General features: G+C 45.4%; 60 protein-coding genes and 1 tRNA gene (1 of these 61 cut by a window edge). 24 read left to right on the top strand and 37 right to left on the bottom strand.

The features are described 5' to 3' along the window. The 3 genes in view from rlmH to rng are tightly spaced (at most 7 nt apart) and all read left to right on the top strand, a layout consistent with a single transcriptional unit that may run on beyond the window. A protein-coding gene (gene rlmH, locus ICN12_RS06985) for a 23S rRNA (pseudouridine(1915)-N(3))-methyltransferase RlmH (protein WP_216271830.1) crosses the window boundary here: on the top strand, positions 1-379 show its 3' portion. Its footprint begins 65 nt before the window's first position; 379 of the gene's 444 nt are visible here — the last part of the coding sequence; its start codon lies off the left edge, out of view; its stop codon occupies positions 377-379. A gap of 7 nt (positions 380-386) precedes the next feature. Beyond that, complete coding sequence (locus ICN12_RS06980) at positions 387-1,010, top strand: Maf family protein (RefSeq protein ID WP_216271786.1); 624 nt, start codon at positions 387-389, stop codon at positions 1,008-1,010. Further along, a complete protein-coding gene (gene rng, locus ICN12_RS06975) occupies positions 1,007-2,470 on the top strand; it encodes a ribonuclease G (RefSeq protein WP_216271785.1) in 1,464 nt (487 codons plus the stop codon). Before ICN12_RS06980 ends, rng begins: the two co-directional genes overlap by 4 nt. Before the next feature lie 7 nt (positions 2,471-2,477). Here rng and msbA read toward each other — a convergent pair whose 3' ends face one another. Continuing rightward, positions 2,478-4,241, bottom strand: a complete 1,764-nt coding sequence (gene msbA, locus ICN12_RS06970; protein ID WP_216271784.1) for a lipid A export permease/ATP-binding protein MsbA — start codon at positions 4,239-4,241, stop codon at positions 2,478-2,480. A 10-nt stretch (positions 4,242-4,251) separates the two neighbouring features. On the opposite strand from msbA, the gene ICN12_RS06965 reads away from it, so the two are divergent. The 3 genes from ICN12_RS06965 to ICN12_RS06955 are packed head-to-tail and all read left to right on the top strand — an operon-like array spanning position 4,252 to position 6,991. Then, entirely contained in the window at positions 4,252-5,034 is a 783-nt protein-coding gene (locus ICN12_RS06965) for a glycosyltransferase family 2 protein (RefSeq protein ID WP_216271783.1), read from the top strand. Beyond that, complete coding sequence (locus ICN12_RS06960) at positions 5,031-5,810, top strand: glycosyltransferase family 2 protein (RefSeq protein ID WP_216271782.1); 780 nt, start codon at positions 5,031-5,033, stop codon at positions 5,808-5,810. The genes ICN12_RS06965 and ICN12_RS06960 overlap by 4 nt, the downstream gene beginning before the upstream one ends. A 23-nt stretch (positions 5,811-5,833) precedes the next feature. After that, the gene (locus ICN12_RS06955) at positions 5,834-6,991 is read left to right on the top strand and encodes a glycosyltransferase family 9 protein (RefSeq protein WP_216271781.1); all 1,158 of its coding nucleotides are present in this window, start codon (positions 5,834-5,836) and stop codon (positions 6,989-6,991) included. 29 nt (positions 6,992-7,020) lie between these two features. Here the strand turns inward: ICN12_RS06955 and dnaE are convergent, their stop codons facing one another. Continuing rightward, positions 7,021-10,647: a DNA polymerase III subunit alpha gene (gene dnaE, locus ICN12_RS06950; RefSeq protein WP_216271780.1), complete on the bottom strand. Its 3,627-nt coding sequence runs from the start codon at positions 10,645-10,647 to the stop codon at positions 7,021-7,023. 15 nt (positions 10,648-10,662) lie between these two features. On the opposite strand from dnaE, the gene gluQRS reads away from it, so the two are divergent. Continuing rightward, positions 10,663-11,616: a tRNA glutamyl-Q(34) synthetase GluQRS gene (gluQRS, locus tag ICN12_RS06945; protein ID WP_370624973.1), complete on the top strand. Its 954-nt coding sequence runs from the start codon at positions 10,663-10,665 to the stop codon at positions 11,614-11,616. On the opposite strand, the gene ICN12_RS06940 is transcribed toward gluQRS, so the two are convergent. From ICN12_RS06940 to ICN12_RS06930, 3 genes are all read right to left on the bottom strand, one after another. Then, positions 11,603-13,030 (bottom strand): DEAD/DEAH box helicase, encoded by a 1,428-nt coding sequence (locus tag ICN12_RS06940; RefSeq protein ID WP_216271779.1) that lies wholly within the window; start codon positions 13,028-13,030, stop codon positions 11,603-11,605. The genes gluQRS and ICN12_RS06940 overlap by 14 nt on opposite strands. A gap of 6 nt (positions 13,031-13,036) precedes the next feature. Then, positions 13,037-13,441, bottom strand: a complete 405-nt coding sequence (locus ICN12_RS06935) for a GlcG/HbpS family heme-binding protein (protein ID WP_216271828.1) — start codon at positions 13,439-13,441, stop codon at positions 13,037-13,039. A 73-nt stretch (positions 13,442-13,514) separates the two neighbouring features. After that, the gene (locus ICN12_RS06930) at positions 13,515-14,699 is read right to left on the bottom strand and encodes a pyridoxal-phosphate-dependent aminotransferase family protein (protein WP_216271778.1); all 1,185 of its coding nucleotides are present in this window, start codon (positions 14,697-14,699) and stop codon (positions 13,515-13,517) included. Positions 14,700-14,879: 180 nt separating this feature from the next. Here ICN12_RS06930 and ICN12_RS06925 point away from each other — a divergent pair, with 180 nt between their 5' ends. Next, positions 14,880-15,563 (top strand): GntR family transcriptional regulator, encoded by a 684-nt coding sequence (locus tag ICN12_RS06925; protein WP_216271777.1) that lies wholly within the window; start codon positions 14,880-14,882, stop codon positions 15,561-15,563. After that, positions 15,560-18,685 (top strand): FAD-binding and (Fe-S)-binding domain-containing protein, encoded by a 3,126-nt coding sequence (locus ICN12_RS06920; protein WP_216271776.1) that lies wholly within the window; start codon positions 15,560-15,562, stop codon positions 18,683-18,685. Before ICN12_RS06925 ends, ICN12_RS06920 begins: the two co-directional genes overlap by 4 nt. 12 nt (positions 18,686-18,697) lie before the next feature. Here the strand turns inward: ICN12_RS06920 and ICN12_RS06915 are convergent, their stop codons facing one another. Genes ICN12_RS06915 through queG form a run of 3 tightly spaced genes read right to left on the bottom strand, consistent with a single transcriptional unit; the run spans position 18,698 to position 20,961 of the window. After that, the gene (locus ICN12_RS06915) at positions 18,698-19,039 is read right to left on the bottom strand and encodes a branched-chain amino acid transport AzlD family protein (RefSeq protein ID WP_216271775.1); all 342 of its coding nucleotides are present in this window, start codon (positions 19,037-19,039) and stop codon (positions 18,698-18,700) included. Further along, positions 19,039-19,824, bottom strand: a complete 786-nt coding sequence (locus ICN12_RS06910) for an AzlC family ABC transporter permease (RefSeq protein ID WP_216271774.1) — start codon at positions 19,822-19,824, stop codon at positions 19,039-19,041. Before ICN12_RS06910 ends, ICN12_RS06915 begins: the two co-directional genes overlap by 1 nt. A gap of 42 nt (positions 19,825-19,866) precedes the next feature. Then, positions 19,867-20,961 (bottom strand): tRNA epoxyqueuosine(34) reductase QueG, encoded by a 1,095-nt coding sequence (queG, locus tag ICN12_RS06905; RefSeq protein ID WP_216271773.1) that lies wholly within the window; start codon positions 20,959-20,961, stop codon positions 19,867-19,869. 43 nt (positions 20,962-21,004) lie between these two features. Between queG and tsaE the strand changes: the two genes are divergently transcribed. The 3 genes from tsaE to ICN12_RS06890 all read left to right on the top strand — a co-directional run bounded on the left by tsaE (position 21,005) and on the right by ICN12_RS06890 (position 23,037). Continuing rightward, positions 21,005-21,532 carry a tRNA (adenosine(37)-N6)-threonylcarbamoyltransferase complex ATPase subunit type 1 TsaE gene (gene tsaE / locus ICN12_RS06900; protein WP_216271772.1) on the top strand — a complete coding sequence of 176 codons (528 nt, stop codon included), beginning with the start codon at positions 21,005-21,007 and terminating at the stop codon, positions 21,530-21,532. Continuing rightward, the gene (locus ICN12_RS06895) at positions 21,532-22,875 is read left to right on the top strand and encodes an N-acetylmuramoyl-L-alanine amidase (protein WP_370624972.1); all 1,344 of its coding nucleotides are present in this window, start codon (positions 21,532-21,534) and stop codon (positions 22,873-22,875) included. Before tsaE ends, ICN12_RS06895 begins: the two co-directional genes overlap by 1 nt. Positions 22,876-22,961: 86 nt before the next feature. After that, positions 22,962-23,037, top strand: a tRNA-Lys gene (locus ICN12_RS06890). A 197-nt stretch (positions 23,038-23,234) separates the two neighbouring features. Here the strand turns inward: ICN12_RS06890 and ICN12_RS06885 are convergent. Then, complete coding sequence (locus ICN12_RS06885; RefSeq protein ID WP_216271771.1) at positions 23,235-23,573, bottom strand: MarR family transcriptional regulator; 339 nt, start codon at positions 23,571-23,573, stop codon at positions 23,235-23,237. 157 nt (positions 23,574-23,730) lie between these two features. Between ICN12_RS06885 and ICN12_RS06880 the strand changes: the two genes are divergently transcribed. The 3 genes from ICN12_RS06880 to ICN12_RS06870 are packed head-to-tail and all read left to right on the top strand — an operon-like array spanning position 23,731 to position 24,967. Then, positions 23,731-23,928, top strand: a complete 198-nt coding sequence (locus ICN12_RS06880; protein ID WP_076024328.1) for a hypothetical protein — start codon at positions 23,731-23,733, stop codon at positions 23,926-23,928. A 2-nt stretch (positions 23,929-23,930) separates the two neighbouring features. Next, positions 23,931-24,287, top strand: a complete 357-nt coding sequence (locus ICN12_RS06875) for a hypothetical protein (protein ID WP_216271770.1) — start codon at positions 23,931-23,933, stop codon at positions 24,285-24,287. After that, positions 24,284-24,967, top strand: coding sequence for a response regulator transcription factor (locus ICN12_RS06870; RefSeq protein WP_370624971.1), 684 nt, complete (start codon positions 24,284-24,286; stop codon positions 24,965-24,967). Before ICN12_RS06875 ends, ICN12_RS06870 begins: the two co-directional genes overlap by 4 nt. A 58-nt stretch (positions 24,968-25,025) precedes the next feature. On the opposite strand, the gene ICN12_RS06865 is transcribed toward ICN12_RS06870, so the two are convergent. The 4 genes from ICN12_RS06865 to ICN12_RS06850 form a co-directional block, all read right to left on the bottom strand. Next, positions 25,026-26,171, bottom strand: a complete 1,146-nt coding sequence (locus tag ICN12_RS06865; protein WP_216271769.1) for a hypothetical protein — start codon at positions 26,169-26,171, stop codon at positions 25,026-25,028. A 325-nt stretch (positions 26,172-26,496) separates the two neighbouring features. Then, positions 26,497-26,643: a hypothetical protein gene (locus ICN12_RS06860; RefSeq protein WP_167345997.1), complete on the bottom strand. Its 147-nt coding sequence runs from the start codon at positions 26,641-26,643 to the stop codon at positions 26,497-26,499. Between the two features lie 4 nt (positions 26,644-26,647). Next, a complete protein-coding gene (locus ICN12_RS06855) occupies positions 26,648-27,094 on the bottom strand; it encodes a hypothetical protein (protein WP_216271768.1) in 447 nt (148 codons plus the stop codon). 120 nt (positions 27,095-27,214) lie between these two features. Beyond that, positions 27,215-27,655 (bottom strand): DUF6641 family protein, encoded by a 441-nt coding sequence (locus ICN12_RS06850; protein ID WP_216271767.1) that lies wholly within the window; start codon positions 27,653-27,655, stop codon positions 27,215-27,217. A gap of 338 nt (positions 27,656-27,993) precedes the next feature. Here ICN12_RS06850 and ICN12_RS06845 point away from each other — a divergent pair, with 338 nt between their 5' ends. Together ICN12_RS06845 and ICN12_RS06840 are read left to right on the top strand one after the other, a co-directional pair. Next, positions 27,994-28,527, top strand: coding sequence for a hypothetical protein (locus ICN12_RS06845; RefSeq protein ID WP_216271766.1), 534 nt, complete (start codon positions 27,994-27,996; stop codon positions 28,525-28,527). A gap of 241 nt (positions 28,528-28,768) precedes the next feature. Further along, complete coding sequence (locus ICN12_RS06840; protein ID WP_216271765.1) at positions 28,769-29,335, top strand: tyrosine-type recombinase/integrase; 567 nt, start codon at positions 28,769-28,771, stop codon at positions 29,333-29,335. Positions 29,336-29,341: 6 nt separating this feature from the next. On the opposite strand, the gene ICN12_RS06835 is transcribed toward ICN12_RS06840, so the two are convergent. Next, the gene (locus tag ICN12_RS06835) at positions 29,342-29,875 is read right to left on the bottom strand and encodes a hypothetical protein (protein ID WP_216271764.1); all 534 of its coding nucleotides are present in this window, start codon (positions 29,873-29,875) and stop codon (positions 29,342-29,344) included. 297 nt (positions 29,876-30,172) lie between these two features. Between ICN12_RS06835 and ICN12_RS06830 the strand changes: the two genes are divergently transcribed. The 5 genes from ICN12_RS06830 to ICN12_RS06810 all read left to right on the top strand — a co-directional run bounded on the left by ICN12_RS06830 (position 30,173) and on the right by ICN12_RS06810 (position 33,035). Then, positions 30,173-30,970 (top strand): hypothetical protein, encoded by a 798-nt coding sequence (locus ICN12_RS06830; RefSeq protein WP_216271763.1) that lies wholly within the window; start codon positions 30,173-30,175, stop codon positions 30,968-30,970. 73 nt (positions 30,971-31,043) lie between these two features. After that, complete coding sequence (locus ICN12_RS06825; protein WP_216271762.1) at positions 31,044-31,748, top strand: AAA family ATPase; 705 nt, start codon at positions 31,044-31,046, stop codon at positions 31,746-31,748. Then, positions 31,741-32,187, top strand: a complete 447-nt coding sequence (locus ICN12_RS06820) for a hypothetical protein (RefSeq protein WP_216271761.1) — start codon at positions 31,741-31,743, stop codon at positions 32,185-32,187. Before ICN12_RS06825 ends, ICN12_RS06820 begins: the two co-directional genes overlap by 8 nt. A 43-nt stretch (positions 32,188-32,230) precedes the next feature. Further along, positions 32,231-32,413, top strand: a complete 183-nt coding sequence (locus ICN12_RS06815) for a hypothetical protein (protein ID WP_215346965.1) — start codon at positions 32,231-32,233, stop codon at positions 32,411-32,413. A 73-nt stretch (positions 32,414-32,486) separates the two neighbouring features. Beyond that, on the top strand, positions 32,487-33,035 hold the full coding sequence (locus ICN12_RS06810; protein WP_216271760.1) for a hypothetical protein: 549 nt from the start codon (positions 32,487-32,489) through the stop codon (positions 33,033-33,035). On the opposite strand, the gene ICN12_RS06805 is transcribed toward ICN12_RS06810, so the two are convergent. The 14 genes from ICN12_RS06805 to ICN12_RS06740 all read right to left on the bottom strand — a co-directional run bounded on the left by ICN12_RS06805 (position 33,032) and on the right by ICN12_RS06740 (position 44,512). Further along, on the bottom strand, positions 33,032-34,246 hold the full coding sequence (locus ICN12_RS06805) for a tyrosine-type recombinase/integrase (protein ID WP_216271759.1): 1,215 nt from the start codon (positions 34,244-34,246) through the stop codon (positions 33,032-33,034). The two genes, ICN12_RS06810 and ICN12_RS06805, sit on opposite strands and share 4 nt — an antisense overlap. Before the next feature lie 183 nt (positions 34,247-34,429). Further along, positions 34,430-34,660, bottom strand: coding sequence for a DUF2789 family protein (locus tag ICN12_RS06800; RefSeq protein WP_015421810.1), 231 nt, complete (start codon positions 34,658-34,660; stop codon positions 34,430-34,432). A 2-nt stretch (positions 34,661-34,662) separates the two neighbouring features. Continuing rightward, positions 34,663-37,011: a heavy metal translocating P-type ATPase gene (locus ICN12_RS06795; RefSeq protein ID WP_216271758.1), complete on the bottom strand. Its 2,349-nt coding sequence runs from the start codon at positions 37,009-37,011 to the stop codon at positions 34,663-34,665. A gap of 17 nt (positions 37,012-37,028) precedes the next feature. Further along, positions 37,029-37,529, bottom strand: a complete 501-nt coding sequence (locus tag ICN12_RS06790) for a TPM domain-containing protein (RefSeq protein WP_251374374.1) — start codon at positions 37,527-37,529, stop codon at positions 37,029-37,031. Between the two features lie 2 nt (positions 37,530-37,531). Further along, positions 37,532-38,398: a TPM domain-containing protein gene (locus tag ICN12_RS06785; RefSeq protein ID WP_370624968.1), complete on the bottom strand. Its 867-nt coding sequence runs from the start codon at positions 38,396-38,398 to the stop codon at positions 37,532-37,534. Between the two features lie 14 nt (positions 38,399-38,412). Beyond that, a complete protein-coding gene (locus ICN12_RS06780) occupies positions 38,413-39,015 on the bottom strand; it encodes a LemA family protein (RefSeq protein ID WP_215346975.1) in 603 nt (200 codons plus the stop codon). An 86-nt stretch (positions 39,016-39,101) separates the two neighbouring features. Beyond that, positions 39,102-39,362 carry a heavy-metal-associated domain-containing protein gene (locus ICN12_RS06775; protein WP_215346977.1) on the bottom strand — a complete coding sequence of 87 codons (261 nt, stop codon included), beginning with the start codon at positions 39,360-39,362 and terminating at the stop codon, positions 39,102-39,104. A 2-nt stretch (positions 39,363-39,364) separates the two neighbouring features. Next, the gene (locus ICN12_RS06770) at positions 39,365-39,619 is read right to left on the bottom strand and encodes a copper-binding protein (RefSeq protein ID WP_216185869.1); all 255 of its coding nucleotides are present in this window, start codon (positions 39,617-39,619) and stop codon (positions 39,365-39,367) included. Between the two features lie 64 nt (positions 39,620-39,683). Next, positions 39,684-40,151 carry a DUF411 domain-containing protein gene (locus tag ICN12_RS06765; protein WP_216251780.1) on the bottom strand — a complete coding sequence of 156 codons (468 nt, stop codon included), beginning with the start codon at positions 40,149-40,151 and terminating at the stop codon, positions 39,684-39,686. Continuing rightward, entirely contained in the window at positions 40,132-40,638 is a 507-nt protein-coding gene (locus ICN12_RS06760) for a cupredoxin domain-containing protein (protein WP_215350260.1), read from the bottom strand. Before ICN12_RS06760 ends, ICN12_RS06765 begins: the two co-directional genes overlap by 20 nt. 326 nt (positions 40,639-40,964) lie before the next feature. Beyond that, positions 40,965-42,377 carry a multicopper oxidase family protein gene (locus ICN12_RS06755; protein ID WP_215346980.1) on the bottom strand — a complete coding sequence of 471 codons (1,413 nt, stop codon included), beginning with the start codon at positions 42,375-42,377 and terminating at the stop codon, positions 40,965-40,967. 12 nt (positions 42,378-42,389) lie between these two features. Then, positions 42,390-43,823 (bottom strand): TolC family protein, encoded by a 1,434-nt coding sequence (locus ICN12_RS06750; RefSeq protein ID WP_216230291.1) that lies wholly within the window; start codon positions 43,821-43,823, stop codon positions 42,390-42,392. Then, on the bottom strand, positions 43,823-44,140 hold the full coding sequence (locus tag ICN12_RS06745) for a hypothetical protein (protein ID WP_215346982.1): 318 nt from the start codon (positions 44,138-44,140) through the stop codon (positions 43,823-43,825). The genes ICN12_RS06750 and ICN12_RS06745 overlap by 1 nt, the downstream gene beginning before the upstream one ends. A 66-nt stretch (positions 44,141-44,206) precedes the next feature. Further along, positions 44,207-44,512, bottom strand: coding sequence for a hypothetical protein (locus tag ICN12_RS06740; RefSeq protein ID WP_215346984.1), 306 nt, complete (start codon positions 44,510-44,512; stop codon positions 44,207-44,209). 446 nt (positions 44,513-44,958) lie between these two features. Between ICN12_RS06740 and ICN12_RS06735 the strand changes: the two genes are divergently transcribed. Further along, entirely contained in the window at positions 44,959-46,044 is a 1,086-nt protein-coding gene (locus ICN12_RS06735; RefSeq protein ID WP_215346986.1) for a hypothetical protein, read from the top strand. A 201-nt stretch (positions 46,045-46,245) separates the two neighbouring features. Here the strand turns inward: ICN12_RS06735 and ICN12_RS06730 are convergent, their stop codons facing one another. Together ICN12_RS06730 and ICN12_RS06725 are read right to left on the bottom strand one after the other, a co-directional pair. Next, complete coding sequence (locus ICN12_RS06730) at positions 46,246-46,746, bottom strand: hypothetical protein (protein WP_068949419.1); 501 nt, start codon at positions 46,744-46,746, stop codon at positions 46,246-46,248. A 41-nt stretch (positions 46,747-46,787) separates the two neighbouring features. Further along, the gene (locus ICN12_RS06725) at positions 46,788-48,968 is read right to left on the bottom strand and encodes a heavy metal translocating P-type ATPase (protein ID WP_215346990.1); all 2,181 of its coding nucleotides are present in this window, start codon (positions 48,966-48,968) and stop codon (positions 46,788-46,790) included. A 98-nt stretch (positions 48,969-49,066) separates the two neighbouring features. On the opposite strand from ICN12_RS06725, the gene cadR reads away from it, so the two are divergent. Further along, complete coding sequence (cadR, locus tag ICN12_RS06720; protein WP_015421828.1) at positions 49,067-49,465, top strand: Cd(II)/Pb(II)-responsive transcriptional regulator; 399 nt, start codon at positions 49,067-49,069, stop codon at positions 49,463-49,465. Between the two features lie 362 nt (positions 49,466-49,827). Here the strand turns inward: cadR and ICN12_RS06715 are convergent, their stop codons facing one another. The 7 genes from ICN12_RS06715 to ICN12_RS06685 all read right to left on the bottom strand — a co-directional run. Further along, positions 49,828-50,196 (bottom strand): hypothetical protein, encoded by a 369-nt coding sequence (locus tag ICN12_RS06715; protein ID WP_015421829.1) that lies wholly within the window; start codon positions 50,194-50,196, stop codon positions 49,828-49,830. A 15-nt stretch (positions 50,197-50,211) separates the two neighbouring features. Next, on the bottom strand, positions 50,212-53,334 hold the full coding sequence (locus tag ICN12_RS06710; protein WP_015421830.1) for an efflux RND transporter permease subunit: 3,123 nt from the start codon (positions 53,332-53,334) through the stop codon (positions 50,212-50,214). 10 nt (positions 53,335-53,344) lie between these two features. Beyond that, positions 53,345-54,385, bottom strand: a complete 1,041-nt coding sequence (locus tag ICN12_RS06705) for an efflux RND transporter periplasmic adaptor subunit (protein WP_015421831.1) — start codon at positions 54,383-54,385, stop codon at positions 53,345-53,347. Continuing rightward, positions 54,382-54,951: a hypothetical protein gene (locus tag ICN12_RS06700; RefSeq protein WP_015421832.1), complete on the bottom strand. Its 570-nt coding sequence runs from the start codon at positions 54,949-54,951 to the stop codon at positions 54,382-54,384. The genes ICN12_RS06705 and ICN12_RS06700 overlap by 4 nt, the downstream gene beginning before the upstream one ends. 13 nt (positions 54,952-54,964) lie before the next feature. Then, positions 54,965-56,248 (bottom strand): TolC family protein, encoded by a 1,284-nt coding sequence (locus ICN12_RS06695; protein WP_015421833.1) that lies wholly within the window; start codon positions 56,246-56,248, stop codon positions 54,965-54,967. 70 nt (positions 56,249-56,318) lie between these two features. Continuing rightward, entirely contained in the window at positions 56,319-56,654 is a 336-nt protein-coding gene (locus tag ICN12_RS06690) for a hypothetical protein (protein WP_015421834.1), read from the bottom strand. A 336-nt stretch (positions 56,655-56,990) separates the two neighbouring features. Further along, positions 56,991-57,196 (bottom strand): hypothetical protein (locus ICN12_RS06685; RefSeq protein WP_216271757.1); only part of this gene is annotated, 206 nt, incomplete at its 5' end.

Raw genomic sequence — 57,196 nt, 5'->3', positions numbered from 1 at the left:
TTACATTAAGCGCATGCCTGCCGATTGCAGTATCGAAATCAAAGAAATTAAACCAGATCTGACGCCAGCTAAAGAGGCAATCAAAATAGTGGCGGCCATCCCCAAGGGTTCTCGTGTGATTGCCCTAGATGAGCGCGGCAAAGACCAAACTACTCAAAATCTAGCCACTCAGCTAAGCAACTGGCGACAAGAGGGTTTTGACATCACCTTTTTAATTGGCGGTGCCGATGGACTCGATCCCAGCCTCAAAGAAAACGCGCAAGCAATGTGGCGCCTCTCGAGCCTGACGCTGCCACATGCCATGGCAAGAGTAGTGCTAGTGGAGCAACTCTATCGAGCCTGGACTATTTTGCAAGGCCATCCTTATCACCGCGAGTAAGTCATTGATGTTTTCTTATATTTACCTTGCATCACAAAGCCCTAGGCGCCAAGACTTGCTCAAGCAAATCGGCGTTCAGTTTGAAATGCTGATTGCTGAAGCAGGCGAAGATACTGAAATCATTGAAACGCCTCTCCCTAATGAAAAAGCGCGTCAATATGTTGAGCGAGTCACCTTTGCCAAAAGCGCTATTGCCTTAGCGCGGTGGCAAAAAAGCGGCAAACCATGGGCGCCTATTTTGTGCGCAGATACTACCGTGAGTCTACCGGGCAGCTCTGATGGTGAGATCCTAGGAAAGCCTACTGATGCTGCTAATGCCGCGCACATTCTAGAAATGCTGAGCGGCAAAGTGCATGAAGTGCTCACTGCGGTTGTACTCACGATCGATCCTAAAACCAACCCCCTCTGCTTGGTGCAAGTGTCTGAGGTGGAATTTGCGCACCTTACTCCTGAGCACATTACCAACTACATTAACAGTGGCGAGCCTTTTGGCAAAGCTGGTGCCTACGGCATTCAGGGGCTTGGAGGCGCTTTTATTCCTTCAATCAGAGGCAGCTATAGCGGTATCATGGGATTACCTATTTACGAAGTTAACCAGTTATTGGATTTCGCTAAAGTTACCCGCATATGAATGAAGAAATTCTGATCAACATCACCCCCCAAGAAACACGGGTGGCATTAATTCAGCAAGGTGCCGTTCAAGAGCTTCAAATTGAACGCACTCGTCAACGAGGCATTGTTGGAAATATTTACTTAGCAAAGGTAGTGCGTGTACTACCTGGCATGCAGTCTGCTTTTATTGAGATCGGCTTAGAGCGCACTGCATTTATGCATGTTGCTGACATTACACAAAACAATCCTCAGGCGCAAATAGAAAAACTGCTCTTTGAGGGTCAAAATGTTTTAGTGCAAGTCCTCAAGGATCCACTCGGCACCAAGGGTGCTCGCCTAACTACCCAACTGAGCATTGCAGGTCGCAACTTGGTTTACCTGCCACCAGCTGGTACTGATGTAGCTAGCGAAAAATATATTGGCGTATCCCAAAGAATTGATCAACCTGAAGAACGCGAAGCCATTAAGGCGCGCCTTGCAGGGCTAATGCCTGCAGATGAAAAAGGTGGAATCATTGTCCGCACCAGCGCACAAGATGCTAGCGATACTGAACTCGAGCATGACATGCATTACCTGCGCACCACTTGGGAAAAGATCAGGGAAGCCGTAAATCACAAGGCTGCGCCTAGTTTGCTATACCAGGATCTTAGTTTGGCTGAGCGGGTATTGCGAGATGTTGCTGGCGAAGAAACCACTCAAATTCGGGTGGACTCAGCTGAGAACTTTGAAAAGCTCAAAGGATTCGCCACGCTGTATATGCCCAATCTCTTGGATAAGCTCACACTGCATCGTGGTGAGCGTGCCCTCTTTGATTTGTTTGATGTGGACGCCGAAATTAATAAGGCGCTGGGTAGAAGAGTTGACCTTAAATCTGGTGGCTACCTGATGATCGACCAAACAGAATCCATGACTACCATTGATGTAAATACTGGAAGTTATGTGGGTGCACGCAATCTGGATGACACAGTATTTAAAACCAATCTTGAGGCCGCTCAGGCCATTGCCCGTCAACTGCGCTTACGCAATCTTGGCGGCATCATCATCATTGACTTTATCGACATGTTGGGCAAGGATCATCAAGAGTCTGTTTTACATGAGCTCAAGCGAAATTTACAACGCGATCATGCTCGTACATCATTGAGTGATTTTTCTTCATTAGGTTTAGTAGAGATGACGCGCAAGCGGACCCGTGAGTCACTAGCCCATATCACCTGCGAGCCTTGTGCTACCTGCCAAGGCAAGGGTGAAATAAAAACCGCACAAACGATTTGCTACGAGATTTTGCGTGAGATTGTGCGTGAACATCGCCAATTTAACCCACGAGAATTTAGAATCGTCGCCGCTCCCGATGTGATTGATCTCTTCCTAGAAGAAGAAAATCAATTTTTAGCACAGCTAGGCGACTTTATTAGCAAGCCGATCAAACTCCAAGCGGAAGGCAGCTTCCGCCAAGAACAATACGATATCGTTCTCAGTTAATCATTGATTAAGCATTCGAAAACTGAATGCGGTGTAGGTTGGCATATAAGCCATCTTTAGAGATCAACTCCTCATGCGAGCCATTCTCAATCACATGGCCATGCTCAAGTACCACAATGCGATCAGCATGCTCAATGGTTGATAAGCGATGGGCAATGACCAAAGTGGTTCTGCCTGCCATTAATCGCTCTAATGCGTCCTGCACCTGACGCTCTGATTCAGAATCTAGGGCTGAAGTTGCCTCATCTAAAATCAAAATAGGCGCATCCTTATAAATTGCCCTGGCAATAGCTAAACGTTGCCGCTGACCACCAGAAAGGCGATTGCCGTTATCCCCAATTTGCGTATCAATACCTTCAGGCATTTCTTTCATGAGGGCTGATAAGTTTGCTGCATCAAGAGCCTCGATGACGCGCCCACGATCAACACCTTCAGGGCCCACGGCTCCGTATGCTACGTTTGCTGCAATACTGTCATTAAATAAAATAACATCCTGACTTACAAAAGCAATTTGCTTACGTACATCCGCCAGAACAATATCCTCGAGAGGAATATCGTCCAAGAAAATTTGCCCGCTTGTCGGCTTAAAGAAACGCGGCAATAAATTCACCAGCGTGGATTTACCGCCGCCAGATGGTCCAACAAAAGCAACTACCTCCCCGGGTTGGATATTCAAATTCACTCCGGTGAGCGCATCTTTGCGCCCTGCTTCTTGTTGGTAAGAGAAGCCAACATCTTCAAATCGTATTCCGCCCTTAGTCTTGCCAAGGGGCTTCATATTTTCTTTGCGAGATTCCTCCTCCTCAAATGGTTGATCCATGAGAGAGAAAATCATTTCTGCAGCAGTAAGGCCGCGCTGCAGGGGCTGATTGATATCGGCTAAATGTTTAATCGGTGATATCACCAACATCATTGCAGTAACGAAAGCGGCAAAACCGCCAACTGTAGTTCCTTCGGATGCGGATTGCATCAAGGCAATCACCAGCACCACTGAAAGCGCCATCGATGCAATCAATTGGGTAATCGGCTGATTCAGGCCACCAGCTACCGCAGACTTCAAGGCGAATTGGCGCAGGCGATCAGCTTTCTCCATAAAGCGGCGCATCTCATACCCTTCAGCACCATGCACCTTCACAATTTTATAACCGGCAGCAGCTTCTTCAACGATGTAGGCAAGCTCGCTAGTTAAACCTTGTTGTTCACGATTTAAGCTACGTAAACGCTTATTAATTTTGCTCATAATGAAAGCAATGATGGGGAAAATAACCAATACAACTAAAGTCAACTGCCAATTCAAATAAATAAGATATCCGATCAAACCGACCACCGTCAGCGAATCCCGAACCAAACTAATTAACATGCCACCCATAATGGAGAGAACATTATTAACCTCAAAAACAACGGCATTAATTAAGTTGGACGCCGAATTCTTTTGAAAGAAAGTAGTGCTTGCATGTAAGAGTGTTTGAAACATCTGCTGACGTAATTTCAACAACACTGCATTAATTACCCGCGTCAGCAAATAGTTAGACAGAAACTGCGCTAAGCTCCGAACCAGAGCCAAACCAACTAAGAAGACCGGCACCTGCCAGAGTTTGCTATTGAGCTCCCCTGTAAAACCGCGATCCAGCAAAGGCTTCATTAAGGCTGGGATAGAGGTTTCAGCACCAGCAACAAAGGCCATAGCTAGTAAAGAGCCAATAATCAAGCGAATATGGGGCTTGAGATACTGAATTAAGCGATTTAGGGCAGTACGGTCTTGAGCATTCATATAATGAATTATGCCCACCTTATCCGTCATACTCATTACCCGCAATGAAGAGGCCAATTTGGCCGACTGTTTAACCTCTCTAGAGGGGATTGCCCAGCAAATCGTGGTAGTGGACACCAATAGCAATGATCGCACCCTAGAAATCGCCCAGAACCATGGGGCAGTCATTAGCCAGCCAGCGGATTGGCCCGGATTTGGCCCCCAAAAGAACCGCGCCTTAGGCTTGGCAACGGGCGACTGGATACTATCCCTAGATGCTGATGAACGCCTTACTCCCGCCCTGAGAAGTGAAATTCTGACGGCCATTCATCATTCTGCCCATGTGGACTGTTTTGCGATTCCACGCCTTTCTTGGTATTGCGGCCGCTTTATTCGCCACTCAGGATGGAGCCCAGATTACGTCGATCGATTATTTAAGCGGGGAACCGCTCGCTTCTCGGATGATTTAGTCCATGAACGCCTGATTCCAGAAGGTCAAGTGGCAAGACTTGAAAATCCGATGCTGCACTTCAGCTTTATGAATTACTCCCAGGTCCTGCAAAAGTTAGATCGCTATTCAACAGCATCAGCAGAGCAGGCTTTTGCCAAAGGCAAAACCAGCAACCCATTGAAAGCAGTGCTGCATGGCATTTGGGCTTTTGTGCGCACCTACCTCATACGCCTTGGTTTTTTAGATGGGCCCCAAGGTTTTGCATTGGCGATCTCCAATGGACAAGGAACTTACTATCGGTATATGAAGTTATGGCAACTTCATCAAGAAGCAAATAATCACAAAGATCATCACAGCAAATGATTTCAATTCTTCTGGCCACCTATAACTGGCCACAAGCCCTAAAACTATGCCTTGAGTCTCTCCGCACTCAGACAGATACGGACTTTGAAATCATCATTGCCGATGATGGATCGACCGCAGAAACCAAAAATCTCATAGAGACTATTCAAGTTGAGTCTCCCATAAAAATTACCCACCTATGGCAAGAAGATCAGGGCTTTCGCAAGACACGCATCCTCAATCAAGCAATCGAAGCGGCATGCGGTGATTATTTAATATTTCTAGATGGTGACTGCATTGTTCAACCTGACTTTGTGGCAGAACACAGAAAATTATCTCAAGTAGGTCATATCATCACCGGCAGCAGAGTTTTGCTGAACGATATGCTGACCAAGCAACTGCTCTCCTGGAAGCATTGGGACTACAAACGCTTTATGAGTAGCTTGCTCAATTTCCGCTTATCTGGCGGCATTAATAAATACTTACCCCTAAAGATCAAGCTAGGTGATGGTTCTTGGCGCAACTATAAAAAGTTTGTCTGGCGCCGCATTAAGGGCTGCAACATGGCCTGCTGGAAAGTCGATGCGCTGGCCATTGGTGGCTTTGATGAAACCATGACAGGCTGGGGCCATGAAGACGCTGATTTTGTTTTCAGATTGCAGAATATGGGCTTAATTCGCAAATCAGGGTCTTGGTCTACCGAAGTTCTGCATCTCTATCATCGGATTAACGACCAATCCAATGCCGCAGAAAATGCGCGTAGAGTGCGTGAAAAAATTCTGGCTAAGGCCAAATGAGTGGATTGGGTTACATTAGATCCATGACTGCATTTTCAACACTAAAGCCTAAAAAAGTGTTATTTATTGCCACTCGCCAAATTGGCGATGTGTTAGTCACGACGCCTCTGATTTCAAAGGCGCGCGAACTCTGGCCAAATGCAGAATTTCATTTTCTAGGGTACCGTGGAAAACTTGATATGCTCAAAGCCAATCCAGATATTGCCCTGACGATTGAAACTTCAGATCGCCCAAAGCTTAAAGAATATCTCTCCTTATTTTTTCACCTCTTTCAGCGTTACGATTTAGCGGTGGTCACACAACCCAGTGATCGCGCATATTTTTATGGGCTTGTAGCCGCACATCGACGGGTAGGCGTCCTAGGAGGCCACCCCCAAGGACTGACCGAGCAAGATAAAGTCAAGAAAAGTAAAAGTGATAAACAAAACGCCTGGAAAAAAGCAATTTGTTTACATACGGTTAATGTAGATTATTTTGCGCAACACGTCATTACTGAAAAGCTACGCCTGCTAGAAGTTTTTTGCAAATCGAAACTGGCTTTATTTGGTGAACCAATTTTGGTAACGCCACCTGCTGGCGACCCAATCACCCCCAGCATCGCAGGACAACTACATTCTCCTTATATCGTGGTTCACCCCGGCCCACTAACAGCCTATAAGCGTTGGCCTCTCGCCTTTTGGCAAACCTTGCTGACCTGGATTGTGAGGCAAGGTTGGCAAGTGGTGCTGAGTGCATCCCCAGCCAAACAAGATTTGCAACTCAACAAAGATATTCTTTCTTTGCTCGATGAGGAGACTCGGAGCCATGTGATTGATACCGCAGGTTTACTCTCCATTCCACAAGCGGGCACACTCATTCGTGGGGCGATAGCCTATGTTGGGGTTGATACCTCCATCACTCATCTAGCAGCCGCGTGCAATACGCCAACGATCGCCTTGTTTGGTCCCACACCACCAACGAACTTTGGGCCTTGGCCTAATGGATTTACTGGGGAACAACCATATCAATTAAGGGCTCGCACTCAAACTGTGGGTAATGTGACGATCTTACAAGGCCCTGGTGAATGCGTTCCCTGCCGCAAAGCGGGCTGCGAAGATCGCGCGAGCAGCAATAGTGAATGCCTTGATCAGCTGGACCCAAGCCAAGTGATTGCAGCACTTCAAAGCGCCACAAATAAATAAAAAACTGAGATAGTTTTGCTAGTGCCGATTTAGTGGTACTGAACCTGAACAGTATTAGATTGCTTGGCTGCCAAAATTTGATTCAAACTATGCAAGCAGGCGTCATCAGGATAAATACGGAGCTCTTCTGGGAACTGCATCAAACAGGCGCCGCCACTAGTAGTTACAGCAGCGGTCAACATTAAGCCTTTCATACTCTCATTGCCACCCGGCATCGTTGCCGCTGCAGGCCCCAATCTTGGATCTCGCACCCGGTTACTCATGAGGTATGGACCAATTTGGCTACGCAAGGATTTCAGGTCAATTGCCGAATCGATAGAGAGATGTACATTGCGTGCAAAACGCATGCGGGCACCAGTGATATCCATCACTGCCTCAGACACGATACGCACCCCACCAGAAAACTTATCGGGAGTGACATTGACCTTGGCAACCAATAACTCATCCTCCTTGAGCCATGAACGATTCGGTTCATAGACTTCACTGTAGAGGGTCACCTCTATTGCAGCCGATCCATCATCAATCGTCGCAATCATCATGCGGCCACGCTGACCCGTGAGCATCCGAGCGGAGGTAATAATGCCGGCGATGAGTTGATCCTTACCCTCAGTCACTTTAGCCAGCGGCTGACGAATAAAATGCGCGGTCTCATCACGATAGGCGTCGAACATATGCCCCGTCAAACACAGGCCTAAAGCATTTTTCTCATCCTGAAGACGTTTCTTTTCAGACCAGACTGGCTCGCGAACCAATTCAGGTAGGTGACGATCCTCTTCTCCTGCCACCTCAAACAAACTCACTTGATTTATCGAGGCTTCAGCTTGCTCAGCCGCTTCGATTGCGCGAGCAAGAGAGGCCAGCAAGGTAGAGCGAATATCGTATAGGTTTCCGCCAGCTGGTATAGCGTCCTTATACAAACTATCAAATGCACCCGCCCGCATTAAGGCCTCAATAGCACGACGATTCACCTGCCTGCGATCAACACGTGCGCAGAAATCAAATAGATCCTTAAATGGGCCACCTGCCTCACGTGCCTTCACAATCACTTCGATCGCTGCTTCGCCCGTACCCCTGACAGCACCTAAACCATAACGAATATGACTGATTGGTGAATCAGGCGCAGCATCCGGTGCACGCAAAGGTGTAAATACATAGACACCAGTATTAATATCCGGCGAGAACACGCGGATCTGATTAACTAAGCAATCGTCATACAGAATCTTCACCTTATCGGTGTCATCCATCGCGAGTGATAAGTTGGCCGCCATAAATTCAGCAGGGTAGTAAGCCTTTAACCAAGCAGTTTGATATGCCAGAAGAGCATAGGCAGCAGCATGGGATTTATTAAATCCATAGCCCGCAAAACGCTCCATTAAGTCATAAATCTCGTTGGCCTTGCCCTCGGTAATACCACCTGCTTTTGCACCATCACTAAAAATCTTGCGATGCTGCGCCATCTCTTCCGGCTTTTTCTTACCCATCGCACGGCGTAACATATCAGCGCCACCTAATGAGTAGCCACCAATCATCTGGGCCATCTGCATGACCTGCTCTTGATACACCATGATGCCGTAGGTTTCTTGCAGAACAGGCTCAATACGCGGATCTGGATACTCTACTTTTTGACGTCCATGCTTACGCTCAATAAAGTCTGGAATCAAATCCATTGGGCCTGGGCGATAAAGCGCTACAAGCGCAATGATGTCTTCAAATCGATCCGGCTTAGCCTCGCGAAGCATGCCTTGCATGCCGCGACTTTCTAGCTGGAAAACGGCAACTGTATTGGCATTCTTTAAAACCTCAAATGCTTTTTCATCATCGAGTGGAATCTCGCCAATATTCCAATCTTTGCGGTCAGCATGCAGCGTCTTAATCCACTTCTCAGCAGCTGCCAAAATAGTCAGCGTCGTTAAGCCCAAGAAGTCGAACTTCACTAGGCCAATTGCCTCCACATCATCTTTATCGAACTGACTGATGACGGAGCTACTGTCTTGATCTTTAGAATCTTTTGCTTCTTGCGTATAGAGCGGACAAAAATCTGTTAAACGGCCAGGAGCAATCAATACACCACCAGCATGCATACCCACGTTACGGGTCATACCTTCTAATTGCTGAGCTAATGAGAGGAGCTGCCGCACCTCATCTTCATTCTTCTCACGTTCGGCTAGCTGCTTCTCTTCCTTCTTGGCCATTTCTATGGTCATATATTGACCTGGCTTATTGGGAATTAACTTAGCAATCCCGTCAACGAAGTTGTATCCCTGTTCAAGCACGCGACCTACGTCACGAATCGCTGCTCTTGCGGCCATCGTGCCAAAAGTAGCAATCTGACTCACCGCATCCTTGCCGTACTTATCTTTTACATACTGAATAACGCGATCGCGCCCATGTTGACAGAAGTCAATATCGAAGTCGGGCATCGATACCCGCTCAGGATTGAGAAAGCGCTCAAAAAGTAAGTTGTAGCGCAGTGGATCCAGATCCGTAATGCCAAGAGAATAAGCAACCAAGGATCCCGCACCAGATCCACGACCAGGACCCACTGGCACACCATTGTTTTTCGCCCAGTTAATAAAGTCTGCGACGATTAAAAAGTAACCCGGGAAACCCATCTGAGCAATCGTCTTGACCTCAAAGACGAGGCGCTCCTGGTAACGTACCCGCTCTTTGGCACGCTCTTCTGCATCTGGGAAATTGCGCTCCATATGGCGATCTAAGCCAACCTCAGATTGAGCCAGTAAATATTCATCTAACGTAATGCCCGGTGGCGTCGGGAAATCCGGCAAGCGAGGCTGACCCAAGACCAGGGAAAGATTGCAACGTTTGGCAATCTCAACGGAATTGGCTAGTGCAACCGGAAGATCTGCAAAGCGCTTTTCCATCTCCTCTTGAGATAGGAAATACTGCTCTTCATTAAATTTTTTGGTGCGGCGAGGATTGCCTAAGAGCTCACCTTCCGCAATACACACCCGCGCTTCATGCGCTGTGAAATCGCTTCGCTGCATAAATTGCACAGGATGTGTAGCGACGATGGGTAAATCTAACTCACTAGCTAGGTGACAAGCTAATTGAAGTTGCTTTTCATCCTGGGGGTGACCACCACGCTGAACCTCGATAAAGAACGCATTTGGGAATAGCTTTGCCCACTGCTTTGCGGCTCCTTTAGCCTGATCTTCTTGGCCAGCCAACAGTGCGGCACCAACATCACCCCACCGACCGCCAGAAAGTGCGATTAAACCAAATGCTAGGGTTTTGTTTGCTGCTTTATCTTCGGCCTTAGAGGCTGGCTCACTAAACCACTTGGGATCTATTTCAGCGCGACCACGCGACTGATTCTCCAAAGAAGCCTTACTCAATAACTGGCACAGATTGAGATAGCCAGAATGGTTTTGGACTAGGAGCAACAAGCGATAGGGCTGATCTGGATCTTGTGGGTTACTAATCCAAACATCAGCCCCGGCAATCGGCTTAATTCCACCGGAGCGGGCGGCGGTATAAAAGCGCACCAAGCCAAATAAATTACTCAAATCCGTGAGCGCCAAAGCCCCCATGGCATCTTTTTCAGCTGCAGCTACCGCATCGTCAATGCGAACGACGCCATCCGTAATCGAAAACTCGGAATGGACGCGCAGATGAACAAAACGGGGTGAAACCATGAGATCATTTTAGCTGTGACGAACCTCAAAAACCCCTCATCCCCAGCCGACGGCTATCGCGGGCGATTTGCCCCCTCACCTACCGGTCCGCTTCATGCGGGATCGCTAGTTGCGGCCCTTGGGAGCTGGTTGGATGCCCGACAAAATCAAGGGAAATGGCTTCTCAGAATCGAAGATCTAGATACCCCACGCTGCATTCCTGGGGCCGATCAAGAAATCATGCGCCAATTGCTTGCCTGCGGCCTCTCCTGGGACGAAGAGCCCAGCTGGCAATCCAAGCATCAAGAACGCTACCAAAACGCTCTAGAGCGCTTAAATCAGCTCCAAACCATCTATCCCTGTACCTGCTCCCGCCAAACCATTGCAAGCGCCCTAGAGGCCCAAGGCATGATCACCCCCCGCAACCAAGAAATAATCTATCCAGGCACCTGCCGACCAGATGAAATGAAGGTTAATGGGATGCTCCACACCTCAAGGGTTGATATTGCTTGGCGGTTAGCCCTCCCCCCGAATCTATCAATTGAATTTGAAGATCTTGCTCTGGGAAAAGAGCAGCAAGACTTAAACCGAGCAGTAGGGGATTTTGTTCTGCGTCGTCGGGATGGCTTATTTACCTATCAACTCGCTGTAGTAGTGGATGATGCCGAGCAAGGCATTACTCATATCGTGCGCGGTCAAGATTTACTCAGCAATACGGCACGGCAAATTTACTTACAAAAGATTTTGGGCTATCCGACTCCGAGTTATTTGCACCTACCCCTGGTGCTGGATGAGCATGGCGAAAAACTCAGCAAACAAACATTAGCGACCGCTATTCATACTGAAAATGAACAGCAGGCCTTGAATGAATTATGCAAAGCGGCAACACACTTAGGATTAAGAAATCTACCGGATGGAAATGATATTTCCATAGCTGAGTGGCTGTTAGCCGCCACTCAGGCTTGGAGCAGAAAAATTACTTCTTCTTAAAGCCGCCAAGCAAAGCACCAACAGCTGGTCGTGCAGGAGTAATACCCACTTTTTTCTCTTCAGAATTAGTAGCGGCTGAGGAAGATGACTGAGATGCAGCACTAGGCTCATACGGCTTATAGAAAAATGGGTCCGACATTTTTGCCGGCGCATCCGATCTTGACGAGTTTCTGCTGGACGGGGTGCTATGGCTAGGGCTACCTTCGGGCAAAGGCTGAACATCCAGCTTACGCTTCATCAGCTTTTCGATATCGTCGAGTAAACGTTTTTCGCTGGCATCTACCAAGGCAATCGCATCACCTTTACTACCCGCACGACCCGTACGACCAATGCGGTGAATAAAGTCTTCTGCGTTGTATGGCAATTCATGGTTAATCACACAAGGCATTGATGGAATATCCAAGCCACGTGCAGCTACATCCGTTGCAACGAGTGCTTCAATTGCGCCAGACTTAAATGCGTCCAAAGTTAAAGTGCGCTCGCCCTGGCTCTTATCGCCATGAATCGCGCCCGCTTTAATTCCATCACGCTCCAAAGCTCTAGATAGCTTTGCACAACCTAAACGGCTATTGGTAAAGATGATGCATTGACGAGATAAACCTTGACGGGTGCGCGCCTCAAGCACTTTCACAATCGCACGCTGCTTGTCTGCACTAGCAACCATGTGCACTACTTGTTTAACAGTATCTGCTGCAGCGTTTTGACGCGCCACCTCAACCGTCACTGGAGTACGTAAATAACTTTGTGCTAATTTTTTAATCTCTGGAGAGAAAGTCGCAGAGAACAAAAGGGTTTGTCGTTGCGCTGGAATCAAGTCAATGATGCGCTGCAAGTCAGGCAAGAAGCCCATGTCGAGCATGCGATCCGCTTCGTCCAACACCAGAATCTCTACTTGCGAAAGATTGGCTACTTTTGAGCCAATGTGATCCAGCAGGCGCCCTGGGGTAGCAATCAAAATCTCCACACCATTACGCAAGGTGGCGACTTGCTCTTTCATATCCACGCCACCATAGACCACGGCAGCGCGTAAATCGGTGTGCTTCGAATAGCTTGCCGCATTCTCAGAAACCTGAACGGCCAACTCACGCGTCGGCGTTAACACCAAAGCGCGGATCGGGTGACGAGCAGGGGAAGCACTGCTACTAGCATGACGCAGAATCTTTTGAATAATTGGCAACACAAAAGCAGCTGTCTTGCCGGTACCAGTTTGGGCCGCGCCCATCAGATCGCTTCCAGCTAAAACATGGGGAATCGCTTGAGCTTGAATCGGAGTCGGGATGGTATAGCCCTGCTCAGATACCGCTTTTTGAATCTTTGGATCTAAACCAAAGTCGGCAAAGGTAATTGTTGCTGGGGGGGCGCTACTCTCAGTAGCGCCGGTAGAAGAATTTATTTCAGGAACAGTATTTGTCAAGATAACTTACAGGATGGCCGCAATGCCGGCTTTAGCAGTTTCAGCATCCTCGGTCGATTTAACGCCGGAAACGCCGACTGCGCCGATGGTAAACCCATTTACCTCGATATTGACGCCACCCTCCAACATGCCCGAAATATGTGGGGCAGATAAAAAGGAAATGCGTCCGTTATTAATAATCTCTTCATAAACACGGCTCTCGCGTTTACCCATTGCAGCGGTGCGCGCTTTTTCTTGAGCGATGTAAGCAGAGACAGGAGCGCAACCATCGCGACGAGTTAAACCTAATAGATGTCCGCCATCATCACAAACGGCGATCGTCACTGCCCAGTTATTTGCTGCTGCATGCTTGTCTGCTGCATCCAAAATCTTTTGAACATCAGCCTGGGTTAAATACGGTTTAGTTGCCAACATGATTAATCTCTCTATCTCTAATGCTATTGATATATATGGTGAATTATAGGTTGAGTCTGCCGACCCAGCCTTACTTTAAGCACTCTTGAGCCGCAACCACGCCGCTAGCCTTGGGTTTATAGCCCATAGCGCCCAAACTCATCTCTACCCCACTTAAGGCGGCCATGAGGCTTAATTCATTGCAATCACCAAGATGGCCAATACGGAAAATCTTGCCTTTGAGCTTGCCTAAGCCAGTTCCAAGCGAAAGATTGAACTTTTCTAAGGCATGTTTACGTAATACATCGGCATCCATTCCCTCTGGCACCACGATCGCTGTTAATACTGGCGAATAGGCGCTTGGGTCTAAACACTGGTTCTCAAGACCCCAGGCTGCTGCGGCGCGACGGCAGGCTTCCGCCAAACGCTGATGCCGAGCAAAAATCGTCTCCAAGCCTTCGGTCTGCATCATGTCGATGGCTTCATGCAGGCCGTACATCAGATTGGTACTAGGGGTTGTTGGCCAATAACCCGTTTTATTGGATTCGAGAATTTCATCCCAAGCTAAGTACGATTTTGGAATTTTGCTATGTTTACTAGCCTCAATTGCCTTCGGTGACAAGGCATTAAAGCCAATACCAGGAGGCAACATCAAACCTTTTTGCGAGCCAGAAACAGTGACGTCGGCACCCCATTTGTCATGCTCATAGTCCGCAGAACCCAAGCCAGACACGCTATCTACGAGCAATAAGGCTGGATGCTTCGCATCATCAATCGCCTTGCGAACCGCAGCGATATTGGATGTCATGCCGGTAGAGGTTTCGTTATGCACCACGCAGACTGCCTTGATTTCATGCTGAGTATCTTTGCGCAAACGCTCTTCAATCACGGCAGCATCAATGCCCCAACGCCAAGTATCGGCACCAGGCTTACCAACCACCTCAACTTCAATACCAATCTTCTTGGCTAGGGCACGCCACAGGTTTGCAAAATGGCCGGTTTCATAAAAGAGCACTTTATCGCCAGGATTAAGGACATTCACTAAAGCACCTTCCCAAGAACCCGTGCCAGATGCTGAGTAAATAATGACGGGCTGCTCAGTTTTGAAAATCTTTTTGATGCCCTCCAATACCTTGAGGCCAAATGCGCCGAATTCAGGGCCACGATGGTCAATCGTTTGATAACTGATAGCCCGCAGGATGCGTGATGGCACTGGGCTTGGACCCGGAATATGTAAGAAATGACGTCCTGAGCGGTGGTTATCCAGTTTTAGCATGCTTTGTCTCACTTGATTTTTGTAGTTAATCTTGCGGGCCAGTGTAAGTCACTTTTTTAGAATTTACAATTTTGTATGCAAAATATTTATAAAATAAGTAAAAAATAAGCGATTTAATGCTCTATTTATCACTATTCATCAGTTATAGTAAATATGTATACAAAATTTAGGTATTCAAATATGGCGCTTACTGCCCAACCTAGTACCCAAAACCTGCATGAAGCAACCTTCCAGAAGCTCAGATCTTTACTGGTAGAAGGCGTCATTACTCCAGGCAGCAAGCTCAACGAACGGGCGTTGGCCGAACAGCTCAATGTCTCTCGCACCCCGATTCGTGAGGCGATTCGTCGCTTGGCGGCTGATGGCCTAGTTGAGCTCATTGCTAATCGTGGTGCAATCGCCCTACAACTCTCGCGCGACGACATCATTCACACCTTTGATGTGATTGCCAATCTGGAAGGCTACTCAGGTGAATTGGCTGCAAACAATATTAGTAACCAAGCGCTTATCGAACTAGAGGCGCTCCAATATGAAATGATGGCCTCGTATGCACGCAGAGATTTATCTAGCTACTACAAACTCAATCTAAAGATTCATAACGCAATCAACCAGGCAGCAAACAACCCCGTCTTAAGTCAACTGTTTACCCAAGTCAATGCGCGCATCGAAGCGCTGCGCTTTCGCTCTAATCAAGATGGAGTCAAATGGGAAAAGGCTGTCGGCGAGCATCAAGAGATGTTGGATGCCTTAAAAGCCCGCGATAGTGTGCGCATGCGCAAGGTCATGATGCAGCACGTCATGAATAAGCGTGATGTCGTCATTCAACTAGTTGACTCAGAATCTAGAGAGAAAGTTGCAGCATGAACAAGCCGCTGGATTTGCCGCTCCCAGAATTCATCGCTAACAAGGCAGAGCTAGCTAAGCGCCTGAGACAAGAAACCTCTGGTGAAGTCATGACCGACATGGCTAGTCGTGGACGCTATGCAACCGATGCATCCATCTATCAAGCGATGCCGGTCGCCGTGTTTGTTCCGAAAACTGCAGAAGACATTGCGACAGCCATTCAGATTGCCGCTGACTTGGGCGTACCCGTCTTACCTCGCGGAGGCGGGACAAGTCAGTGCGGCCAAACTACTGGCACGGCGCTGGTCATCGACAACACTAAATACTTTCGCAAGCTCTTGCATGCCGATCCAGAGAATGCGACTGCGGTAGTTGAGCCAGGCATCGTCCTCGATCATCTCAATACAGCCCTCAAGCCACATGGTCTTTGGTATCCCGTAGATGTTTCAACTGCTGGGCAAGCAACGATTGGCGGCATGGCTGGTAACAACTCTTGCGGTAGTCGCTCAATTGCTTACGGCAATATGGTGCACAACGTATTGGGTATTGATGCCTGGTTAGCCAACGGGCAAGTAGCTAGCTTTGGCAATTACGCCAACAGCTCTGGTGCCGCAAAACAACTTGGGGATTTTGTAAAAGGTCTTGCCAACAAACTTCAACCTGAGATCGAAGCGCACTTTCCGAAAGTGCTACGTAGAGTTGCTGGCTATAACTTGGATGTATTTCTTCCGCAAAGCGAACGTCCTTACACAAATGATGGCAGCGTCAATTTGGCACACCTTTTGGTTGGCAGCGAAGGTACTTTGGCTTATTTCAAATCACTCGAGCTGAAGTTGGCGCCATTGCCACAACATAAAGTTCTCGGAGTGGTGAATTTCGCTAGCTTCTTCAAGGCGATGGATAGCGCGCAGCACATTGTTAAGCTTGGACCTACCGCTGTTGAATTAGTCGATCGCACCATGATTGATTTAGCACGACACAACCCCAGCTTTAAGAAAACCATTGAGACTGCGCTGATCGATGCGAGCGCTCAGACTCCTGAAGCAATCTTATTGGTGGAGTTCTCAGGAGAAGCGCATGCGCCCTTGCTCGAGAAATTAAAGTCTTTGCAAAGCCTCATGGGTGACTTGGGTCTTCCAGGCTCAGTAGTTGCGATGCCAGATGCTGGCTCACAAAAGAATTTATGGGAAGTGCGCAAGGCTGGCTTAAACATCATGATGAGCCTCAAAGGTGATGGTAAGCCAGTAAGCTTTATTGAAGACTGCGCCGTGCCACTCGAGAGTCTCGCTGAATACACCCAGGCACTCACAGATGTATTTTCTAAATACGATTCACGTGGCACTTGGTATGCACATGCTTCAGTGGGTACCCTGCACGTGCGCCCTATTTTGGACATGCGTCGTGATGGCGCACAGAAGATGCGCGCAGTTGCGGAAGAAGCATCAGCCCTGGTTCGTAAGTACAAAGGTGCCTACAGTGGTGAACATGGCGACGGCCTCTGTCGCGGTGAATGGATCTCCTGGCAATTTGGACCTAAGATTACCGAAGCCCTTGCAGAAATCAAACACGCATTTGATCCTAAGGGATTATTCAATCCCGGCAAGATTATTGATCCACCGAAGATGGATGATGCGAGCAATTTCCGCTTCCCACCCAACTACAAAGTCATCCCCCTCCAGCCAGCATTAGACTGGTCAGCCTGGAATGTGCAAAACAATCCAGTCACAGAAGAAACTAGCGCGCCAGGGACTGGTGGCGATCCTGCAATGGGCCTGGCCAAAGCAGTAGAGATGTGCAATAACAATGGTCATTGCCGTAAGTTTGATGCTGAAGTCATGTGCCCAAGCTATCGCGTGACTCGCGATGAAAAGCATCTCACCCGGGGTCGCGCCAATACCTTACGTCTCGCCCTCTCCAATCAGCTCGATCTCAAAGATGAAGGTGCCCCATCATCTTTACCCCCGTCATCTCCACTAGGAAGTGATGCCATCAAAGAGGTGATGGATCTCTGCGTTAGCTGTAAAGCCTGTCGCCGTGAATGTCCTACTGGCGTTGATATGGCCAAGATGAAGATTGAGTTTCTATCGGCTTATAAGAAGCGAGTTGGACATACGATGCGCGATCTCGCTGTCGCCTACCTGCCGAAGTACGCACCCATCATCAGCAGTATTCCTGGGCTGCCTGCACTACTCAATCTTCGCAACCACATTGCGCCCATCGCTAAATTACAAGAATGGCTCATGGGCATTTCTGCGCAAAGAAGTCTGCCAACTTGGAAAGCAAAAACCTTCTGGAGTAATCAGAGTGCAATTGCATCACATCAATTTACGCCGGTAGAACTCAGCAAGGCTGATGCGAATGGCAATAAGGGGGTAGTACTGCTAGCAGATACCTTCAATGCTTATTTTGAAGATGAAAACTTACAAGCAGCTTTAGCGGTTCTCAAAGCCGCTGGTTATCGCGTACATATTCCACAGAAGCGTCTCAAAAAACAAGCTGCACAAGCAAATTCAATACCAAGCTCACCCACTACCTGCTCTAAAGAATTTTGCTGTGGTCGGACCTATCTGGCTGCTGGTATGGTCAACAAGGCTAAAGAAACTTTAGGTGAATTGGTTAATCATCTAGCCCCCTTTGCAGAAAAAGATATTCCCATCATTGGTCTTGAGCCCTCCTGCTTATTTACCTTAAAGGATGAAGCCTTAGTAATGGGTTTTGGTGAGCGCGCAATTACGGTCAGCAAACAAGCGCAACTCTTAGAAGAGTTCTTGGCTAGCGAGGCTAGAGCCGGAAAACTCAAGCTTCAGTTAATGCCAGCGTCACAGCCAGTGCTGTTTCATGGTCACTGCCATCAAAAATCTTTTGCCGCTGTTACACCAGCATTGGAGCTTTTAAAGTTGATCCCTAACGCAGAGCCCAAGTTAATTGAATCTTCTTGTTGTGGCATGGCGGGGAGCTTTGGTTATGAAGTCGAACACATTGAAGTATCTAAGCAGATGGCGGAGGTCAGCCTCTTGCCTGCTATTCGTAAATCACCAGATAGTTGGGTGGTTGCAGATGGGACCAGTTGCCGTCATCAGATTGCTGATGGAGCGCAAAGAGACGCTGTGCATATCGCCAAGATCTTGGCAGCCCACCTGTAAAAGCGAAACTGCTTACCGAATGACGCCGTAAGCCAGCATCAGTAAGGTTCCAGTCAATAAGGCTGGAACGAGACGGCGTGTTGGTTTAGATACCATCACGCCAATACTCAAGATGCAAATCAGAATCCGAATCCACGCTGGCACAGTTGCCAAAAGACCAACAGGCATCAAAATCATTCTGACAACCAAAGCCGCAACCATTGCATAAGTAACTGCTGCAAGCCAACGAAAGATTTCGCTATCTTGATTAATCCTTTTGGCAAGTAAAACGCCAATAGCACGACAAAAGTAGGTCCCGATTGTGGCGCCTGCTAAAGCAATCCACAAACCCCATCCTTGGAGGCTGGCATTCATCAACTGATCACCCCTGCTCTTTTACGCAATACCTTGCGATCAATGAAGTAGGCAATCGTACCTGCTACTAGGCCTGTAGTCAGTAAGCTCGTATCGCGATCCAACTCAAAAAATAGTGGGCCCAATATAAAACCCAGGCCAATCGCTATACGATTAACCCAGGGCTTCACCTCAGTAAATGTCAGCAAAAAGAATAAGGGATTAATAAAGACAAGGCCAAGCGTAACGGCTGGCGGCACCATACCCGCCAAAAGGTAACCCAAAATAGTTCCTGGAACGGAAATCAACCAGCACAGCAATCCAAGGCCAATGAAGTAATTCAAGCGGTGCTTTGTCTCAATTGTCTGAAACTCGCGCATCGAGATAGCCCAAGCCGTCATTGCTAGAAGATGAACAGAAGCATAGAGCTTATGATTGCGATCTTTTTCATGGAACTGGGGAAAGAGGGTCACCGTCATCGTAATGAAGCGAGTCGCGGTCAGGGTCACCGCTAAGGCAATCGCAATAATGGATGAGCCAGTGATGGCCATCTCCAACAAAATAACTTGCCCAGGTAAGGCGAACATGAAAAAGCTGGTGGCACTTGTAAACCAAGCATCCATCCCATTGGTTTTTCCCATCGCACCAAAGCCGACCATGCCAGCAAAAAGCACCAGTGCAGGCGCGCCTGCCGCATCCCGAATGCCGGACCAGAAAGCATCGCTACGACTTTTAAAGCGCTGCGCCGCAGAGCCTTCTAACGCGATTTCGCTAGGGTCTATATAAGGTTGATCGGCTGATGACATCTGGGTATTGTATGAGTTAGAGCAAAACTTTGCTAAGCAGCCTCAAGAATCAAGCGCCCATTGAATATGCTCAGCGACCAAGGTATCTGCTGCTGGCAGGGCGCCAAGCAAGGCGTCTCGAAGTAATGCTTTATCGGACTCAGGCACTCCGTTATCTGCTAAGGCATTCCCCATCGCTACTGCCAAATTTCTACGCCATCTGGAGTAACCAATGCGACGGATCGCACTGCCCTCATGACGTTTATCAAACTCATCCTCAGTCCATGACCAGAGTTGTAAGAGGCTCGCCCGACCAAGGCCATGGCGCTCAGCGAAATCAGGTAAGGCCGTGCGTTGCGCAAATTTATTCCAAGGGCAAATAAGTTGGCAGTCGTCACATCCATAAACACGATTGCCCATCGCCCTACGAAACTCTACTGGAATAGCATCCGGATTTTCAATCGTCAAATAGGAGATACAGCGACGCGCGTCTAATTGGTATGGAGCAGTAATCGCTTGCGTAGGACAAATCTCAATGCAAGCTTGGCAAGTCCCGCAATGCGACTCGTCTTCCTCATCTACAGGCAATGGCACATCCACTAGGATCTCACCCAAAAAGAAAGTGGATCCCGATTCACGATTGAGCAACAAAGTATGTTTACCTCGCCAACCTAATCCAGCCTTACGGGCCAATTCCACTTCCATCAATGGCGCAGAATCGGTAAACACGCGATAGCCAAATGCACCGATGTGTTTTTCAATCATCTGCGCAAACTCTTGCAAACGATTGCGCATCACCTTGTGATAGTCGCGACCACGGGCGTACATCGATACCACTGCTTGGGTGGGTTCAGATAAACGCTGCCACTCTTGATCAAAATCGATTGCGGGGGAAAGGTAATTCATAGTGAGGCAAATTACCCTGACCGTGCCTGGCACTAGCAAGCCTGGATCAGAGCGCAATTGAGCATGGCGAGCCATGTATTCCATTTGCCCGTGCCGCCCCTGCTCTAACCACTCATGAAGCCTCTCTGTGGCCGATCCAAGATGGGTATCAGTAATACGCAAACCATCAAAACCCAGCTGACGAGACTGTTCATCTAGCCATTCACGAAGATTGGTCTGATCAACAGGGTTCGGTATTTGGGAAGAAGTCATTAGGAATACAGAATGTAGCTTAATAATTGAATAAACTAGGCAAATGGCTCAGAATTCATTTAATCAATATTGTAGGCAAGAAGCGGATACGACTGCTTTAGCGCAAAAGCTTGCTAGTATCCTTAGGCCTCTTTTTCAAGCAGATCAAAGTACTCACCTCAATATTTCCCTAAAAGGCGATTTGGGAGCCGGTAAGACCACTTTTGCTCGCCATCTAATACAAGCCCTGGGATATGAAGGTCGAGTCAAGAGCCCAACCTATACCTTGTGCGAGCCCTATCCCATTCAAATCAACAGTAGCAATCCATCCACAGCTACAAACATCACAGCGAACCACTTCGACCTCTACCGCATGAGAGATCCACTGGAGTGGCAAGAGGCTGGATTTGCAGAGCACTTTGATGAGCCGGGATTCTGTTTGGTGGAATGGCCAGAAAAAGCAGAGGGCACCCTCCCCGCTTTTGATATTGAAGTTCACCTCATTGCTGGCGATGATGAGAATGCAAGAAATATCGATCTCAAAGCAAACTCAAACCAGGGTGCGGCAGTTGTAGAGAAACTGCGCACCTAATGGCAATGAGCAAAACCACCGCCAACCCCTTTAGAAGAAAGCATCTCAAGACTTCAGCAAAGATGCTGGGCTTTATCCTCTTCTTCAGCGAGACTGAGATTGCCTGGGGCGCTAAGATCTTAGGTGTTCGCATATGGCCCGCTGAAGACTACACGCGTATCACCCTCGAATCTGATAAAGCATTACCTATTTCGCAGCAGTTACTTACCAACCCCGATCGTTTAGTAGTCGATGTGCAAGGCATGGAATTTAATTCCACCCTGAAAGATTTAGTCGCCAAAGTAAAACCGAACGATCCCTATGTTTCACAAATTCGGGTGGGGCAATTTCAGCCTGGCATGGTGCGACTCGTATTTGACCTTAAAGAGCCAGTGAAACCTCAGCTCTTCACACTAGATCCTATTGCGGAATATCAATACCGCATGGTGCTCGATCTATACCCTGCCACGCCTCCAGATCCTTTGATGGAATTAGTCAAGAGTAGCGCCCGAAAAGAAAGCGCCCTAGAAAAAGCTAATGAAGAAATCGACCTGATTGCGCAGTTCGCAACCAAAAAAGAGAAGGATGCCCCCAAGGCTCCGGTGGCCCAAGCTATTCCAGATGTAAAAGAAGCTTCTGCGCCAGCTAAACACAAACGCCTCATTACCATTGCAATTGATGCCGGTCATGGTGGAGAAGATCCTGGTGCTATTGGCGCCATGGGCTCAAAAGAGAAGCACGTGGTTCTTTCTATTGCCAAGCGCTTGCGAGACAAAATTGACAGCGATCCCTATATGCGCCCTTTCCTCACTAGAGATGGCGATTACTTTGTACCGCTTCACACCAGAGTACAGAAAGCACGACGCGTTGAAGCGGATTTATTTGTCTCGATTCATGCGGATGCTTTTATTGAACCTAGAGCAAAAGGGGCTTCGGTGTTTGCCTTATCTCAAATGGGTGCCAGTAGCACAATGGCACGCTGGATGGCGAATAAGGAAAATGCTTCCGACTTGATTGGTGGCATTAATATCAAGACGCAAGATAAGCAGGTTGCCAATCTATTACTAGACATGTCGACAACTGCCCAGATTAAAGATTCTCTTCAAGTGGGCACCTCAATCCTCAAGCAAATCAGTGGATTTGCCCCCCTGCACAAAGGAAAGGTTGAGCAAGCTAGCTTTGCTGTTCTCAAGGCTCCAGATATTCCATCCATCCTGGTTGAGACCGCGTTTATCAGCAACCCACAAGAGGAAGCGCGCCTCAATGACGACGCTTATCAAGACCGAATTGCTGAGGCTATTTTGAGAGGAATTAAGGACTATTTCTCTAAAAATCCACCCGTTGCGAGGCGAACAACCGCCTAACAAACTCCGAATTACAAGGGCTAGGAGGTAGGCACCTTAAGACCCAGGGGCATCTATGAACTTCTTGCTATAATCTTTGTCTTACTGGGTCGGTAGCTCAGTCGGTAGAGCAGCGGACTTTTAATCCGTTGGTCGCGAGTTCGAATCTCGCCCGACCCACCAGTTATACACAGGGATCACAGCAATGTGGTCCCTTTTCTTTTGGCTGTTTGGAACGCGTTGGCCACTGTATGGGCTCAATGGAAAATCTATTGAGCCGTGATGAGTCAGGATGGCAGGCGCTGACTTGAGACTGAGCGTCTCGATACACGACGGTTGTCGGGTTAACCGACATTTCATATGTGGATAGCTAAAGGCAACTAACGGCCCAAAGCCTTGTCTAAACAATCTGACATAAATTGCACATACTTTATTGCCAGCTTAGTAGGGATAACGGATTTTTTACGAGCATCTGTTTTGTCTGCAAGCAACTTTACGTAACCAAGTGTCACCAAATTCTTCAATCTCCCATGTAAAGTAGCCTGGGAGCCATATTGCTGAAGAGAAATAAGATCGCCTACCAATAAGGGGATCTTTCGCGAGTCTTGCTGCATGATGTATTCAAGTAACTGAATTTCGATGTTATCCAGAGAGCGCCCTGGATTGATGCGATCAAGCGCATCAATCAGATTTAAAAAGCGAATATAGGCATTTGGCATCTATGGATAGTAAGCAATCCTAGAGCTACATTCATTGACCATCGTCAAGCCAAACCAAAGCTCCCTTTGAGCGCTCCTTTAATTTTGCGGCGGTGCATTATAAAAATAAGAACCAATTCTCATGCTCCGAGCGTATAGTTATTTTTAAGGGGCATAGATGAAGCGGATTGTAGATATCTACCGAAAAGAGCAAAGGGACCAAGTTCTCTGGACTTATATCGTCTCATTAGGCGGAGATGGTTCTCACCCTGGTCTTGAAGACTTTAAAAAAGAAGCTTTACGATTTGCCGTTATGGATAAACGTGGCTCACTTGCAAACTTAGATGCTTATGTCCATCTTGAAATCATCAAATAACCATGGGTAATAGCACATTACACGCGATCGCTATTGACGAGCTTCGCTACTCAAATCCAAACTTTTATCATGAGTATGAACTGTTAATTGAGGGTATTAGCGCACAAATTCGAGAGTTAGCGAAAAATCAAGCTGATCATTTAGATTACAGTAGCTTTACCGAAAGCTATGACCGAGCTAGCCATGAGCCGGTATTGCAAGTGGTCATTGGAATCCAAAAGACAGAGTTGTATATTCATATCTATATCCATAAAGACAATTACTTTGTTATCGGCAAATCTGGAAGTGGCACGATGGCCAGAAATGTGGAAGAAGCGCTAGCACTTGTAGCGCAAAAGATAAAAGCGACTAAAAAATGAATCGGCAGCGAACAATGCTCAATCAACCCAACCCTTCCCCTCCGGGAAAAGGCGGTGTGGTGTATGTCATTGATGATGACGAAGCGATTCGAGATTCCCTGGCTCTACTACTTAATGCCTATGGCTTTAGGGTCAGCCCTCATGAAAGTGCCGAAAGATTCTTGCAATCACTAGCCGCTAGTGATCAACAATCTTTGGGCTGTGCTTTAGTAGATATTCACCTTGGTGGCATGTCTGGAATCGAACTTCAAGAAATGCTTCTGAATATGGGTCTTAATATTCCCATTGCGTTTATTACTGGCCATGGGGAGATCACCACTGCGGTAAACGCGCTCAAAAAGGGGGCTTTTGACTTTATTCAAAAACCAGTAGATGAAGAAAAGCTTTGTGGCTTAATCAATGAAATGCTATCAAAGGCTTATCTCAGTAAAGAACAATCTACGGAGCTCAAAGAGATCAAAGAGAGATTTAGACTTCTAACCCAAAGAGAAGTTGATGTGCTTGATCGCATTGTTGCTGGCAGGATTAATAAGGAAGTTGGCATGGACTTAGGTATTTCAATTAAAACCGTAGAAGCGCATCGAGCGAACCTCATGGAAAAGCTTAAGGTAAATCGTGCGGCTAAGCTACTTCAGTTAACCTTGAGATATCGAGAGGCTAAGGCTAAAGGACTTATTTAATGGGAACCGTTACTTAAAGTAACGCTCAAAAGTTTGGTATCCGGCCTAGAGATTCGAACTAATATTGCTCAAAATGCTTGCGAGTAATCTCGTAACCTTCATCCGCTTTTTTTCTACTAATAATCTCATCACGGTATGTACGCATAAAGTCTTTTGGATTTAGAAACGTACATTCACTACCATATGGATGACCGCAATACTCATACACAATTGTACGAACCTTATTTGGCTTATTTTTATTTACAAACTCAGACTCGCAATAGCCCTCGTAACATGACAGCACCTCAGGAAATGGGTTTTTCCAATTCTTTACTACTGGCGGCCTCACCAAAGGTTTCCAACCCTCCTTTTGTATTGCATCACGCAATACCAAGTAAGAGGTCTTAGATTCATCATATTTCCAGTATCCGAATAGGGCTATCACTGCAATAACTACCGTGGCGAATACCGCGTATATCTTCTTCCTACGATCCCCTTTATCGCTTTGCTGCTTTTTCAAATCAGCTTCTGCCTGCTCCTTAGCCGACTCTTCAGCTTTCATTAATTCTGCTTTATTTTTTTCAAGCCTCTCAGCTACTAATTCAGCAGTATTTTGCTCACCTAAGAATTTTTGAGCACCAGCATCATAAGCATCATTTAACTCCTCACTCATATAGGCTGGCATCCACTGCCACTCGAGCTTGCCTGTCTCTTGGTTTGTAGTTTGCTTCAGCCCAGTTTCAGAGAGAATGTCTAATTTCGCTGGGTAGATGTGCGGAAGATGATGCAAGTAAACAATGCTGCAATTTCTACTGCCAGCATATCCATGCCCATACGCCTCTTGCTTCATGTATTCCAATCCAGGATATTTGGATTCAAATTCTTTTTCTAACCTGTCTTGAGCACCTTTTTCATAAGCTGCATTAAGCCTAGCTACCAAATAAGGCTCATAGATATCCCAATAAACCCTTCCATCTTCAGTTAAGAATAAATTTAGATATTCATCTTCCAAATCAAAGCCGCGCTGATATGCCTCTTCATTAGTAATCTGACCTTCTAATAAGATCTGAGTTTGCTTTTGGAGCTCCTCAAGGCGATCAGATTCAGCTCGCATTGCCTCTTCATGATTTGCACTAGCCTGCCACTTTGCCTCTCGAACTTCATCAAGGTGTCGCTCTGCAGCCCATGCGGCCTCTCTTGCACTCTCCCGAAGCTGACGTTGCATATCAGCCTGGCCTTCCTGGATCTTTGCGTTATCTTTACAGACACCACAAATACTCCCCCAGCCGTCCATATACTTACCACAGTTAGAGCAATTAGCCACACTCAACCTCTATTAGTAAATTTGATTGATATTAGTATTTTGAATACGGAGTAAACCTAGACTTGATGTGATTTCACTAACGCATCTTGACCAGACTTAATTTTTTGCCTTGCCCGCTCAGCCTTTATAGCCTCTTGGTCTCGCTTAACGCGATCCTTCATTGATTTAAGCCTAGCTTGCTCTGGGCTTAATGGTTTTAGCGGAGCTATTTCATTGAATCTCATGACTATCCGATCTGCAGTGGTTGATGAGGCACATTATTAGAGCCAAAGATTGCTTGAAATAACTTATATGCCTGAGCTTGATTCTGAGCATAAAGAATTGTCTCCACCCACATTCCAGCCGCATTAACAGTTGCCTTGTATCGTTTCATAAAGTTATTTAGTCAAAAACTCGAGCCGATCTCTGAGTCCTTCGTTGTCCAGTTCCTCAAGCCTAAGAGGGTTAACCTGATCAATCCTACCTTTGGCAACCTCATTTTTTATGCGAATTTCATCTGCAATAACTTGGCTCTGAATTCTGCTTCCGCTATACCGCCTATTGCAGGAGTAAAAATCTCGCCCTTTAGCAGTGGCTAAAAATTTATCTCCACTTTTAAGCGCTTCAATATATTCGAGACAACGCTCATTCCACGTTTTATTTAAATCCCGAATAACCTCGCTTCGGATTCGTGTCATCTCATTTTTTGCATCTTCTACCCTTTTGCGGCCTGCTTTCGCTTCCTCTTCAGCTTTTGCTTCATCATTAACTCGAATACCCCATTGAATGAGATTCCAACCAACGATGGTGAAAAAGATAAGTCCAACCCATCCCCAAAAGCCCATGGAAAACCCCTTATGGTTTTTAATAGTTATTCAAAACTTTAATGCAGGCTTGCCATGTTGGTAAGCCCCTGCAGGGTAAATCCTGATGAGATACTGGGGTACGCTGGGCACCCCACTTAATTAACGTTTAAACCCACTTCTTAAAGTGGAGCTTGCAGATTCAATCTGCTGATCGAGCTCCCCCGCCTCTACTGCTGCTTTAATGGATTCAAGTGCTTTAACCAATCCCTCTCCACTGGCTACTTCAACGCTAGGCTTGCCTTTGGCTAACTCCAAAGTACAACTGCCATATTTCACAGAGACACAGACCTTTCCTTCCTCACTTTGAAACCACCATGGTTTTATACGTTTTGGAACTTCCACTTGTTTACGTAATCCTGTTTCACGATCTTTCACAGTTTTGTACTTCATGACTACAAATGGTGTTCCTTCTAGCTGACTTTTAGCGAGTTGGATCTGCTCCCAGAGTTTGGATCCGAGCTTATTCCTACGTATAACAATTGCGGGCATATTGCGGGGTTTTTTAACGGCTACTAGCTTTAAGTGACTTAATTGGCTCATTTGAATTCTCCTATGTAGTTAATGGGCTCATTAAGTGTGTTTTCGATATAGCGCTTTGGTCGACCTCTTTTTGACCATTGGATCGTTTTGGCTAATTTTGGATAGAAAAAATACGGTTTTTATTAACAAGGGCTAAATATTTACGAGTCGCGTAATGAGTTGCATTGAGATGCGATTAAGAAATAAGTTGCAGTAAGAGATGCAGTTAGTTGCTGTATTTGGGACAAATGAGTAGCTCTGAACAGCAACTCAAGCAACAGCAACTATCTTTTGTCTCTGCTACTCCCTGCATCTCAAAGCAACACCGCGACTCCTTTCAACATTCAAGGAGATTAAAAATGAAAGAAATCACAGCCCGTTTATGGGAAAACAAAATGTATGGAACAACCTTCGGCAAAGGTCAATATCGCAAAGCTATCTACAACGGCACATTAGAGATCCCAAGCCCCTATGCCAAGTATTTAGTGGATTTTGAAGAAGTTGAAGCTTGGTTTCATTTCCCCAAGAGCCCAGTGCACGTGGAAATGGCTAATCGCTTAGCCAACCCACCAGTCAATGAAGCCGGAGTATTAATGAGCTGGATCTATCGCTACGAGAATGGCTTAAAGAGCGCCATTGAAGGCTATGCCGCTTTAGATTTGAACTACAGCAGAATTACCATCCAAATTGACGACTCTGCTCATGGTATCAATGAGTGCTGGGAGCTACCTATACGTAGCTGTATCGCTAGAGTTCCTGGGAAGCCTACTCCTGCACTGATTGCTACCACACAATCCGAGCTAAATTCACCTCAAAAACCGTCTACAAACGGCATATTTTCTGGGGGACATAAGCAAGCACTTGAGAACTTACAAAAGTACGCTATCCAGTGATTTGAGGTGTTAGCTAACTTCGCGGGGTTTTGTCGTCTAAATCCCACGATATTTAGAAGATTTAGCTAAATACTTATAGAAAGAATCAGGTTAAGAATATTGCACAATTCTTAACCTGAACTTGTAAGTCATTGATTCTTGGAAGATCTCGAGATTTGAATGGAAGACAAATTGAGGTCGACCTTTTTCAAATAAGAAAACATACTTAAAACGCACTTTTTATTTATGACAGGAGATTTATATGGCACAAGCAAAAACACTATCCCAGGCAGAACTAGACATTGTTCTGGAGTATGTCAGCACCAAAAAGTATGCTCTACGCGATAGAGCAATCATTCTTACCAGCTTCTTAGGTGGCCTAAGGGTCGCCGAAATAGCCTCACTTACCATGGGTGATGTGGTCAACCCCGATGGCACCATTAAGAATGAAATCCGTTTATCAGCAGCACAAACCAAAGGCAAATACCCTAGAACCGTCTTTGTTTCACAGCGTTTACAGGTGGAATTAGCTAACTACCTCACCACAAGACATGCCAAAGGCGCTGATATTCCCTTCTTTCATACGGATCACCGATTACGCTTTAGCCCTAATGGCTTATGCGTTTGGTTTCACCAGCTTTATAAGAATGTGGGCATTAGCGGTGGAAGCAGCCATTCGGGCAGAAAATTTTTCATCACAACTTTGGCTAATAAAGGCATCGGCGTTCGAATCTTAGCCAGTCTTGCTGGTCACAGATCGATTGCTGTGACCCAAAGGTACATCGATGTCAACGATGAACAAAAGAGACAGGCCGTAGAGCTTATATAAATTAAGTTACCGCTCTATCCAACCCAAGCGCTCCCATTTACGCAATGGGAGTTCATCATCTAATCCTGGCTTTTCACAGCTAAAACCCAGATCGCGCAATAGTTGCAATACATAGGTACGGCTAACAGTTTCACCTGCCAAATACTCTTGCTCAATTAATGCCTGAATCTTTGAGAGCGTCCATTTATCCGTTAAATGCCCCGCCGCTTTAGCGCCGGCCTTTAAAGCCCGTTTTAATTTTTGCACTTCATTATTTGTCAGCTTCTTAGGTCTACCTAACTGCTGACAGCGTAACTCGTTATAGCTCGTTTTATAGATTTTCTTATTACTTAAGAACCCTTTTTCTTCTTGCTGAAAGCTAGCGGTTATCGTGCCGCCCATATCTGTTTTTCTTTTGACTGTTAATCGAATCGCCCAGTTCTGCACACTTTGACGGCTCACTCCCAATTGCCGGGCAACTTCTACTTTAGCTACTCCCTTCATTAAAAGGCGAGCGCCTTCTAAGCGGCGATGCTCAAGAAGTTTGAGTTTTCGTTTCATTTGCTTTTGGGTTGTACTAGATTTTCCAAAAAACACCTCATTTTTTGTCAACTATTTTTATAACAATAAATCATTCTACCCATATTAAACATGGCTAAGAAAAATCCCTATTTTGTGTCAATAACTTTTAGTTTTTTTGATCGGCAAAAAAACGCTCATTTTCGACATACATTTCTCTTCATTGGCATTACCGCTCTTTAACAATTCACTCATTTCTTATCCACTGTCGGGTTTCCCGACATTTGCCCTTTGCCATTCTGGTAAAGGTGATTTGTAGATTTTTATTAAGGAGGTCTTATGGACCAAATAGCAGAAGTAACTGAGAAAGTAGATGGACAGGTAGTTACGAATCTGGTTGAAAAAATCACACAAGATTCGCAATTATCTGTAGGAGCCGTAGTAAACAACTTGATTGCTGAACGAAAAGCTTGGCAAACGCAAGATCTAACTCGAAGCAATGAACGCCTTTATGGCATCTTGCAAAGCTGTTACATCTTGTTTCAAAGCATGAACAGCATTAAGTCGGAAGCTATGGCTGTAAAAAAAGGGTTCTTAGAGTTTTGTAAGCAGCAAGGTTGGGACTTTAAAGACAATACCCACCTCATGACCAAGGTGGTGCAATGTGTCTTTGGAAAAGAAGACCGTCGTCGCGTTAGCTCTTACGCCCTTGCGCTACGAGCGGCAGCAGAGTCAAAGACACCTAGTATGGAAATCCCACAGTTTTTTAGAGATAAAGGTGGGGTTGAAGAAGTTCGGCGCGAGCGATCACCCAACCATAAAACGGCCAAGGATAAAGCAGCAGTTGGCCGCGTTGCCATGGAAGGGCGAATCTTAGCCTCCTTTCATAGCGATACGTTGGCAGGTCAGTTTCAAGCATCCGAATACAACGGGGCCTTAGTCCTGCTTTCCACCAGAGAAGCTGATGGTAGTTTTGCCATTCGTAGACTAGTGCAAAACGGTACAGCTATTACCGCCGTACTGGCCAGTTTGGCGCACTCAGTAGCTAAGGAGCAACACGAAAAAGCTCCGGCTGCTAAAGCAGCAAACGATGATCAGTCTCGCGATAGTGCAATAAAACAAGCTGTAGGCGCGTAATTGCGTTTTTGTGTAAAGCGGTAAGCCAATACGGATAAGAAATGAGTGAAGCCATAACTAACTAGGAGGAACTATGGCACTCAATATATCGACCCCGTCATCACCTGATGACTTTGCATTAATGCCCCATACAAGGGCTAAGCTAGAAGCCGTAATAGACGGTACCGTAAAGTTTCCCGGCAATGGAGTATCAGCACTGCTACTTTACGGAGTCTATGGCTCTGGCAAAACCACGATGGCCAAGCTATTGCCTGGCTGGCTAGAGACTGTCAAAACTACCCCTGTATTGCAATCAATTCCCGTGGGCTCAATTATTGACTCCACACAGCCCAATATTGATTTTTACTCTTGCGCTCAAGGGCAAAACGGCGCCTCGCTAATCGGACAGATTCAAACTCACGTGATGACTATGAGCTTTAACCCAAGCTGCTTGCATTATGTAATTTTGGATGAAGTGGACAACCTGACGGCAGCTGCTCATGCATCGCTCAAGGCAATCATGAACTACACCCACGTAGTTTTTGTTCTCACAACAAATCATCTTAATAAGGTAGATCCGGGGGTTATTAATCGATCCATCGTATTGGATATGAATTCTGCTCCAACCTCTGCCTGGGTCAGCAAGATCAAATCAATCTACGCAGCCTCTGGCAAAACGCCACCAACAGATCAAGCCATTGCAGGTGTTGTCAATGCTGGAAACGGATCAGCCAGGACGATTCTCACTGATATTGAAATAACTCAGTCTATTCGTGAGCGGCAGTTTGAAGATGAATAAGCGCAAATCTGTTGAACTGCTGATGGAAATCACTGTGCAGGCGCTTACTGAATTGGTAAGCGGGGACGAAGGTATCGGCACCTTTGTCCTTGCTAAAAACCATGCTGTCTCCACCAGAAAGATTGTGAATAAGGTGCAATTTGAAGAGGAATGGCAACAGCAAATTGATGATAGCGAGGTTTTCTATGTTTTCACCACTTTAAAGCTAGCGCCCAACATCCTTCAGATTGCGGGATCTAAATACCAAGACCTTAATCGCGTCTCTTGGAATTTAATTGTTCCCAATACTTTTACGCTTGAGCCCGCGCAGAGACCCACCAACTCTATTGAGCTACTCATGATGGCAAAACTCATGCTTGAAGAAATCCAAGGCGGCCACTTCTCGTATGAGGAATTGGTGGAGTTTTTACAAATTATTAGCCGCATACGTAAGCGCTAAATCCTTAACAAATCTACTTAAATTAATTTACCTTGGAGTAATCATGAAATATTTTGACGCAGTTGTACTAAATGACCGAGAAACATATAGCAGCATTGATGGCGCATATGTTGTATTGAATGCCATTGAAGATGAATGTGTAAACGAGGTTGAGATAACCGAAAAGTCTCGAATTATTCAGATTTCCGATCTTTTGGAAGCCTACTATCGATTAACTACTTTTTAAATATTGAAATCACCCAATACGAGCACATAGAAAAAGAATATGAAGATGGTAATTTTTGAATTTTGGGGTTGTCATGCGCTACCCTAGAACAGTCTTTGTTTTTGACACTCCTAACCATGGCATTGATCCCGAATACTTTCAGAAGATCAGCTCATCTTCACAGAAGATCTATATACGCGGGCATTCAAAACCAATTGGGACAATTGATTCTGAGCTTGATGCCATCAAAATACTGGATGGTTATCTTAATTTCACAGGTCCAAATCGGTCTTATATGGTCATCGGCAATCTAAAGCATGTTGAATTTATTGCTACTAGCTTAGCTAATAAAGACTGCTCGATCTATTGGCTCATGAATAAGAATTCAGCTTTATGCATTCGTGCAGCTCTAAGCGCCTTACTTGATCTTCATGAAATGGAAGCCTTATTTAACGAGGCGCTTTACTACTACACCAAATCCAGAGATCGGTATCAAGCACTATCGGATTCCAGGCACATATCAAATGATGGTTTCCCTCAGCTCATTTCCGACATTATTGATGGACATACGCAAGTTGAACTGAGGGCTGACATTGAAAGTTTTTTATGTGAAGAATTGCATATTGGAAAATTTGAGATCTAAGCCAACTTAGCGGCTGCCATCATTGGGGTGAGTTTTGAGTAGTGACGCTCAATCATTAATGTCGAAGTACCCATTTGCCTAGCGAGGGTGTGTATATCAACCCCTTCAGCTAGTGCAAATGTGGCATAGGTATGGCGCAGACTATACAGACTGCGATTGCGCCCCGCTACATCTTTCAGCAAATTGCATTCCTTTAGTAGATTCTCAAACTGAGGATTGAAGTTATAAGGCTGAACCCCTCTTGGGAAAGTAAATATCAGATGATCTAACCTAGCCTCTATGACGGCATTTAGATCTTTATATGGCAATTGATGCCAAGCAATTAATCTTTCCAAGCAATCCACCACCAAATGTTTGGCAATTAAATACCGAGGTCCTGTTTTACCGGAAAGCCAAACCTTGAGATAGCGTTGATCGCCAATCCAATGCCATTGCAAATGCTTCCAGCGCATGGGCTTTAGCTCGGTTCCAGGCCTTGCTCCCGTATAGAGTAAGAATTCCACATAAGAGCGGCATAGCTGTCTCATCTCCTTAGTACGCGATGATCTCCCCACCTTCTCCCAGCTAGGCATGTAGGCTAATAATTGAATGATCTCCTCTTTACTAAAAGCGGGTCTTGCTTGACTGGGAGATCCATGGGGATCTAATAAAGGAACCCGAAAAGTATCGGCAATCAAGTTTTGCTCTCTAGCTAAGGCAACTATCCGGTTATAGGTCGTTGCATGGGTACGCTTAGTGCTTGCCTGGGGATCTCTTCCCATTTGGGATAAGCGCCAAGATTCAAAATCCTTAACCAGTTCGGGAGTGATTTCCTTTAATTGGAATTTTCCAAAAAACGGGATGAGGTATTTATTGAGAACAAACTTGTAATCCTTAAAGATAGCTTTGCCATTACCTTCTTTATTGGCAATATCCATTGCCACGAGGTCTTCTTCAGCCAACTGCTTAAATGACTTGGATTTGAGGCTTAATTCCTGGCTTATCTTAGCCATGGTCTGCTCATAGAGTGCTATAGAGGTATGCTTGGCCTCCTCAAGATCCGCCTGGCCAGTGCTCATGGAATGCCATTGATCGTTAGGCAACCTAAAGCGGCATTGCCATTGATTGCTGCCTGATCGCTTAAAGAGACTTACTAAACCTCGGTGGAGGTGAATTACATCAGCAGACTGGGATGCACTAGATTTAGAGAAAAGCTGGTTTAGATTTTGCACTCAAGTGTCGTGTTTCGAGACACTTGTAGCTTAACTTCAGATTTCAGGAAGGTCGATCGGAAAATTTGTCGAGTAAACCGACATTTCATGTGTGGATATCTGGTAGGCAGACTCCGACCCAAAGCAGACCATCAATTCAATAATCTGAGTACGCTAACTCTCACCCAAAACTGAGCGACCTGCTTAACGTAAGGCTTTATTTAACTGATCCACAATCTCGGCCCAATCAGCATCTAAAAGCAACTCATCACGAAGAAGCCTTGCTTGAGATGGTGTCCACAATGGTGCATCCGCTAATTCAATCGCTTCATCTAAAGGAGCATGCCGATCAATGAATGCCTTAATACTATTACCATCAGAAGGTAGTCCTAATTGAAGGAATAACTCAGAGAATGGATGAAATGACTTTTCCATGATTAATTTCTCCTTAAACGTAACGCATTTGTAATGACCGAGGCTGAGCTCAAGCTCATGGCAAGTGCAGCAATTAATGGTGAGAGTAACCATCCAGTGAAAGGATATAAGAGACCAGCAGCAATAGGAATGCCCAGTGCGTTATAAAGAAACGCAAACACTAGGTTTTGCTTCATATTGCCTACCGTATCGTCTGAAAGCGACTTAGCAATCGCAATACCTCTGAGATCACCTTTAACTAAAGTAATTTGGGCGCTATTCATAGCAACGTCAGTACCGGTGCCCATAGCAATACCAACATTGGCTTTTGCTAAAGCTGGAGCATCATTGATGCCATCACCTGCCATTGCAACAATCCGACCTTCATTTTGTAGTCGAGTTACCAATTCGAGCTTATCTGCTGGCTTAACCTCTCCATAGACCTCTTCAATCCCAAGGCGCTTGCCAACAGATTTAGCAGTTGTTAATCCATCTCCAGTTGCCATCACAATTCGCAATCCCGCCTCTCTTAAGGTTTGCAAAGCCTCTGGCGTAGTAGCCTTAATAGGATCAGAGACAGCTAAAAGTCCAGCAAGCTTTCCGTTGATAGCTAAATGCATCACGCTAGCGCCTTCAGAGCGGAGCTCCTCTGCTTGGGCTTTCAAAATATCAACAGAAACTCCCAGCTTATCCATCAATGCAGTATTACCCAACGCCAAATGAAACAAGCCAACGCTACCTTGAACTCCAATTCCTGAACTAGATTCAAAGTTTTCAGGTTTCTCCAGGGGCAAATTACCATCTCTTGCAGCACGAACAATCGCATCGGCAAGAGGATGCTCACTGCCCTGATCAAGACTTGCTGCAAGCTTTAAGACCTCATTACCATCAAAGCTGGGCGCAGGAATAACTCTATCAAAAATTGGCTTACCCTCTGTTAAGGTGCCTGTTTTATCAATAATGAGGGTGTTCACCTTACGAAGATTTTCAATGGCCGCAGCGTCGCGGAACAAAATTCCCTTTGTCGCCCCTTTACCAGTAGCAACCATAATCGACATTGGCGTGGCAAGACCTAGGGCACAAGGGCAAGCAATGATTAATACCGAAACCGCATTGATTAAACCAAAGACCCAACTTGGTTCGGGGCCAAAGATCCCCCAAATGAAAAAAGTCAGTAAAGCTATCGCTACAACCGTTACTACAAAATATCCCGCAACAATATCTGCCATTCGCTGCATTGGTGCTCTGGAGCGTTGGGCTTGAGCTACCATTTGCACAATTTGAGCCAGCATGGTTGATGAACCAACACGCTCGGCTTTAATAATCAATGCGCCATTGGTATTCATCGTTGCTCCAATCACACGATCACCGATACGCTTAGTAACTGGCAATGGCTCCCCGGTAAGCATGGATTCATCAAGCGCACTAGAGCCTTCAACAATGACGCCATCAACAGGCACTTTTTCACCTGGGCGCACCCTCAATAAGTCTTCAATATGAACATTTGATAAAGGAATATCTTCCTCAGATCCATCGCCCTTAATTCTTCTAGCTGTTTTAGGAGCTAAGCCCAGCAAGGATTTAATTGCCGCAGAAGTTTGTGAACGTGCCTTTAGTTCCAACACCTGACCAAGCAGAGTCAATGAAATAATGACGGCGGCTGCCTCAAAATACACACCAATCCTGCCCATAGACATAAAGGAAGCAGGAAATACTTGTGGAGCTACCGTAGCAACAACGCTATACAAAAATGCAGCACCTGTTCCCAATCCAATCAAAGTCCACATATTTGGACTGCGATTGGCTATGGATTGCCAGCCACGATAAAAGAATGGCCATCCTGCCCATAAAACAATTGGTAAGGATAGGAATAATTCAACCCAGGTTTGGGTTTGAGACTCAAGTAGATTAAGTTTATGGCCAAACATCGCAAGGACAGTCACCACTGTCGTCAAAGGCAGTGTCCACCAAAATCGCCTTTGAAAATCAACTAATTCTGGATTTTCTTCTTCCTCTAATTCAGGCAGCAGAGGCTCTAAACTCATCCCACAAATTGGGCAATTACCAGGATGATCTTGTCGAATTTGCGGATGCATGGGGCAGGTATAAATTGTGCCAGCCACCGAAGCAGAAGACTCTGAGTCCTGTAGCCCCCCATCTAGATACCTGCTGGGCGCTCCAATAAATTTTTCTTTACAACCATTGCTGCAAAAGTAATACGCAATATTCTTAAGCGAGTAACTATGCTTAGACTGAGAAGTGACCGTCATCCCACAAACAGGATCCTTCAAGGAATTTTCATCTGAAGAATGTTCGTGATGGGAGTGATCGTGTCCATGCTCATGATGATTGTTCTCATTGTGCTTACTCATTGCAAATCCTTGTTTACCTAATTCATTAAAACTGGCGTATCTGGGATTTCATTATCTGAAGATGATTTCCCCGGGAATTGACTTTGCAATAGTTGACTCACCATTTCAATTCCAGACAAAATGCCAGCCTGATATTCATTGAGCGCAAATTTGGATTCGATCTCATGACAAATAACATCCCACGCACTGGCATCCGCATTTGAATGAATGCCTCTATCGGCAATTATCTCTACAGCATGATCGGCTAATAAAATATAAATGAGCACCCCATTATTGTGCTCGGTATCCCAAACTCTGAGATTGGTAAAGACTTCAATTGCACGATCTCTAGGGCTTAAGTCTTTTAACAAGGCAAGCGTATCCAGGGCACCTTCCACGGCAAAACAGATTTGACCCGAATGTTGAGCCTCACTATCTCGAATCGCATTTGTTATTGCGGCAAGATCTTCCTTGGAAAAGCATTTCCCTACCTTGCGACTATGAGACCAGAGATGTTTTATTAATCGATTCATATTCATGCTCACCATCTCCCCGAGGAGCCACCGCCACCAAAGCCGCCACCGCCACCACTAAATCCACCCCCGCCACCATGAACTCCTCCACTGCTATAGCCACCAAAGCCATGTCTACCCAACCCCATTCCGGATAGAGCAACGACCAATGCCACAACACCGGCGATTAAGGCCATAGAAAACGCACCGAACATAAACCAGGCGATAAGAGCTACAAATCCTCCGGTAACGAGGGATCCAGGCAACCTGCCGAGCATCGATCGTAAGATTCCACCAAGCACTAAAGCCACAATAAAAATGATTGGTAAAAACGAACGAATATCCCCGGGGTCACGCATTTCTGTATTAGTTGGGTTTGGCGCTGGTAACGCCTCACCATCAACCACGCTAATCACAGCGTTTACGCCATCCGTAATGCCGCCATAAAAATCCTGCTGTTTGAATCGGGGCACAATGATTTGGTCGATGATTCGCTTGCTAGTTGCATCAGTTAATACTCCTTCAAGGCCGTAACCCACCTCAATCCGAAGGGCTCTATCCGCTTTAGCAATAATCAGAATCGCACCATCATCTACTTTTTTCCGTCCAATCTTCCATTGCTCCGCTACGCGAATAGCATATTGCTCAATAGCTTCAGGGGCTGTAGATTGCACCATTAACACCACAATCTGACTACCCTTTTTAGCCTCAAAATTGCTTAAGGTTTGATCTAGAGAGCCAATCTGACTGGGTGTAAGAGTACCTGTTTGATCAATGACCCGCCCTGATAAAGCTGGCACCGTCTGCTGCGCCACAGAAAACTGAGGCCAGCAGAGCAGCGCCAAAAGCGTTAGCAAGGCGAATAGGCATTTAGGCAGCCAGAAGATGCGGGTCACGAAAGTTGCTCCAATTATTTCGCCGCAGGAGTATCAAATGAAACGCTAGGAGGGGTCGCTAATTCCTTTTCATTCTCAACAGTAAAGTTTGCCTTGGCCTTATAACCAAACACCATTGCTGTTAAATTCGATGGGAATGAACGAATCGTGACGTTGTACTCCTGTACAGATTTAATGTACCGATTACGAGCAACTGTAATGCGATTTTCAGTACCCTCTAGTTGCGCTTGCAAATCTCTAAACCCTTGATTTGTTCGTAAGCTCGGGTAGCTTTCTGTAACGACCAATAACCTGGATAAAGCCGAAGTGAGCTGCCCTTGCGCTTGCTGGAATTTCTGGAAAGCTTCTGGATTATTTACCAAATCAGGAGTAGCTTGAATTGAGGTAGCTTTAGATCTAGCCTCTACCACTTTGGTCAGGGTATCTTGCTCAAACTTAGCTTCGCCTTTGACCGTGCTTACTAGATTAGGAATCAGATCCGCTCTACGCTGATATTGATTCAATACCTCAGACCAGCTAGAAGTTACCTGCTCATCTTGGGACTGAATTTGGTTATACCCACAACCTGATAACAATACCGCTGCTATTGCCAACAGACCGATAAGATATTTACGCATTTGTTACTCCTTTACTTAATTGAAGTTTGAGTCTTTAAGAACAGTTACCTTTTTGGATGTCTAAAAATTGGGAATTAAAGAGAGTGTTAACCACAACAGCAACCACCAGATTTTTTCTGTGGCGCCTGAACGCTGCCATCAAGGTCCAAAGAAGATGGATAACCCTCCTGATTTAGCGCATGAATCAAATCATCGGTCTTCCAGCTCACCCTATCTAAATGCACTTTTCCTTTTTGCAAGTCGACATGGATATTGGATACGCCATCTAAAGATTCAAGTGCCTTGGTAACGTGGTTAACGCAAGATCCACAAGTCATACCGGCGACATTTAAATAAATTTGACTCATTTTCATTCTCCCTTTTTTAATTCGACGACATATAGCTTTCCACCTTCGCTTGATGCCACAAATTCCACTTGGTCTCCAGACTTAAGACCATTTAAAAGGGCTTTGTTTTTCACGTTAAAAATCATGGTCATTGGGGGCATATCTAAATTCTTGATTTCCTCGTGACGAATGGTGACTTTGCCTTGCTCCAAATCAACTTTGCGTACCTGACCAGCCGTATATGCACCAGTAGATTGGGCGCTTACTATATGAGTCAAGATTACTCCTGATAGTAGAAAAATAACACTCAAATATTTTTTTAGATTGTTCATAATTTAATTCCTATCGATAAGATTGATAAATTTGGGATTGACCATTTTTAGAGATCAATAAAACGTCATAAGGATCTTTTCTAGATCCATACTCAGGACCATCCATTCCTGGAGAGCCTATGGGCATCGCTGGTACAGCAATCCCTACAGCATTGGGCTTCTCGGCCAATAAACGCTTAATTTCCCTCGCCGGGACATGGCCTTCGATTGCATAACCATCAATGACTGCGGTATGGCAAGACCCAAACTGAATGGGCATGCCCATCTTCTTTCTAATCTGGTCATTACCATCGCTGATCACTTTAGTAGCAAAGCCATTTTTCTCCACATACGAAATCCAATCCTTGCAACAGCCACAAGTTGGACTCTTCCATACTGTGATCAATGGTTTTTCACTGACAGCACTGGATGCAAACGGCACTAGCACCAATCCCATTGTTATAGCCCTTCTTGTTAAATTAATGTTGATGGGAGCCATGGCCGTCCCCTTTCTGTGCTGGTGAAACAGATTTAGGTCCAGCTACCGAAATTGATCCCTTCATTCCCGCATCGTAATGGCCTGGTTGTAGGCATGCAAATTGCACTTTTCCAGATTTCGTAAATTGCCAAATAATTTCACCTGTTTGACCAGCGCCTAAGGTAACCATGTTTGGCTCGGCATGCTCCATTTCTGGAAACTTCATCATCTGCTTATAGTGCTCTTGTAGCTCTTGATCTGTACCAAGCACCATTTCATGTTTTGTTTTACCCAGATTCTTGACTACAAAGTGGATAGTTTCGCCTTGCTTGACTTGAATACTGCTAGGATTAAATCTCATGTTGTCTGTCATGCGAACTCTAATTGTTCGATTTACTTTGGCTGCAATACCCGGCTGTCCAACACTAGAATTTTCGCTGGCATGATCATGACCACCACTAGCGCCATGGTCATGAGACATTGCGCCCATGCCACCCATAGCCCCCATGCCTGCGCCTGATCCCTGCATCTTGTCATGCATCGCCTTACATTGACTAGCACTCATCTCAGGATGCATTTGTTGGCACATTGCCACCCTTTGTTCAGGAGTCATTTTTGCCATATTCTCGTGCATCGCCTTACATTGATCAGGACTCATTTCAGGATGCATTTTTTGACACATCGCTGCCATTGGATCTTGGTTCATGGCCCCTTGATTCATCATCCCCATACCGCCAGGTTGTGTTGCACCTTGCGCAAACACCAAACTAGATGCTGCCATCGCAATTGCTGCCAATGTAAATTGAATATTTTTCATTTTGTTTTCCTTAATTATTAATGTCCAGAATGCCCATTGGGCTTCCTTACTTGCACTTCGATTTCTTTTGTAGAGCTTGGTCTTGTTGATTGCATAGGTTTTGCAGTATTTAGTTGCGTTGGAGCTGCAGGTAATGCGCCTTTGTAAGCCTCTGCCACCGTACCAGCCGGATGCTTATACCAACCCGGATCTGCATAATCGCCAGGCTTTTGATCCTTACGTACTTTTAATACGCTAAACATACCGCCCATCTCTACCGACCCAAAAGGACCCATACCCGTCATCATGCGAGCCGTGTTATCGGGAATAGGCATTTCCATTTCAGACATATCACCCATACCCCTTTCACCCATCACCATATAGTCAGGTATCAGACTGTTGATCTTCTTGCCAACCCCCCGATGATCAACGCCAATCATGGTGGGGAGGTTATGCCCCATTGCATTCATGGTGTGGTGGCTCTTATGGCAATGGATCGCCCAGTCACCCTCTTCATCTGCAAGAAATTCAATTTGCCGCATCTGCCCAACAGCCACGTCAGTGGTTACCTCAGGCCAACGAGCAGTTTTTGGAACAGGGCCTCCATCAGTGCCTGTGACCGAAAACTCATGCCCATGAAGATGAATTGGATGATTGGTCATTGTTAAGTTTCCTACTCTGATTCGGACCTTGTCATTTAGGGCGACATTCAAAGAATCTATGCCAGGAAAAACGCGGCTATTCCAGCTCCATATATTGAAGTCAACCATCGTGGCTACTTTTGGTGTGTAACTACCAGGATCAATGTCATATGAGCTCAATAAAAAACAAAAGTCCCTATTAACATCATCAATAAGTGGATTTTGATCTTTAGGATGCGTAATCCACATACCCATCATTCCCATTGCCATCTGTGTCATTTCATCGGCATGGGGATGGTACATAAATGTTCCCGGGCGGCGAGCAACAAACTCATACATGAAGGTTTTTCCGGGTGGAATACCTTTTTGAGTTAAGCCTGTTACACCATCCATACCATTTGGTAATCTTTGGCCATGCCAATGTACTGAAGTCTGCTCTGGTAACCGATTGGTAACAAATATCCGGACTCGGTCGCCTTCCACCACTTCGATTGTTGGCCCAGGGCTTTGACCGTTGTAACCCCATAAATGCGCCTTAAATCCAGAAGTCATTTCTCGCACTACTGGCTCAGCGACTAAATGAAACTCTTTAACGCCTTCATTCATTCTCCAGGGCAATGTCCAGCCATTTAAGGTAACAACTGGGTTGTATGGGCGACCTGTACTAGGGGTCAATGGTGGCATCGTATTAGCGTTTACCTGCGTCACTATTTCTGGGGCGCCAGATAAGGCATAGCGGCCAACTGCTGCAACCGCAACAGCACCACCAGCAATACCGGCGTATTTAAAAAAATCTCTTCTTGAACTCATTATTTTTCCTTATCAATGTCCGGCAGGGTTTGCTAACATCCCCGCCCCAGTAACGCTAGGCACCTGGAGTATTGTTGGTCTGCCAATTAAGGAGGACTGCAAAGCAGCATCTGTTAACCAAAATTGTTGCTGAGCATTAATCGCTGCAATTACTGCAGAGACCTGATCTCTTGAGTCGGCAATCAACTCAAAGACACCAATAATCATGCCGTTATAGCGAAGCTGACTTTCTTCAGCAATGGCTTTGCGTACAGGTATTACTTCTTTTCGATAGTGTTGGGATATATCGTATGCAGTTCGATAGGCCGAATAAGTCTCCCTCAAATTGGAACTAGCATTTCGAGTAACGCCCTCTAGCCGATTAAATGCAGCCAAAGTTTGGGCATTCATGGCGTCCCTACTCATATTCCCCCAATCGAAAATTGGTAGTCGAATTGAGATTTCATAACCCTGCTTTGGGGTGCTCTCACCAGATGCTGAATCAAATTTAGTGCCGCGATTAAAGCCCAGCTCAATATCGGTAAAACTGGTGATGTTGTTAAGCCCCTGGGCCTTCGCTGCTGCCTCTAAAGTTGCTGTAGCCAAGCGTATATCTAGCCGCTCTACACCGGCTTGCTGCGCAATAAATTCGGTGTTTGGTGGTTGCTTAGGCAGATCAGGTAAACGATCGGGCAATTTCAGTTCTTTTGCCTGAGCTTCACTTAGCCCAAGAGCACGAACAAGCTCCTCCCTACGGCTTACTGAAGTCTGTTTTGCATTAGCAAACTGCGTGGCCGAATCTGCATAAAAAGCCTGCTGCCTTGCACGAGTAATCTTATTGAGATTACCTACCGCCTCCATGCGCCTTGCTAACTCAGCACTTGCTTCTGCACTTCGAAAAACTTGATCGGCATATTTAAGGGATTGCTCTGCTGCAACTGCACGAACCCAGGCTTGGCGAACCAAAGTAACCTGATCAATGATTTCGGTCGTTAAACGCAATTGAGCTTGTTCAATTCGCTTATCAGCTATTCCTTTGCGCTGTGGCAAAGTAATCAGATCTAATAATCCAAATACAAACCAGCGATTAAATTCGATCTCTGGACTAGTAACCATTCGCTCAAAAGCAAAATAAGGATTAGACATTCTGCCTGCTTGGGCAGCAGACGCTGCTTCAGACCAATTCTGGGCAATAAGTGCTTGAACGGCTGGACTATTAATCAAGGCAAGCTGAACAGCATCGCTTTGATTTAAATTCTTAGCCAGCAGCTCCTGAGCTCTACCCTGAAGAACATCACGCTCATCTGACGATTTTGCTAAAACAACCTGGCCATTAGTAAATTTACTCGAATCTAGATTCGTTTTTTGTAAGGCCTCGTCAATATTGACGCTAGCGCATCCAGTAAGAGCACTCGCAAATAAGATTGATACTATTTTGTATCGTTTATTGAAAGGCATGGTCATCATCATTTAACTCCCTCGTGATGATTTTTCGAGTGCTCTTCGCTTGTTGGCGCCACATCAGCCTGAGCAGCTTCTTTTGCATACACTTTCCATCCGCCGATCTTTTGGACGGTAGCGTTAGCCTGCCTCCAAGGAATGATCTCCTCTTCCGAATAAGGCTGATAATTTTTAAATACTGACGTGTACTGCAGCGACTCGGCAATAAACTTTGCCGAAGAACCATTTACCGCCGCATCTTGCGCCGATGCAACTGGACTACCTAGTAATGTGAGCGCCAATAGAAACATTCCATTGCCCCACATGCATTTAAATATGCTCATAATTTCTCCAATAGACAAACGTAGCGACAAGACTTGTCGCCAAAATCTACTTACTACTGAGGAAATTTAAATCCGAGGGGGTTTGTAAATGCTACCTAGCGATTGGCCGAGTGCCAAAGTAGGAGCGTAAGGCAGTAGATTGTCCGCATACTGCAAAGGAGCAACTACGGAGGATGAAACTGTTAAATCAGCAATACCAACGCAGCACTGAGAAGCGGTATGGCACTTTGTAGCCACTTTCTTTGCCGACTTTTCTATCGATGAAGTGCAATCGTTACATTGCTTATGCTGCATATGAGAGTCAGCATTATCAGCATGAGTCGCAGCTTGGGACTGGTGCGCATGGTGTTGATCGGAAACGAATACGGGCATGCTAGCCGCATGAATCAGGCTAATAAAAAAACTTAAACATAAGAAAACGCATACTTTCCGCATTGTTTAATATTACACTGAATTTAGCGTTTTGTCGGCCTTACTCTTCACATTTTGAGTCTAGGTATTAACTTACTGGGCTATTGAGGCTATAAATTCAAGAAGATGTGAATAATCCATTTGGTTTGTAAATGGGTGTTTATCGTAAAGTGCTACAAGAACCCCCACCATCCCCCACCAAAAAGATAGTAGATTCGAAATCCATGTCAGATAAAGCCGCCAAACTCAATGCCCAGTGCAACTGCATCAGCGTAGACAAACAGAAACTAGATATTGAGGTTCATCGCCTTATTAGTGATCTGGACCTTGCTGATTCAACTGCTACAAAGATAGGCTCGATGCTCTCAAGTAGCGGAGTATTTATTGACCAAGCCGCCTTAGATCAGATGAAAGCATTAGTAAAAGCGGTCTATAAAGTTTGCGAAATGCCTTTATTTCAAAAATTAGTTCTTGAGCAAGCTCCATCCATTGCTAGACATCAACAAAGTACAAGTGGTGTTTTTTATGGATTTGATTTTCACCTAGGGGTAAATGGCCCGCAATTAATTGAAATCAATACCAATGCAGGCGGCGCTATGATTTCTGCCCTTGAAATTGGGGCATCGATAAATTGCTGTGAGCCAGTAGAGAGACGCTTGGGAGCAAGAAATATGCCCAATGAAATTTATGAGACTTTTCTGGATATGTTTACCCGGGAGTGGAGATCCTTCAATAGGGATCCTTCTGCGCAATTAAAGACGATTGCAATCGTTGATGAGAGTCCAACTGAACAATTCTTATATCCTGAGTTTCAACTCTTCCAAGCCCTGTTTCAAAAGCATGGAATCACGACAATCATCACCTCTCCAGATGGTCTCGTAATTAAAGATCAAAAGGTTTACTTCGGCGAAGTCCAAATTGACTTAATCTATAACCGAACGACCGACTTTTATTTTCAAGGTTCATCATACGAAGCGCTTAGAGACGCTTATCTTCAAGATCTTGTAGCCATCACCCCAAACCCCTTTAATCATGCAGTATTTGCCAATAAAGATAACCTTTGCATCTTAAGCAATCGGGAACATCTTGACTCCCTAGGGGTTGACTTGGCTATACAAGAAATACTCCTAAGCCACATTCCGGAGACTGTAAAAGTGTCCTCTAAAAACGAAGAATCTCTTTGGACAAATCGCAAAGACTACTTTTTCAAGCCCAGTCAAGGCTATGGGAGTCGCGCTGTATATCGCGGAGATAAATTAACTAAAGGCGTATGGGGTCAAATTAAGGATAAAAGCTATATTGCACAAAAAGTAATTCCACCAAGCAAACGAACCATCACGATTGATGGTAATGAGGTTGATCTTAAAGTCGATATTAGAGATTATGTCTTTGAAGGTAATTCACTCATTTCAGTAAGTCGCATATACCAAGGGCAAACAACAAATTTAAGAACCTTGGGAGGCGGCTTCTCACCTCTTTATGGCGTAGACTAAGACTGATAAGGTTTAAGACACAATTTAAATTTCTATCTTCTTTAATTCTGAAATTGCAATCAAATAAGCTCAGTCACTAAAATTACTGCGACTACTTCTGGCCGATTTGAGTCATCTGAGTGAATTCAATCAATTTGGATCTTATCGACCCAAGGGAGACCTTGGAGGACAAGTCCAGTAACTCATCCCCCTAGTGTGTTACTACCTTGACCGATCCATCCACATATAGTTCTGCTGCATCATTTGGTTCATCATGTTCTGCTGCATACCCATGTATTGATCCATCATGTATTGGCGTTGCTTTAACTGCTCAGGTGTTAATTTAGAGTAATAGGGGCCCATACCATTCCAACCCATCATGTGTCCACCCATCATGCCGCCGTTACCACCACAACAACCCATCATTCCCGAACCCCACATGCCTTGCATCATATTCATGTTGCCCTGCATTGTGCTCCAGTGAGCCTGCATCAGCTTTTGCCTTTCTTGCGGATCTTGAGTTGCACGGATCTGATCCATCTGCTGTTGCATCTTTTTAAAGTTCTCTTGAATTTGAGCGGCTTGCTTATCAAACTCCGCTACATCAACATTTTTTTGTTGTGTCTGTGAGGCTTTAGTGCCCGCCCCTGCTGTTTGCGCCAAAACGGGCGCACTTAGTAAAACACCTAAACTTAAAATCGCAACCCATCCTAGCTTTTTCATTTTAGTACTCCTTGAGTTAACTGCTTGATATGAACTAACACCTAGCTTCTTAATAACCGCAATCCATTTGCCACTACTAGCAAGCTCGCACCCATATCCGCAAATACCGCCATCCACATCGTGGCTTGCCCTGTAAAGGTAAGCACAAGGAAAATAGCTTTAATGCCAAGAGCAAGAACAATGTTTTGAGTCAGAATTAGAGCGGTTGATTTGGATAGCCGAATAAAGGTAGCAATCTTGCGTAAATCATCATCCATTAGCGCAACATCAGCAGTCTCTATCGCAGTATCGGTTCCAGCCGCCCCCATCGCAAATCCAATACTTGCTCTTGCTAAAGCGGGGGCATCATTAATGCCATCTCCAACCATGCCTACCTTTACATTGGGATCCTTTTTTAGGCGACTGTCAATTATTTTGAGCTTATCTTCAGGCAATAAATTACCCATAATCTCATCGACACCCACCTGTTTACCTATTGCCTTAGCGGTGTGCTCATTGTCACCAGTGAGCATGATGGTAGTCACGCCTAATTGGTGAAGCTCATCAATAGCCTGCTTGCTTGTTTCTCTAACAGTATCGGCCACCGCAATAATAGCTAAAACCTCTGTTTGGTTGGTAAGCAATACGGCCGTTTTGCCCTGCTGCTCTAGTGGTAATAAACGATTCTCAATATCATCAGAGCACAAACCCAATTCTTCAATCAGTCGATGATTGCCAAGGTAATACAAATTACCCTCAATAACGCCTTTGACACCGCGACCCAGAATCGCCTCAAAGCTATCTACAGTCTTTAAATCATTCTTTTGCTCTTGATTAGCATGGGCAATTGCTAGAGATACGGGATGATCAGATCGTGCCGCAAGACTGATGGCAATTTCGTGAATATGCTTGTCATTGCTACTTAATGCAAAAAAGTCCGTTTGTGCAGGCTTCCCGTAGGTTAGTGTCCCTGTCTTATCTACTGCTAAGACCTTCATGCTCCGTCCTGCTTCTAAAAAAGCGCCTCCTTTAATTAAGATGCCTTTTCTTGCAGCGGCTGCTAAGCCACTCACAATCGTTACTGGTGTTGAGATCACCAAAGCACAAGGGCAGGCAATCACTAACATGACTAATGCTTTATAGATCCACTCTTGCCATGACTGCGCCATTAACAATGGAGGCAAAACAGCGACTAACACCGCAAGCAAAAAAACAGCTGGCGTATAGATCTTGGCGAATTGATCAACAAAACGCTGGGTGGGCGCACGACTTCCTTGCGCTGCTTCAACTGCATGAATAATTCGAGCTAGCGTTGAATGAGTCGCTTCTGCAGTAACTTTGTATTCGAACGATCCTGTCTGATTGATCGTTCCTGCAAATACCTCATCGCCAACTATCTTATCGACGGGTAGGCTCTCACCCGTGATTGGCGCTTGATTTACTGCCGAGTTACCACTTATTAATATGCCGTCTAAAGCTATTCGCTCTCCAGGACGCACTCGAACTAAAGCACCTAAAGCGATAGCCTTTACATCCGTTAGCACCCAAGAGCCATCGGCTTGCTGAACGGTTGCGGTTTCAGGGGTGAGGTCTAATAAGCCACGAATCGCATTACGAGCACGATCTAATGACTTGGCTTCAATTACTTCAGCTAGAGTAAATAAGAACATCACCATGGCGGCTTCTGGCCAACTTCCAATCGCCATCGCGCCTGTGACTGCAATTGACATTAAGGCATTGATATTGAGATTGCCATTCTTTAATGCAATCCAGCCCTTTTTATAAGTGGTAAGGCCCCCTGAAGCAATTGAGGCGATTACTAGAGCAATGACAATCCACTGATTACCAAGTTGCAGCAATTCCATGATTTCAGCCAAGGTTGCAGTGATACCTGCAATAGCTAATGGCCACCAATTGGTTTTAGGCATAGGCTCAAGTGAGCTGTCCTTTGTAGAAGTCTCACCAATTTGTAGCACCGCCTGCATTCCAATTGAACCCAAAGCGGACTCGATAGCGTCAAGTGAGTTGAGATTGTGACCAACCGTGAGCATCCTTTGCATTAAGTTAAAGTCCAGCGACTCAATGCCGCTTACACTCGCTAGCTTTTTGCGAATAAGCGCCTCTTCAGTTGGGCAGTCCATATTTTCAATGCGATAGATGGCCTTATTCTTGCTCGGTATTTCAGAAGCCTTTGTCACAGGGGTTGATGTTGAACAACTACAGGAGGTATTGCATTCGCTCATAGCGGAAACCTAAATGATGAAGACATAAAACATTTAACACCCTATAGTAACTATAGAGTCAAGGGATTAGAATAAAAATGTAAAAACTTGGAGGTCAAATGAGAATTGGTGAACTAGCAACAGCCACAAGCACTCAAGTGGAAACTATTCGGTTTTATGAGCAAGAGGGTTTGTTAGCAAAACCGGCTCGATCTGAGGGTAACTTCCGAATCTACGGGGATCAGCACCTGCAACGCCTTACATTTATTCGCCACTGCCGCTCGCTGGACATGACCTTAAGTGAAATTCGTCAATTACTTCGCTTAAAAGATTTGCCCGATGAAAACTGTGATGCAGTAAATGAATTGCTTGATGCCCATATTGAAGGTGTAAGCAATCGAATTAATGAGCTACGCCAACTTGAGCGACAATTAAAGCTGCTCAGAAAACAATGTCATGCGAATCAGGACTCAGCACATTGCGGGATCTTAAATAAATTATCGCTACCCGTGAAGTAAAAAAGAGGTGACACTACCGCCTCTTATTAGCCGAAAGCAGTCATCGGCCTTTTGCCGATTTACCAATAACCAATCGTTAACACCCAAGGAACCCTGTCTAAAGCCAATTCGACATTTTTAAGCCCGTTGGGAACAATAGACAATATTGGGTCGTTGTGAGTGGGAATGTTAAGCACTGATTAGCCGTGAGCGTCTCGAAACACGACGGTTGTCGGGTTAACCGACATAGTAGGATGCCGTTAGCAATGGACCGATAACGACCCAAAACCAACTATAGATGGGCGCTGTCTTTACTATTCAGCGAGGTTAATCCAGATCATTTAGGGCGACCCAGAGTACAGACTAGATTGAGCTGATTTAGGCTATAAATTAAATCCTGCTGTAATCACTTTCGCTTTTATCTTGATAACTGCTATAGCCTTAGCTCCCTTGGGAATAGCGAAATTACCTTTCACTTCCAATTTGCCTCCATTAGGCAGTAGCTCATAATCTTTTTTATCTGATCCAATTAAGACTGTCAGCTTTGCGGTCCCACCATCTATAGGTATCGGTTTACCGTGGTCCGTCAAATACAGCGATAGGCTATCAGGCTTTGCAACCAATTCAACATCAATGTCCTTAGCCTCTACTATGACACCGCCATGCATTGGCTTTAAATCATGGCCGGCTCCAGCATGGGCTGGACCAATAAAACTGATTAGCAAGGTTGCAATCACCATCATTGATTTCATATAAACCCCTTTAAATTAAAATACTTCGTTAGTTTTCATATTGCTCAAGGCTATTTCAGATGCTTTTTTCCCGTAAAGCCAAAACATGGCTGGCGTTAAAAAGGTATCCAATAAGGTAGAGCTGATGAGCCCGGAGAAAATAACAACTGCTACTGGATGCAATATCTCTGTACCAGGACGCTCTGCTTCAAATAACAATGGTGCCAAGGCAAAAGCTGTGACCAAAGCTGTCATTAGTACAGGACTTAAGCGCTCAATTGATCCGCGAATAATCATTGCCAGACTAAACGATTCACCTTCTGACTGCATCAAATTTAAGTAATGGCTAATTTTTAAGATTCCGTTACGCACAGATATTCCTGCTAGCGTGATAAATCCTATTAATGCAGCAATCGAGAGTGGCTGGCCTGAAATCCACAAACCAATCACTGCTCCGACCATAGCTAAGGGAATGTTAGACATAATCATTAAAGATAGGCGCATGGACTTATAGCGGTTATTTAAAACCGCAAACATCAAAAGAAATGATCCAATCGATAGCAAACCAATTACTTTAGATGCCTCTTCTTGCGCTTTAAATTGACCATCTAAAGTAATAAAGTAACCCTCTGGAAGAGTCTGATTAGAGATCACAGTTCTAATATCAGCCACGATATCTGACAGGGCACGCTTGGAGGCATTAGCCGATAAGACAATTCTTCGCTTACCGCCGTCTCTGCTAATTTGATTTGGGCCATCCCCATCCTCAATGCTAGCAATTTTGGAGAGTGGAATTTTTCCATTTGGCGTATCAATCAAGATATCAGCAAGCCCTTCTAAATTTCTTGCTGAGTCTGGTAACTTGATCACTAAGGCAAACCGTCGATTACCCTCAATAATTTGCGAGAGCCTCTCCCCTTCAACCATGCCCTGCAAGGTGGCCATAATCTGAGATGTTGAAACTCCATATTGCGCCGCCTTATCGTAATCAATTCGGACCTTAATTTGTGGTGCTAAAACCTGCTTTTCTATTTCTAGATCAACTAAGCCTTCAATGCCTGCCAATTTCGATCTTAGAAGGTCGGCTTGGCTACGCAGCACGTCCAAATCATCGCCAAAGATCTTAATAGCAATTTGCGATCGCACTCCTGAAAGCATGTGATCTATTCGATGTGAGATTGGCTGACCGATCGCAATTGCAGCGGGTAAGTTAACTAATCTTGACCTGATATCTGCCTGTATCTCAGCCATGGAGCGATCTAAATCTCCCGCAGGCTTTAAACCAACATCTAACTCGCTCACATGTACACCTTCCGCATGCTCGTCCAATTCTGCGCGGCCACTCCTGCGTCCAACATAAGTCACTTCTGGAACCTGCCTGACTAACTTTTCTGCTTGGCTAGCTACGCCCGCCGATTCAGAGAGAGAGACACCAGGATTTAAACGCAATCCGATCAGTAAAGTCCCTTCGTTAAAGGGCGGTAAAAATGCGCTCGCCATAAAGGGAACACTGGCAGCAGCGACTATGACGGATGCAAAAGCATACATCAGAGGCTTTTTAGGCGCCGCCAATAACCTTGATAACTGAACCTCATAATGGCTTTTAAGCCAAGTGACAATCTTTGTATCGTGATCCCTCAGGGACTGCATTGAGGGCAGCAAGTAAAAGCAGAGTACTGGCGTGATAGTGACTGAAACTAAAAGCGATGCAAGAGTAGAGACTATAAATGCAATACCCAAAGGCACAAATAGTCGCCCCTCTATACCTGGTAATGCAAATAATGGGATGAATACCAAAACGATGATGGCTGTAGCATAGATAATTCCGGTTCTTACCTCAAGCGATGCGGCTCTCACAATCGCTAGTGGACTTAATTGGTCTAAAGATGCTTTATCTAGATTTACTCTAAGGCGACGAATTACGTTTTCCACATCAACTACTGCATCATCAACCAGGCCGCCGATTCCAATGGCTAAGCCTCCTAAGGTCATCGTATTAATTGATAAACCAAAGTACTTAAAAACTAGGGCAGTTAAGAGAATTGAAACTGGAATTGCTGTTAATGAGATGAGGACCGGGCGAATTGTTCCTAAAAAGAAATACAGCACTACAGCAACAAAGATTGATGCGCCAATCAGCTTACCCTCTAAAGTGCTAATGGATGCATCAATAAAGCTCGCCTGCCTAAATGTTACTTTTGGAGCTTCCATGCCAGTTGGCAAGCCCTGCTTTAATTCTGCAATAGCCGATTCAATCTTTTTTGTTAGCGCTACCGTATCTGCTGAAGGTTGTTTTTGTACACCTAGAATGACTGCTGGCCCACCTTCATAACCGGCATCGCCTCGCTTAACTGCTGGTGCAAAAGTAATATCTGCAACTTGTCTTAAAAGTATTGTTTGTCCATTGCGGTTCGATACGGCAATGTTCTTTAAATCTTCAAGGCTAGAGGTTCGCCCTATATGACGAATAAGATACTCACGATTATTGGACTCAAGAAATCCACCAGACGTATTTGCAGAGTAGCCCCGCAATGCATCTTCAATCTGCAATATGCTAAGGCCTAGCTCCGCCATACGGCGAGTATTGGGTTGCACTTGAAACTGCCTGACTTGCCCACCTATAGGAATGACTTGCGCTACCCCGGGGATAGCCATCAATCTGGGTCGCAAAACCCAATCAGCATACTCGCGAACCTGCATGGATGAAATCTTAGATTCATCAATCGGAATGGCAATTTGCATAATCTCACCCATGATCGAACTAATGGGCCCCATGCGCGAAACAATGCCATCCGGAATTGCTCCCTCCATAGATGACAGTCTTTCTGAAACCATTTGTCTGGCGCGATAGATGTCTACAGTCCAGTCAAAAGTAACGTATATGAAAGAGAGGCCGGCGCTAGATACTGAGCGAATAGCCTCTACTCCCGGTAAACCATTCATAGCCGTTTCGAGTGGGAATGTAATGAGTTGTTCAACTTCTTCTGAAGCCATTCCGCCAGCCTCGGTCATGATGGTGACAGTAGGCTTATTCAGATCGGGAAAGACATCCACAGGCATCTTGCTTAAGGTGTAGGCACCATAGAACATAGATATAGCACCGAGCAAAATCACTATCATGCGATTTTTTAAGCTGAAATCTAATAACCAAGTAAACATGTCTTAATCCTTAACGAATTTGATTGATGAGGGATGCCCCATCAGTAATGACTCGTTCACCATCTTTAATACCACTAGTAATAACAATGCTCTGACCATCTAAAGGCTCATATACAACTGTTCTTGGCTCAAATATTTCTGGGGACTTTTTAATCCAGACAATTGTTTGGTTCGAGCTGCTTTTGACTAATGATTTTGAAGGCGCCTTTACTCCAGTGATCTTGCTATCGGTATTTACAAATACTCGAATGGGCTGACCTATGGGTAAAAATTGGAGATCGTCCGATTTAGCAGAAAAAGTTAGAGGTAAGGCTTGCTCTCTGAGGGTCTGTCCACCACCAAGATACTTGAGCTCAATCACTTTGCCATTGACATCCACCTTGCCATCAGCAATGTTCTTACTCAGACTTGAATCGTAGGCAAGCGCTTCTATTAATAGCTTGGATGGATTAACGACCTCAAAGATTAGATCTCTTGCTTGCACTACTTGGCCAGATACGACACCCGTAGTAGAAATAATTCCGCTGACTGGGGCTCTTAATTCTTCATTAGCAACAGCGGCTTCTGCCTCTTCAATAGTCTTACGAGGGACCGTATCGCTCAGATCTCGCAAACGCTTTAGTCGACTTTCCGCAAGTGATCTTGATTTTCCTGGGCCAGCCTCTGGCGTTACATACGCCAAGACATCGCCTTTACTAACCTTCTGTCCGGGCAATGGAAAACCAGCTGGTCCCGGCGTAATACGGCCAGCAACAATCGCTTGCACCTTACCGCCAAAGTTAGGATCCATAATGACTTTTCCAGCTAAATCATAGGTTTTGGCATATTCGCCGAACTGGCCAGGAGCTGTCATCACGTGTAACTGGCGTTGCGCAGGCTTGGGAATAAAAAGACTGCCGTCCGACTGTCTTTTAGGGGCGTCACCTTGAACTTGGGATACTTCCGACTCGCCATGACCCGGCCCAGCATAAACCTTAAAAGCAAATAGCGCCACAGATAAACTAATGAGGACAATGGGGCGAAATACAAAATCTCTCTGTTTGCGATTCATACCCGCTCCTTAATTTGTTTGATTAGTTTTTTTGTATTCGTCATCAACACCTCTTTCTTGCGATAAGACAAATAGGCAATTGCCATCAAGAGGCTGAAATAAAGCAAGATCTTTATTGCTGATTTCCAAGTGATCAATGAGGAGCGCTCAAAGGAACTTAGATCTATAGTGGCTGCTAGTATGTCGGTAACATCATCATTAATCGTGATGGTGATCGCAGTAGGCTGATCTTTAATTTTATTTTTTAGGCGAAAGAGATACTCTCCATCGCCATGAGGCTCTGAACTAATTTTAGAGCCCTCAAGCTCAATTTCAACCTTGGCTCCTTTGACCAATTCATTGGAGGAGTAGCGATCTAGGTAGAGCGTGATTTCCTTGCCGTTAATCACTCCTACCGCCTCATAGAGATCAGATTCAGCATAAAAGCGAGGTAGTGATTGAGTTTGTGCAGTGGTGGGTTTTTCCTCCCCATGACCAGGACCTGCATAAGTTGCCGATGCGATCGTCAGAAATAGCGCAATTAATAGTTTTGACGCCCACTGACTATATTTGTTCAATAAATTCATAGTTAAAGTGACCTTACTCTGGTAACAGGCCAAGGGCCTGTCGTAAATTTGAAACTGAAACTGCGTAATTGATTTTTGCAATTGCAGCCTGCCTATTTGCATCCACTGCTTCTAGCTCAATACGTAGTCTTGTGGGCAAATCGGTTTCACCAAAGCGAAATGATTTGTCAAAAAATTGACGTGTTTCATTGGCTAAGTTAGACCTCTTATCTGCAGCGCCAAGCTTCATTTTTGCCGACTTCACTAAAGCCACATTTGACTCCACATTACTTAATGCAGACTCTCGCTCATAGGACAATCGAACCTCTGAATCGACCATCTCAGCAGTAGCACTGGCCAATCTATTGGTATTGCGAGCATCAGAGCCAAAAGGAATTCTTAACCCAACAGCAACTGATTGCTGATACGGAACGCCATAGACTTCACGGCCCTTAGTAGTCCATATTTGCAATTGTGGGGAAGCCCGAGTTTGAGACTTTGCTAGGTCAACTGCTTTTTTAGCAACCTCTAACTGATCTACAAGGGCTGCAACGATTGGCAAACTAGAATCTAGTCCTGACAGGTTTTCAGGAACCTTAGGTAGCGGTTCAATATTTTTAGCAATGTCACCGAATTGAATTTTCTTGAGATACTCACTTCCTAATAAAGTACGCACCCTTTGCTCAGCATTAATTACGTTGGCCTGCGCTTCGACCAAAAAAGCTTCTGATGATGCGAGGGCACCATTGGCCTGATGAAGATCAGCGCGAGATAAGTCTCCAGCCTTAAATCTCTTTTCAACATCAAGAGCTAAGCTCTTTGCATTCTCATTTCTGCGTAGCGCTAAATCAGACTCAATTTTTGATTTCTGGTAATTCCAATAGGCATCCCTTACTTCAGCTGCAATTCTCAATTGGGATAGATAGTATTGAGACAAAAGCTTTTTATATTCAGCATCCGCTAAATTAATTGAGCTTGACCGCTCATTCCATAACCACAGGGGGATATCTAAACCCAGTATGGTTTCACTAGCGCCTTGATTGCTGTTAGTTCTATCGGTCTTTTGCGACACTTCAACCGAAGCTGGGCTTACCAAAAGGCTGCTAGCAATTTTTTGCTTAGCAAGCGCGGCCTCTACTCGATACTGATAGGACTTGTAGTCAGGTTGGCGCTCCCATGAAGATTCATAGAAGGACTTTAAGGTCGATCCACCTTTGAGCTCGGCATTAGCCAGCGCTATTGGCGATCCCAATATAAATACCAATCCAGTAAATTGAATGACGCAGCGACGAACTACGCCCGAATACTCTCGCAACATAAAAACTCCATTTGTTTGTTCAAAACAGAGTTAGCGAGAGGAGAAGAATTAGGTTAAGGCTCTCGCTAACTTAGGCGAGAGCGAGCCAATTGGGTTTTTCGGGGCGGTGAGGAGAAATATCGACTAAAAACTCTACTCGTGCATCTTCATAATGAAAGATGGTAGAGGTAACTGAAATGCTAAAAGTGGAATGCAATGCTGGAGAATGCGCCAAATGACAGACCCCACAATCAGAATCGTAGCTTGCAGAATCGCTAGCAGAGGCAATGCTGACTGGCTTCTCATGCTCGTGATGTGAAACATGAGAAGCTGCTGCCTGCTCTTCTTGGCAGTAAGCAGAAACCGTAGCATAGGATGTTTGTATCGATAAAGCTAGCAGGGCCAGAATTATCAGGATTTTTCTCATTAGCTAATTACAGCATATTTCTTCGTATTTTGCATTTAGAGCTTTTCCATACAAGTCAAATGGATTAATCACTCACATAGCTGCTGTAATGCCACAACCCCCTGAATACCCAATGACTTGGTGGAAGAGGCGGCTCAACAACTTCAGAAGGTCTCTTAGTGGCCGATAGCTCCCATTCCAAGTGTCGGTTAACCCGACAACATAAGCGTCCGGAAACGCGACACTCCAACAAGACGCTGTCGAAACCAATTGATCTCCACCTTACGCCAACCAAACCCGCTAGACCAACCGCCGATATCACATCACTTTCTAAGCAGGTTTAAGCTAATGTTTTGATTACTGTTCAGCACAATTCTTAAGTCTTTTAATCCGTTGGTCGCGAGTTCGAATCTCGCCCGACCCACCAAGCATTACTGGTACGTACCGGACACATGCTTTACGTCCGGTACCGACCACATGGTTTACACCTTTACCAATCACATCCCCAATACTTTGGGACCAAATGGGTTTTCTAGGGCCTGTACCCGAGAAGACTCCATATC

This window comes from Polynucleobacter sp. AM-25C3, assembly GCF_018882335.1.
Taxonomy (GTDB): Bacteria; Pseudomonadota; Gammaproteobacteria; order Burkholderiales; family Burkholderiaceae; genus Polynucleobacter.
Note: the sequence above shows the minus strand (reverse complement) of the source record. Positions and strands in the feature narration are given on the sequence as shown.

Coding starts and splice junctions, on each gene's coding strand:
- ICN12_RS06980 (WP_216271786.1), top strand. CDS start 387: ATGTTTTCTTATATTTACCTTGCATCACAAAGCCCTAGGCGCCAAGAC.
- rng (WP_216271785.1), top strand. CDS start 1,007: ATGAATGAAGAAATTCTGATCAACATCACCCCCCAAGAAACACGGGTG.
- msbA (WP_216271784.1), bottom strand. CDS start 4,241: ATGAATGCTCAAGACCGTACTGCCCTAAATCGCTTAATTCAGTATCTC.
- ICN12_RS06965 (WP_216271783.1), top strand. CDS start 4,252: ATGCCCACCTTATCCGTCATACTCATTACCCGCAATGAAGAGGCCAAT.
- ICN12_RS06960 (WP_216271782.1), top strand. CDS start 5,031: ATGATTTCAATTCTTCTGGCCACCTATAACTGGCCACAAGCCCTAAAA.
- ICN12_RS06955 (WP_216271781.1), top strand. CDS start 5,834: ATGACTGCATTTTCAACACTAAAGCCTAAAAAAGTGTTATTTATTGCC.
- dnaE (WP_216271780.1), bottom strand. CDS start 10,647: ATGGTTTCACCCCGTTTTGTTCATCTGCGCGTCCATTCCGAGTTTTCG.
- ICN12_RS06930 (WP_216271778.1), bottom strand. CDS start 14,699: ATGCTAAAACTGGATAACCACCGCTCAGGACGTCATTTCTTACATATT.
- ICN12_RS06925 (WP_216271777.1), top strand. CDS start 14,880: ATGGCGCTTACTGCCCAACCTAGTACCCAAAACCTGCATGAAGCAACC.
- ICN12_RS06920 (WP_216271776.1), top strand. CDS start 15,560: ATGAACAAGCCGCTGGATTTGCCGCTCCCAGAATTCATCGCTAACAAG.
- ICN12_RS06915 (WP_216271775.1), bottom strand. CDS start 19,039: ATGAATGCCAGCCTCCAAGGATGGGGTTTGTGGATTGCTTTAGCAGGC.
- ICN12_RS06910 (WP_216271774.1), bottom strand. CDS start 19,824: ATGTCATCAGCCGATCAACCTTATATAGACCCTAGCGAAATCGCGTTA.
- queG (WP_216271773.1), bottom strand. CDS start 20,961: ATGACTTCTTCCCAAATACCGAACCCTGTTGATCAGACCAATCTTCGT.
- tsaE (WP_216271772.1), top strand. CDS start 21,005: ATGGCTCAGAATTCATTTAATCAATATTGTAGGCAAGAAGCGGATACG.
- ICN12_RS06895 (WP_370624972.1), top strand. CDS start 21,532: ATGGCAATGAGCAAAACCACCGCCAACCCCTTTAGAAGAAAGCATCTC.
- ICN12_RS06885 (WP_216271771.1), bottom strand. CDS start 23,573: ATGCCAAATGCCTATATTCGCTTTTTAAATCTGATTGATGCGCTTGAT.
- ICN12_RS06880 (WP_076024328.1), top strand. CDS start 23,731: ATGAAGCGGATTGTAGATATCTACCGAAAAGAGCAAAGGGACCAAGTT.
- ICN12_RS06875 (WP_216271770.1), top strand. CDS start 23,931: ATGGGTAATAGCACATTACACGCGATCGCTATTGACGAGCTTCGCTAC.
- ICN12_RS06870 (WP_370624971.1), top strand. CDS start 24,284: ATGAATCGGCAGCGAACAATGCTCAATCAACCCAACCCTTCCCCTCCG.
- ICN12_RS06865 (WP_216271769.1), bottom strand. CDS start 26,171: ATGCAACGTCAGCTTCGGGAGAGTGCAAGAGAGGCCGCATGGGCTGCA.
- ICN12_RS06860 (WP_167345997.1), bottom strand. CDS start 26,643: ATGAAACGATACAAGGCAACTGTTAATGCGGCTGGAATGTGGGTGGAG.
- ICN12_RS06855 (WP_216271768.1), bottom strand. CDS start 27,094: ATGGGCTTTTGGGGATGGGTTGGACTTATCTTTTTCACCATCGTTGGT.
- ICN12_RS06850 (WP_216271767.1), bottom strand. CDS start 27,655: ATGAGCCAATTAAGTCACTTAAAGCTAGTAGCCGTTAAAAAACCCCGC.
- ICN12_RS06845 (WP_216271766.1), top strand. CDS start 27,994: ATGAAAGAAATCACAGCCCGTTTATGGGAAAACAAAATGTATGGAACA.
- ICN12_RS06840 (WP_216271765.1), top strand. CDS start 28,769: ATGGCACAAGCAAAAACACTATCCCAGGCAGAACTAGACATTGTTCTG.
- ICN12_RS06835 (WP_216271764.1), bottom strand. CDS start 29,875: ATGAAACGAAAACTCAAACTTCTTGAGCATCGCCGCTTAGAAGGCGCT.
- ICN12_RS06830 (WP_216271763.1), top strand. CDS start 30,173: ATGGACCAAATAGCAGAAGTAACTGAGAAAGTAGATGGACAGGTAGTT.
- ICN12_RS06825 (WP_216271762.1), top strand. CDS start 31,044: ATGGCACTCAATATATCGACCCCGTCATCACCTGATGACTTTGCATTA.
- ICN12_RS06820 (WP_216271761.1), top strand. CDS start 31,741: ATGAATAAGCGCAAATCTGTTGAACTGCTGATGGAAATCACTGTGCAG.
- ICN12_RS06815 (WP_215346965.1), top strand. CDS start 32,231: ATGAAATATTTTGACGCAGTTGTACTAAATGACCGAGAAACATATAGC.
- ICN12_RS06810 (WP_216271760.1), top strand. CDS start 32,487: ATGCGCTACCCTAGAACAGTCTTTGTTTTTGACACTCCTAACCATGGC.
- ICN12_RS06800 (WP_015421810.1), bottom strand. CDS start 34,660: ATGGAAAAGTCATTTCATCCATTCTCTGAGTTATTCCTTCAATTAGGA.
- ICN12_RS06795 (WP_216271758.1), bottom strand. CDS start 37,011: ATGAGTAAGCACAATGAGAACAATCATCATGAGCATGGACACGATCAC.
- ICN12_RS06790 (WP_251374374.1), bottom strand. CDS start 37,529: ATGAATATGAATCGATTAATAAAACATCTCTGGTCTCATAGTCGCAAG.
- ICN12_RS06780 (WP_215346975.1), bottom strand. CDS start 39,015: ATGCGTAAATATCTTATCGGTCTGTTGGCAATAGCAGCGGTATTGTTA.
- ICN12_RS06775 (WP_215346977.1), bottom strand. CDS start 39,362: ATGAGTCAAATTTATTTAAATGTCGCCGGTATGACTTGTGGATCTTGC.
- ICN12_RS06765 (WP_216251780.1), bottom strand. CDS start 40,151: ATGGCTCCCATCAACATTAATTTAACAAGAAGGGCTATAACAATGGGA.
- ICN12_RS06760 (WP_215350260.1), bottom strand. CDS start 40,638: ATGGGGGCTATGGGTGGCATGGGCGCAATGTCTCATGACCATGGCGCT.
- ICN12_RS06755 (WP_215346980.1), bottom strand. CDS start 42,377: ATGAGTTCAAGAAGAGATTTTTTTAAATACGCCGGTATTGCTGGTGGT.
- ICN12_RS06750 (WP_216230291.1), bottom strand. CDS start 43,823: ATGATGACCATGCCTTTCAATAAACGATACAAAATAGTATCAATCTTA.
- ICN12_RS06745 (WP_215346982.1), bottom strand. CDS start 44,140: ATGAGCATATTTAAATGCATGTGGGGCAATGGAATGTTTCTATTGGCG.
- ICN12_RS06740 (WP_215346984.1), bottom strand. CDS start 44,512: ATGCCCGTATTCGTTTCCGATCAACACCATGCGCACCAGTCCCAAGCT.
- ICN12_RS06735 (WP_215346986.1), top strand. CDS start 44,959: ATGAAAGCATTAGTAAAAGCGGTCTATAAAGTTTGCGAAATGCCTTTA.
- ICN12_RS06730 (WP_068949419.1), bottom strand. CDS start 46,746: ATGAAAAAGCTAGGATGGGTTGCGATTTTAAGTTTAGGTGTTTTACTA.
- ICN12_RS06725 (WP_215346990.1), bottom strand. CDS start 48,968: ATGAGCGAATGCAATACCTCCTGTAGTTGTTCAACATCAACCCCTGTG.
- cadR (WP_015421828.1), top strand. CDS start 49,067: ATGAGAATTGGTGAACTAGCAACAGCCACAAGCACTCAAGTGGAAACT.
- ICN12_RS06715 (WP_015421829.1), bottom strand. CDS start 50,196: ATGAAATCAATGATGGTGATTGCAACCTTGCTAATCAGTTTTATTGGT.
- ICN12_RS06710 (WP_015421830.1), bottom strand. CDS start 53,334: ATGTTTACTTGGTTATTAGATTTCAGCTTAAAAAATCGCATGATAGTG.
- ICN12_RS06705 (WP_015421831.1), bottom strand. CDS start 54,385: ATGAATCGCAAACAGAGAGATTTTGTATTTCGCCCCATTGTCCTCATT.
- ICN12_RS06700 (WP_015421832.1), bottom strand. CDS start 54,951: ATGAATTTATTGAACAAATATAGTCAGTGGGCGTCAAAACTATTAATT.
- ICN12_RS06695 (WP_015421833.1), bottom strand. CDS start 56,248: ATGTTGCGAGAGTATTCGGGCGTAGTTCGTCGCTGCGTCATTCAATTT.
- ICN12_RS06690 (WP_015421834.1), bottom strand. CDS start 56,654: ATGAGAAAAATCCTGATAATTCTGGCCCTGCTAGCTTTATCGATACAA.